The 57,671-nt window shown below is 57.1% G+C and carries 45 protein-coding genes, 2 tRNA genes, 1 pseudogene and 1 riboswitch (1 of these 49 only partly in view); of the genes and pseudogenes, 17 read left to right on the top strand and 31 right to left on the bottom strand.

Annotation, left to right across the window (positions count from 1 at the left end):
* The 3 genes in view from cobD to E1180_RS20220 are tightly spaced (at most 10 nt apart) and all read left to right on the top strand, a layout consistent with a single transcriptional unit that may run on beyond the window.
* Positions 1–854 carry the 3' portion of a threonine-phosphate decarboxylase CobD gene (gene cobD, locus E1180_RS20230; RefSeq protein WP_155194230.1) on the top strand. The gene continues 148 nt to the left of window position 1, outside the view, so 854 of the gene's 1,002 nt are visible here — the last part of the coding sequence; its start codon lies off the left edge, out of view; it ends in the stop codon at positions 852–854.
* Between the two features lie 9 nt (positions 855–863).
* Positions 864–1,844 carry an adenosylcobinamide-phosphate synthase CbiB gene (cbiB, locus tag E1180_RS20225; RefSeq protein ID WP_155194227.1) on the top strand — a complete coding sequence of 327 codons (981 nt, stop codon included), beginning with the start codon at positions 864–866 and terminating at the stop codon, positions 1,842–1,844.
* A gap of 10 nt (positions 1,845–1,854) precedes the next feature.
* Positions 1,855–2,469 (top strand): DUF938 domain-containing protein, encoded by a 615-nt coding sequence (locus E1180_RS20220; RefSeq protein ID WP_155194225.1) that lies wholly within the window; start codon positions 1,855–1,857, stop codon positions 2,467–2,469.
* Positions 2,470–2,493: 24 nt separating this feature from the next.
* Here E1180_RS20220 and E1180_RS20215 read toward each other — a convergent pair whose 3' ends face one another.
* The 7 genes from E1180_RS20215 to cobU form a co-directional block, all read right to left on the bottom strand.
* Positions 2,494–3,486 carry a DMT family transporter gene (locus tag E1180_RS20215; protein ID WP_155194223.1) on the bottom strand — a complete coding sequence of 331 codons (993 nt, stop codon included), beginning with the start codon at positions 3,484–3,486 and terminating at the stop codon, positions 2,494–2,496.
* Between the two features lie 40 nt (positions 3,487–3,526).
* Positions 3,527–5,011 carry a cobyric acid synthase gene (locus E1180_RS20210; RefSeq protein ID WP_155194880.1) on the bottom strand — a complete coding sequence of 495 codons (1,485 nt, stop codon included), beginning with the start codon at positions 5,009–5,011 and terminating at the stop codon, positions 3,527–3,529.
* Positions 5,011–5,319, bottom strand: a complete 309-nt coding sequence (locus tag E1180_RS20205; protein WP_155194221.1) for a YrhK family protein — start codon at positions 5,317–5,319, stop codon at positions 5,011–5,013. Before E1180_RS20205 ends, E1180_RS20210 begins: the two co-directional genes overlap by 1 nt.
* A gap of 105 nt (positions 5,320–5,424) precedes the next feature.
* Positions 5,425–6,063: a cob(I)yrinic acid a,c-diamide adenosyltransferase gene (gene cobO / locus E1180_RS20200; RefSeq protein WP_283404600.1), complete on the bottom strand. Its 639-nt coding sequence runs from the start codon at positions 6,061–6,063 to the stop codon at positions 5,425–5,427.
* Positions 6,060–9,818 carry a cobaltochelatase subunit CobN gene (gene cobN, locus E1180_RS20195; protein ID WP_155194218.1) on the bottom strand — a complete coding sequence of 1,253 codons (3,759 nt, stop codon included), beginning with the start codon at positions 9,816–9,818 and terminating at the stop codon, positions 6,060–6,062. The genes cobO and cobN overlap by 4 nt, the downstream gene beginning before the upstream one ends.
* 171 nt (positions 9,819–9,989) lie before the next feature.
* Positions 9,990–11,108 carry a cobalamin biosynthesis protein CobW gene (cobW, locus tag E1180_RS20190; protein WP_155194216.1) on the bottom strand — a complete coding sequence of 373 codons (1,119 nt, stop codon included), beginning with the start codon at positions 11,106–11,108 and terminating at the stop codon, positions 9,990–9,992.
* Positions 11,105–11,656 carry a bifunctional adenosylcobinamide kinase/adenosylcobinamide-phosphate guanylyltransferase gene (cobU, locus tag E1180_RS20185; RefSeq protein ID WP_283404601.1) on the bottom strand — a complete coding sequence of 184 codons (552 nt, stop codon included), beginning with the start codon at positions 11,654–11,656 and terminating at the stop codon, positions 11,105–11,107. The genes cobW and cobU overlap by 4 nt, the downstream gene beginning before the upstream one ends.
* Positions 11,657–11,690: 34 nt before the next feature.
* Positions 11,691–11,921, bottom strand: a riboswitch (cobalamin riboswitch).
* Positions 11,922–12,246: 325 nt separating this feature from the next.
* Here cobU and E1180_RS20180 point away from each other — a divergent pair.
* Both E1180_RS20180 and E1180_RS20175 read left to right on the top strand, forming a co-directional pair.
* Positions 12,247–12,322, top strand: a tRNA-Asn gene (locus E1180_RS20180).
* A 172-nt stretch (positions 12,323–12,494) separates the two neighbouring features.
* The gene (locus E1180_RS20175) at positions 12,495–13,784 is read left to right on the top strand and encodes a DUF6538 domain-containing protein (RefSeq protein WP_155194214.1); all 1,290 of its coding nucleotides are present in this window, start codon (positions 12,495–12,497) and stop codon (positions 13,782–13,784) included.
* A gap of 298 nt (positions 13,785–14,082) precedes the next feature.
* Here E1180_RS20175 and E1180_RS20170 read toward each other — a convergent pair whose 3' ends face one another.
* Positions 14,083–14,457: a hypothetical protein gene (locus E1180_RS20170; RefSeq protein ID WP_155194211.1), complete on the bottom strand. Its 375-nt coding sequence runs from the start codon at positions 14,455–14,457 to the stop codon at positions 14,083–14,085.
* Positions 14,458–15,025: 568 nt separating this feature from the next.
* Positions 15,026–15,544 carry a DoxX family membrane protein gene (locus E1180_RS20165; protein ID WP_155194209.1) on the bottom strand — a complete coding sequence of 173 codons (519 nt, stop codon included), beginning with the start codon at positions 15,542–15,544 and terminating at the stop codon, positions 15,026–15,028.
* A 793-nt stretch (positions 15,545–16,337) separates the two neighbouring features.
* Between E1180_RS20165 and E1180_RS20160 the strand changes: the two genes are divergently transcribed.
* The 4 genes from E1180_RS20160 (at position 16,338) to ubiG (ending at position 18,873) form a co-directional block, all read left to right on the top strand.
* Positions 16,338–16,841 (top strand): pseudoazurin, encoded by a 504-nt coding sequence (locus tag E1180_RS20160; protein ID WP_155194207.1) that lies wholly within the window; start codon positions 16,338–16,340, stop codon positions 16,839–16,841.
* A gap of 189 nt (positions 16,842–17,030) precedes the next feature.
* Positions 17,031–17,504, top strand: coding sequence for a Dps family protein (locus E1180_RS20155; RefSeq protein WP_155194205.1), 474 nt, complete (start codon positions 17,031–17,033; stop codon positions 17,502–17,504).
* Between the two features lie 154 nt (positions 17,505–17,658).
* On the top strand, positions 17,659–17,991 hold the full coding sequence (locus tag E1180_RS20150; RefSeq protein ID WP_155194203.1) for a hypothetical protein: 333 nt from the start codon (positions 17,659–17,661) through the stop codon (positions 17,989–17,991).
* A gap of 171 nt (positions 17,992–18,162) precedes the next feature.
* Complete coding sequence (gene ubiG / locus E1180_RS20145; RefSeq protein WP_155194201.1) at positions 18,163–18,873, top strand: bifunctional 2-polyprenyl-6-hydroxyphenol methylase/3-demethylubiquinol 3-O-methyltransferase UbiG; 711 nt, start codon at positions 18,163–18,165, stop codon at positions 18,871–18,873.
* 311 nt (positions 18,874–19,184) lie between these two features.
* On the opposite strand, the gene E1180_RS20140 is transcribed toward ubiG, so the two are convergent.
* Both E1180_RS20140 and E1180_RS20135 read right to left on the bottom strand, forming a co-directional pair.
* Complete coding sequence (locus tag E1180_RS20140) at positions 19,185–19,328, bottom strand: hypothetical protein (protein WP_196220659.1); 144 nt, start codon at positions 19,326–19,328, stop codon at positions 19,185–19,187.
* A 60-nt stretch (positions 19,329–19,388) separates the two neighbouring features.
* Entirely contained in the window at positions 19,389–19,748 is a 360-nt protein-coding gene (locus E1180_RS20135; protein ID WP_155194200.1) for a hypothetical protein, read from the bottom strand.
* Positions 19,749–20,309: 561 nt separating this feature from the next.
* Between E1180_RS20135 and E1180_RS20130 the strand changes: the two genes are divergently transcribed.
* Positions 20,310–21,554: a sensor domain-containing diguanylate cyclase gene (locus E1180_RS20130; protein WP_155194199.1), complete on the top strand. Its 1,245-nt coding sequence runs from the start codon at positions 20,310–20,312 to the stop codon at positions 21,552–21,554.
* Between the two features lie 76 nt (positions 21,555–21,630).
* Here the strand turns inward: E1180_RS20130 and E1180_RS20125 are convergent, their stop codons facing one another.
* The 7 genes from E1180_RS20125 to E1180_RS20095 all read right to left on the bottom strand — a co-directional run bounded on the left by E1180_RS20125 (position 21,631) and on the right by E1180_RS20095 (position 31,790).
* The gene (locus tag E1180_RS20125) at positions 21,631–22,359 is read right to left on the bottom strand and encodes a hypothetical protein (RefSeq protein WP_155194198.1); all 729 of its coding nucleotides are present in this window, start codon (positions 22,357–22,359) and stop codon (positions 21,631–21,633) included.
* A 197-nt stretch (positions 22,360–22,556) separates the two neighbouring features.
* A complete protein-coding gene (locus E1180_RS20120) occupies positions 22,557–24,980 on the bottom strand; it encodes a sensor domain-containing protein (RefSeq protein WP_155194197.1) in 2,424 nt (807 codons plus the stop codon).
* Positions 24,923–25,369 (bottom strand): hypothetical protein, encoded by a 447-nt coding sequence (locus tag E1180_RS20115; protein ID WP_155194196.1) that lies wholly within the window; start codon positions 25,367–25,369, stop codon positions 24,923–24,925. The genes E1180_RS20120 and E1180_RS20115 overlap by 58 nt, the downstream gene beginning before the upstream one ends.
* A gap of 221 nt (positions 25,370–25,590) precedes the next feature.
* Positions 25,591–27,831, bottom strand: a complete 2,241-nt coding sequence (locus E1180_RS20110; RefSeq protein ID WP_155194195.1) for a methyl-accepting chemotaxis protein — start codon at positions 27,829–27,831, stop codon at positions 25,591–25,593.
* Complete coding sequence (locus E1180_RS20105) at positions 27,828–28,208, bottom strand: response regulator (protein ID WP_155194193.1); 381 nt, start codon at positions 28,206–28,208, stop codon at positions 27,828–27,830. The genes E1180_RS20110 and E1180_RS20105 overlap by 4 nt, the downstream gene beginning before the upstream one ends.
* 14 nt (positions 28,209–28,222) lie before the next feature.
* Entirely contained in the window at positions 28,223–29,332 is a 1,110-nt protein-coding gene (locus tag E1180_RS20100) for an ATP-binding protein (protein WP_155194178.1), read from the bottom strand.
* A 196-nt stretch (positions 29,333–29,528) separates the two neighbouring features.
* Positions 29,529–31,790: a putative bifunctional diguanylate cyclase/phosphodiesterase gene (locus E1180_RS20095; RefSeq protein WP_155194176.1), complete on the bottom strand. Its 2,262-nt coding sequence runs from the start codon at positions 31,788–31,790 to the stop codon at positions 29,529–29,531.
* A gap of 315 nt (positions 31,791–32,105) precedes the next feature.
* Between E1180_RS20095 and E1180_RS22560 the strand changes: the two genes are divergently transcribed.
* Positions 32,106–33,302 (top strand): globin-coupled sensor protein, encoded by a 1,197-nt coding sequence (locus E1180_RS22560; protein WP_155194174.1) that lies wholly within the window; start codon positions 32,106–32,108, stop codon positions 33,300–33,302.
* Between the two features lie 286 nt (positions 33,303–33,588).
* Here the strand turns inward: E1180_RS22560 and E1180_RS20085 are convergent, their stop codons facing one another.
* Both E1180_RS20085 and E1180_RS20080 read right to left on the bottom strand, forming a co-directional pair.
* Entirely contained in the window at positions 33,589–33,978 is a 390-nt protein-coding gene (locus E1180_RS20085; RefSeq protein ID WP_155194172.1) for a DUF423 domain-containing protein, read from the bottom strand.
* 445 nt (positions 33,979–34,423) lie between these two features.
* Complete coding sequence (locus tag E1180_RS20080; RefSeq protein WP_155194169.1) at positions 34,424–36,706, bottom strand: methyl-accepting chemotaxis protein; 2,283 nt, start codon at positions 36,704–36,706, stop codon at positions 34,424–34,426.
* Positions 36,707–37,119: 413 nt separating this feature from the next.
* On the opposite strand from E1180_RS20080, the gene E1180_RS20075 reads away from it, so the two are divergent.
* From E1180_RS20075 to E1180_RS22790, 4 genes and pseudogenes are all read left to right on the top strand, one after another.
* Complete coding sequence (locus tag E1180_RS20075) at positions 37,120–37,869, top strand: substrate-binding periplasmic protein (protein WP_196220658.1); 750 nt, start codon at positions 37,120–37,122, stop codon at positions 37,867–37,869.
* Positions 37,870–38,235: 366 nt separating this feature from the next.
* Entirely contained in the window at positions 38,236–39,867 is a 1,632-nt protein-coding gene (locus E1180_RS20070) for a diguanylate cyclase (protein ID WP_155194165.1), read from the top strand.
* Positions 39,868–40,108: 241 nt separating this feature from the next.
* Positions 40,109–40,414 (top strand): hypothetical protein, encoded by a 306-nt coding sequence (locus E1180_RS20065; protein WP_155194156.1) that lies wholly within the window; start codon positions 40,109–40,111, stop codon positions 40,412–40,414.
* 122 nt (positions 40,415–40,536) lie between these two features.
* Positions 40,537–40,728, top strand: a pseudogene (locus E1180_RS22790) (DUF2237 family protein); the annotation flags it as partial.
* A 107-nt stretch (positions 40,729–40,835) separates the two neighbouring features.
* Here the strand turns inward: E1180_RS22790 and E1180_RS20055 are convergent.
* The 7 genes from E1180_RS20055 to E1180_RS20025 all read right to left on the bottom strand — a co-directional run bounded on the left by E1180_RS20055 (position 40,836) and on the right by E1180_RS20025 (position 48,945).
* The gene (locus tag E1180_RS20055; RefSeq protein WP_155194154.1) at positions 40,836–41,774 is read right to left on the bottom strand and encodes a lysylphosphatidylglycerol synthase transmembrane domain-containing protein; all 939 of its coding nucleotides are present in this window, start codon (positions 41,772–41,774) and stop codon (positions 40,836–40,838) included.
* On the bottom strand, positions 41,774–43,444 hold the full coding sequence (locus tag E1180_RS20050; RefSeq protein ID WP_155194152.1) for a sulfatase-like hydrolase/transferase: 1,671 nt from the start codon (positions 43,442–43,444) through the stop codon (positions 41,774–41,776). Before E1180_RS20050 ends, E1180_RS20055 begins: the two co-directional genes overlap by 1 nt.
* Positions 43,417–44,172, bottom strand: a complete 756-nt coding sequence (locus tag E1180_RS20045; protein ID WP_155194150.1) for a CDP-alcohol phosphatidyltransferase family protein — start codon at positions 44,170–44,172, stop codon at positions 43,417–43,419. Before E1180_RS20045 ends, E1180_RS20050 begins: the two co-directional genes overlap by 28 nt.
* Before the next feature lie 1,647 nt (positions 44,173–45,819).
* Complete coding sequence (locus E1180_RS20040) at positions 45,820–46,359, bottom strand: hypothetical protein (RefSeq protein ID WP_155194148.1); 540 nt, start codon at positions 46,357–46,359, stop codon at positions 45,820–45,822.
* 126 nt (positions 46,360–46,485) lie between these two features.
* Positions 46,486–47,226: a cytochrome c biogenesis CcdA family protein gene (locus E1180_RS20035; protein ID WP_155194146.1), complete on the bottom strand. Its 741-nt coding sequence runs from the start codon at positions 47,224–47,226 to the stop codon at positions 46,486–46,488.
* Positions 47,227–47,363: 137 nt separating this feature from the next.
* A complete protein-coding gene (locus E1180_RS20030; protein WP_208997271.1) occupies positions 47,364–48,380 on the bottom strand; it encodes a TAXI family TRAP transporter solute-binding subunit in 1,017 nt (338 codons plus the stop codon).
* A 274-nt stretch (positions 48,381–48,654) separates the two neighbouring features.
* Positions 48,655–48,945 (bottom strand): hypothetical protein, encoded by a 291-nt coding sequence (locus E1180_RS20025; protein ID WP_155194144.1) that lies wholly within the window; start codon positions 48,943–48,945, stop codon positions 48,655–48,657.
* A gap of 371 nt (positions 48,946–49,316) precedes the next feature.
* On the opposite strand from E1180_RS20025, the gene E1180_RS20020 reads away from it, so the two are divergent.
* Positions 49,317–49,392, top strand: a tRNA-Lys gene (locus tag E1180_RS20020).
* A gap of 153 nt (positions 49,393–49,545) precedes the next feature.
* Here E1180_RS20020 and E1180_RS20015 read toward each other — a convergent pair.
* The 4 genes from E1180_RS20015 to E1180_RS20000 all read right to left on the bottom strand — a co-directional run bounded on the left by E1180_RS20015 (position 49,546) and on the right by E1180_RS20000 (position 56,109).
* Positions 49,546–50,784: a saccharopine dehydrogenase family protein gene (locus E1180_RS20015; RefSeq protein ID WP_155194141.1), complete on the bottom strand. Its 1,239-nt coding sequence runs from the start codon at positions 50,782–50,784 to the stop codon at positions 49,546–49,548.
* A 62-nt stretch (positions 50,785–50,846) separates the two neighbouring features.
* On the bottom strand, positions 50,847–51,944 hold the full coding sequence (locus E1180_RS20010) for a carboxynorspermidine decarboxylase (protein ID WP_155194872.1): 1,098 nt from the start codon (positions 51,942–51,944) through the stop codon (positions 50,847–50,849).
* 212 nt (positions 51,945–52,156) lie between these two features.
* Complete coding sequence (locus tag E1180_RS20005) at positions 52,157–54,379, bottom strand: peptidase domain-containing ABC transporter (protein ID WP_155194139.1); 2,223 nt, start codon at positions 54,377–54,379, stop codon at positions 52,157–52,159.
* Positions 54,376–56,109, bottom strand: coding sequence for a peptidase domain-containing ABC transporter (locus tag E1180_RS20000; protein WP_155194137.1), 1,734 nt, complete (start codon positions 56,107–56,109; stop codon positions 54,376–54,378). The genes E1180_RS20005 and E1180_RS20000 overlap by 4 nt, the downstream gene beginning before the upstream one ends.
* 185 nt (positions 56,110–56,294) lie before the next feature.
* Here E1180_RS20000 and E1180_RS19995 point away from each other — a divergent pair.
* Positions 56,295–57,671: cadherin repeat domain-containing protein (locus E1180_RS19995; protein ID WP_196220656.1), on the top strand; the 1,377-nt coding region annotated here is incomplete at its 3' end.

The raw sequence follows: 57,671 nt of genomic DNA, 5'->3' as shown, positions 1-57,671 counted from the left end.
AGGCCGCCCTTGACCGGTTGATCGCGGCCGCGCGCAAGGCTTACCGCGTGCCGGACCATTTCGGCATTGTCGCAGGTCCCGGCACCCAGGTGCTCTTGTCCCTGCTTCCCGAAACGCTGCCCGAAGGTCCTGTATCCCTGGCAAGCCCGACTTATGGCAGCCACAAGAAGGTCTGGACGCGCTCGGGACGGACGCCGACAGAACTCTCCAGCGTCTACGCACTTCCGGCCGATGCCAAGATCGTCTTGCTGGTGAACCCGAACAACCCGGATGGACGTCTTGTGGACGTCAAAAGCCTTCTGGAGATGGCCACCGTCTTGACGGGACGCGGCGGCTGCCTCGTGCTTGACGAGGCTTTTGCGGACACAGTGCCGGGTGCCAGCATCCTGCCGCATGTGACGGACCAAAATGTTCTTGTCTTGCGGTCATTCGGAAAATTCTTTGGACTGGCCGGGTTGCGCCTTGGCTTTCTGGCCGGACCGCCTGCGCTCATCCAGAAAACCGCCGGACTTCTGGAAAGCTGGTGCTTGAGCGGACCGGCCATTGAATTTGGAACAGCAGCGCTCCGGGATGCGGATTGGCAAACCAAGATGAACCGGCAGCTGGCCGATGAAATGGCCGATCTCACGCTCCTTTTGAATGAACATCACCTGAGCGTCTTCGGCGGGACGCCGCTCTATGCGCTGGCCGGTCTCCGCAAAGCTGTGCACCTGCATGAAGCGCTAGCCCGCAGGCATATATGGACCCGGATTTTTGATTATGCGCCCACTTGGCTGCGGTTGGGCCTTCCAGGCAGCAAAGCCAATTTCGAACGTCTGTCGGATGCTCTTGCGGAGGCGCAAAAAGAACTTTAACCAGCAAGAATGCTGTTTTTTGAAAATGCGCTCTGGCTGTTACTGGCCGCTCTCGCGCTGGACGCCCTGGTCGGAGACCCTGATTGGCTCTGGCGGCGCTTGCCGCACCCGGTCGTCTGGATCGGGAAAGCCATTTCCTGGTTCGATGGCAAGCTGAACAAGCCGGATTGGCCGGCCACCGCCCGCAGATATGGCGGTATCCTGACACTCAGCCTGCTGGTGGGTGCCAGTCTGGCTGCCGGCTTTGCCCTTCATGCGCTTGCAGGCGGTGTACCGGGCGGCGACGTGCTTGTGATCATTTGCGCAGCCGTCCTGATTGCGCAAAACAGCCTTTACCGGCATGTGGATGCCGTACGTCGCGGTCTTGAGGTCAATGGCCTTGCCGGAGGACGCGAAGCGGTTGCGATGATCGTCGGGCGCGATCCCGAGCAACTGGATGAAGCCGGTGTGTCCCGTGCGGCCATCGAATCATGCGCGGAAAATTTTTCAGACGGTGTGGTCGCCCCTGTGTTCTGGTTTGCCGTCGCGGGCTTGCCCGGCCTGATCGCCTACAAGGCGGTGAACACTGCCGACAGCATGATCGGCCACAAGAACGAGAAATACGCCGACTTCGGCTGGGCGTCCGCGCGGTTTGATGACCTGATCAATCTCCCCGCCTCCCGTCTATCAGGGCTTTTTATTGCCCTGTCGGCCTGGCGCGTGGGCGGAACGGCCCGGAAAAGCCTGAGCTGCATTGCCTCCGATGCCAAGCTTCACCGCTCCCCAAATGCGGGATGGCCCGAGGCCGCCATGGCCGGAGCCCTTGGGATCGCTCTTGCCGGCCCGCGGATTTATACCGGTTATACAGCGAACGACCTATATCTGAACAAGTCCGGGCGCAAAGAGGCGGCCGCCGCTGATATTGCCGCGAGCCTGCGGGTCCTCGTCTCCGCCTGTTGCCTTCAGGCGGTTCTTGTTCTTGGCTGCGCCCTAGCCGCAAATTTCATCTAGAGGATATGCTATGTTGCCGTTTTCCGCCGCAGCCGACCGCAACAAGGATGTGATCCTGGAAAAACTGACGCCGCTTCTGGCCGGCCGCAGGCATGTGCTGGAGGTCGGCAGCGGCAACGCACAACATGCGGTTCATGTGACAAGCGCCTTACCGCATATCCGCTGGCAATGCAGTGATCTTGCGGAAAATCTGCCGGGTATCGCTGCAAGGCTGGCTGATGAGGGGAATGCGCATACACCGCCGGCGCTTGCCCTCGACGTGGCTGCGGGACCGTGGGTACTTAACGCTGGCGAAGCTCACGACGATATCGATGTGATTTTCACCGCAAACACCCTGCACATCATGTCCCTTGATCATGTGGCAGGCTTCTTCGAACGGGCGGGTGAAACGCTCACACGTCCAGGGGACATTATGATCGTCTATGGCCCCTTGAAATATGGCGGTGCGTTCACGACCGAAAGCAACGCGGCTTTCGACCTGCAGCTGAAGAGCTGGAACCCGGTCAGTGGCATCCGCGATTTCGAGGCCCTTGATGCGATGGCCGGACAGGCCGGGTTTCGCTTTGTGTCCGATCAGCCCATGCCCGCAAACAATCAGCTTGTGCTTTGGGAGCGCAGCCGCTGACGCGGTTCGCCCTCAAAACCTTCGTCAGCGGCGGCCGATCTTTGCGGCCAGAGCCAGCTTTTTCTGCTTTTGATGTTCGCGCAAGAACACCACACAACCGCCACCGACAATCAAACCGATTCCCGCCCATACAACAGGCCCCGGCAATTCACCGAACATCAGCCAGCCCCAGAAGACCGCAAGCGGCAGGCCGACATATTCAAAGGGCGCAATCGTTGCGGCATCCGCAATCCGGTAGGCTTGCGACATGGCATATCCGACGACCCCGGCACAGAGCCCGAGACCAAGAAACAGAAACAGATCCGAGCCGACCGGCCAGATCCACTCGCGCAACAGGAACACCATCGACGGATTGTCGAAATTTTCCGCGTAGCGCCCGTCCCCGGCGACCAGGAAAAATCCAACGGAAACAACCAGAAAGGTTGTTTGAAGATATGTTGCAAGAGCAGACGCCTTGGATGTGCTGCCCAATTTGCGCGTCAGGACCTGTGTCAGGGAATAGGCGGCCGCGCCAATAACCGGCAGCAGCAAGACAACGCGGCCGCCTTCAATTCCAAGATCACTTTCCCATGGTTTCAGCATCAGCAAAACGCCAAGGAACCCGATGCCGACGGCACCAAGACGGAAAGGTCCGACTTTCTCGCCAAGGATCGGGATCGACAGCAATGTGATCATGAGCGGCGCAACGAAAAACAGCGCTGTCGCCTCGGCCAGCGGCACAACGGCAAGTGCCGTGAAGAAGCTCATGTTCGCGATCACAATCAACAGACCACGCAAGACATGAAGACCCGGCCGGTTGGTCTTCAAGATGGCCCACCCGCCTTCAAGTTGAACAAACACGAGCGTGAACATCAGCCCTATGACCGAACGGACGAACACCATCTGGTGCAGCGGATAACCACCTGACAGCTCCTTAATGAGCATATCATTGACAGAAATGGCCGTGACACCCGCAAGAATGAAGGCAATGCCGACAGCGGGTTTTGACAAGGGAACGGAAGGCGCAAGGGACGTCATGGCTCCGGCCTACACTGAAAAGGGCCGACGAGAAAGCCACTTAACGTGCAGCGGCGATCTCAAGAATGGCATCGATGTCCAAAGTGTCTTCAAGATGCACCGCAAGATCATCCAGTACCGCATCAATCCGCTGGGCGTAAGCAAGATCGGAAACTGCCCCGAAACCGGTCAGATAAGCTTTACGGAAATCGTCATCTGTAAACAGGCCATGGAGATAGGTCCCTGCAATCCGGCCGTCGCCCGATTGAGCGCCATCATGTTTCAAGGCTCCGCCCGATGCCTGGATGGACAGATAAGGCCGGCCGCAATCCGGTCCAGATGTCCGGCCGATATGGATTTCATATCCGGCAACACGGGCCCCGCTTGCCACCTGCGTTCCGGTTGATTCTACAAGTGACTTGTCTGGCGTCAGAACGGTATCGACATCAAGAAACCCGAGCCCTTTCACGGTCCCGGCCGTTCCTTCGATCCCGTCCGGATCCGAGATGGTCTTGCCAAGCATCTGGTATCCGCCGCAGATCCCCAGAACATGCCCTCCGCGGCGCACATGAGCCTGAAGGTCGACCTCCCATCCCTGCTCCCGGAAAAAGGTCAGATCCCCAATGGTGGATTTTGATCCGGGAAGCAGAACGAGATCGGCATCGCCCGGCAGCGGCGTGCCCGGATTGACCAGCTCCAGGGTGACGCCCGGCTCCATGCGCAAAGGATCAAGATCATCGAAATTGGCGATCCGGGACATCACCGGCACAACAACTTTCACTGATCCCCCCTGCCCGCCACTGGAAAGATCCAGCGCGTCTTCTGCCGGCAATTTGCTGGCATCGGCAAACCAGGGGACAACCCCCAGACCCTGCCAACCGGTTCGCTGTACAATCTCCCGCATACCGTCATCAAACAGGCTTGGATCACCCCGGAACCGGTTGATGAAAAAGGCGCGCACCCGTTTTTGTTCGCAAGGCTCCAGAACCGAATGGGTTCCCACCACCGACGCAATGACGCCGCCGCGATCAATATCCGCGCACAAAATCACGGGCAGACCGGCCGCCTCGGCAAAGCCCATATTAGCAATGTCACCGGCCCGCAGATTGATCTCGGCCGGACTGCCGGCCCCTTCCACGAAAACCAGATCCGCCTCTGATTCTATTTTTGAAAAACTCTCTATAACACGCGGAAGCAATTCGGCTTTATGCTTTCCGTATTCACGCGCGCGCATGGTGCCGAAACGTTTGCCCTGGACAATTATTTGCGCACCGGTATCGGTCTCCGGCTTTAAAAGCACCGGGTTCATATGGACCGTCAGCGGCACCCGGCAGCCCATCGCTTGCAAGGCCTGCGCCCGGCCAATTTCGCCGCCATCGGAAGTCACGGCCGCGTTGTTGGACATGTTTTGCGGCTTGAAAGGACGGACGTTGAGGCCACGATTGGCGAACAGCCGGCAAAGCCCTGCAACAATCAGGCTCTTGCCCACATTCGATCCGGTCCCCTGGATCATGACGGCAGGTGTCTTGCCCCTTTTGTCAGGCATCATGCATCCGGACCGTTGCTGACCGGCGGAGCCCCATAGGGCCTGAACTCCTTGGGAACCGGGAGATTTGCCAGCTTAAGCTCCAGAAGGAGTCGGATGGTCGGCCGGACACCGAACAGGATCGAGCCGATCAGAAACAGCCATGTCCCGGCATAAAGCAGGCTTTCGTAAAAGAAAAAGATGCTGCCAATGACGAACAGCAGCGCCGCCAGGAACTCCACGATGGTCCGGTAAAGCTCATACTTGCGCACGACCTCGGCGTGATCCGGTGAGGCGGTTCTGATGCTGTGGTCAAACAGTTTGCTCATGTCGTATTGCCTTGCGGACTAGATAATCGGGGAATGCACCGGATTTCAGCTCAAGCTGACTAAAGCTGGCGGGTTGCGATCAAGGTAACTTGTGCAAGCTTCCCCCTAAAACTCGACCCCTTCTTGAGGTTTCACACCAGAGCGGAACGGGTGCTTTACCTGGGTCATGTCGGTGACGAGGTCGGCAATGTCGATCAACTCGTCCTTGGCGTTCCGGCCCGTGATCACAACATGCACGTCGTCGGGCTTTTCGGTTTTCAGGAACGCAACCACGTCGTCGATATCCAGGTAATCGTAGCGCAACACAATGTTGAGTTCATCGCAAAGTACCAGCCGGTACTCACCGGACTGGATCATGTCCTTGGCGGCCTCCCAGGCCTGATTGGCCGCATCAATGTCCCGCTGCCGGTCCTGGGTCTCCCAGGTAAAGCCCTCACCCATGCGCTTGATCGTGACCAGATCATCAAAGCGGTCCAATGCCATCCGCTCACCGGTTTCGATCCGGCCCTTGACGAATTGCACCACGCCAACCTTGTGACCATGCCCAAGGGACCGGAATACCATTCCGAAACCGGCGGTCGACTTGCCTTTGCCCTTGCCCGTATTGACGATCACAAGGCCTTTCTCGATGGTCTTGGTCGCCATGATCTTGTCACGCGCAGCCTTCTTCTTGCGCATTTTATCGGCGTGCCGTGCATTCAGTTCTTCTTCGCTCAGTTCGGGCTTGTCATTGGCGTCGGTCACGGTGTCTCTCCCGATTGTCGTGTCTTGTTGAATTCACTGAGGGCAGCATGGGTCGAATTGCGGCGCGGCGTCCAGAGCCCCCGGTCAAGGGCCTCTTGAAAGCGGGCCAGCATTTCCTGATAGCCTGCCGGATTCGCATCTTGCAGAAAATCCCGGACCGCCTCGTCGTCAAGATAGGCCGCATAGAGCTGATCAAAATGGTGATCGCCGACCGCCCGGGTGGTCGCGGCAAACGCAAACAAATAATCCAGCGTCGCCACCATCTCGAAAGCCCCCTTGTAGCCGTGGCGCATCACGCCCCTGATCCATTTCGGATTGGCCGCACGTCCCCGGACCACCCGGCCAATCTCTTCCGACAAGGACCGCACCACAGGCCTTTCGGGCCGTGAGTGATCATTGTGGTAGACCTTCGGGGTCTCACCTTTCAAATGATCGACCGTTGCCGACAAACCGCCCTCGAACTGATAATAATCATCGCTGTCGAGCAAGTCGTGCTCGCGGTTGTCCTGATTGTGCAAAACCGCATCCACGGAAGCCAGCTGCCCCTCCAGAGCGCCACGGGCACTCTGTCCGCTCACCCCGCCCCCATAGGCATACCCGCCCCAGGTCAGGAAGGCTTCGGCAAAATCGCCGCGCTCGTCCCAGATCCCCTCATCAATTAAGGCCTGAAGACCGGCTCCGTAGGCGCCCGGTTTAGAGCCAAAAACACGGAAACCAGCACGGCGCTGGGCTTCTTCCGGCGCGACCCCGTCCGCAGCAAGCTTCGCCGCTTCAGCTTTCATGCGCGCAGCAACCGGATTGGCTTCCGCAGGTTCTTCAAGGGCCCCGACTGCGCGCACCGCACTGTCGAAAAGATCCATTTGATGGGGGAAAGCATCCCGGAAGAAACCGGACACCCGCAAGGTCACATCGATGCGCGGCCGGCCGAGCTCGGACAGTTTGAGAATTTCAAAGCCGGTCACGCGGCCCGAGGCCTGTTCCCAAACCGGACGGGCCCCGATCAGGGCCAGCGCCTGGGCAATGTCGTCACCGCCGGTGCGCATGTTTGCGGTGCCCCAGCACGTCAGGACGAGAGATGCCGGCCATTCCCCCTCCTCCTGAAAATAGCGCTCGGCCACCAGGGAGGCAGATTGCTGCCCCAAACGCCAGGCTGTTTCGGTGGGCACGGCCCGGACATCCACCGAGTAGAAGTTCTTGCCCGTCGGCAACACATCCGGTCGTCCCCGGGAAGGGGCTCCGGAAGGTCCGGGCGGCACAAAACCACCGCTCAGCGCCGTTAGAACCGCATCAAGCTCCGATTTCCCGGAGCCGGTCACGGACGGCCGAAGGCTGGTTTCGATTTCGCGCAAGACGGCCTGCGTGTCCGGCCAGATTTCGCTTAACTCTACCTCACCGCCGATGACTTTGTGCGCGAGCAATTCGAGCCGCTCGACCGTATCACCGTTCGACCGCCAGGGCGCATCTGTTTGAGCGGCCAGTATCTCCGGTCTGGCACCGGTCCAGGACCCAGAAAAGTCACAGTCTAGCGGATCGAATCCGATCAGCTGCAGGTCCGATGCAAGTGCCCGCTGCAGGCTGTTTTGATGCGGCTCCGCCCCGCGCGGCACCCGCACCAAGGCGGTCAGCAAATCGGTCAGAAGATGTCCGTCAGGGCTTTGACCGAGGATATGGAGACCGTCGCGGATCTGAAGCTCCTTCAGGTCGCATAGATGTGCGTCCAGCCGGGCCAAGCGCGTATCCTCATCCATGTCCCCGGTAATGCCGATGTCCTTGTCTAGCCCGTGCCGGGCTGCCGCATCAAGGATATCGCGGGTCAGGGCCTTCAAACGGCGTGGGTCGACACCGCTGGCGAGGTAATGCTCATCCAGCAGTGTTTCGAGTTCCTCTGCCACACCGTGGCTTTCGGCCCGTGTCAGCGGCGGTGTCAGATGGTCGACGATCACGGCCGACGTCCGGCGTTTTGCTTGCGCGCCTTCGCCCGGATCATTGACAATGAATGGATAAATATTGGGTGTTGGGCCAAGCACTGCTTCCGGATAACAGCCTTCCGAAAGCGCCAGGGCCTTTCCGGGCAGCCATTCCAGATTGCCGTGTTTGCCAAGATGAATAACCGCGTGGGCGCCGAAGGCCTTACGGATCCAGAAGTAAAACGCGAAATAGTGGTGCGGCGGTACAAGATCCGGGTCGTGGTAGGTTTCTTTCGGATCGATGTTGTAACCGCGCGCCGGCTGGATACCCACGACCTGATTGCCAAAGCGGTGCAAGGCTAACCGGAAGTTTCCATCCACCATATGCGGGTCGGCTTGCGGAGCGCCCCACCGCTCCCGGACAGCATCACGAACCACCGCGGGAAGTCTGGCAAAGTCTGCCTGATAGTCAGCCAGCGGCAACACCTCGAAGGACGAGCGGTCATCCCTGGCGTCAAGCGCATTGGTAACCCCGGACATGAGCCTTTCCATCAGCTGAGCCGATGTATCCGGGGCCCCACCGGTCTCAAACCCGGCGGTTTTCATGGCTTTCAGAACCGAGACGCAAGACGCAGGCGTATCCAGCCCGACCCCGTTGGCCAGCCGTCCGTCCTTGTTCGGGTAATTCGCGAGGATCAGGGCTGTTTTCTTGTCTTTTGCGGGAAGAAGCCCAAGCTGCGCCCAATTGGCGGCCAGATCTGCAACAAACCGCATCCGGTCCGGCACCGGCGTGAACTTGACTTGGGTCGACTGGGTCGCCTCGTCGAAAACGCCCTCTTCCTTAAAGGAAACGGCCCGCGTCAGCAGCCGGCCGTCTATTTCCGGCAAAACCACATGCATGGCCAGATCCCGGATCGAAAGCCCCTGATCGCTTTCGTCCCATCCTTCTTTCGAGGACGAAGAAAACACCACTTGAAGAACCGGCTTGCCCCATTTGTCGAGCGGTGTCGGCTGATGGGCTGCCCCGGCCTTGGAGACGGCAAAGGCGGTCCCGTTGAGCACCACATCGACACCGGCGCTCTCAAACAATGCATCGAGAACCGCAATGGATTCCGCTTCCTTGAGACTTGAAACATAGACCGGCAAGGCATTCACACCGGCATCCTTCAAGGCTGCCACAAGTGCATCGACCGGTGCCGTCTGAGAGCCTTGAACGAGCGCCCGGTAAAACGTGATCGCTGCCACCGGGGCGGAAGGATCCGCCCAGAATGCCTTCAACGTCTCAAGATCCGATGCGGATTGCCCCGGCAGATAGATCCCGGCGCGCGGCAAGGGCACCGGGTGGGCCGGTTCTTCACCGCGCCCGGCAAGATATGCAGCATATTGAAGCGCATTGGCATAGTTCTCTGCGCCGCCTTCGACGCAGTAGCGCCAGAACCGCCGGACCTCATCCATCTCCCGCGTTGAATGGCTTGTAAGCGCCTCATCCCATTTGTCATCGCCGGGGATGACAATAAGATCGACCTGGCTTGCCCGTGCTTCTTCCTGAAAGCGCTCAAGCCCGTACCGCCAGTATTCAACGCCTCCCAGCACCCGCAGGATGACAAGCTTGGAGCCCCGCACGGTCTGTTCAGCGTAAAGGTCGACCGAATAAGGATGAGAAAGTGCCATCAGATTTGCGAGGCGCAAGCTGCACCGGTCAGGTCCAAGACGGGCATGGGCTGCGGCAAAGCTGCCAAGCTCGGTATCTGCAGCCGACAAAAACAGGATATCGGCAGGCTGCTGGCTCAGATCGACCGCATCCCCACCGTCATCAATCCGGCGCGTCTGGCTCGCGAGAATATGCATTTAGTTCCTAGTCTCTTTAAGAAGCGTCCGGCTGGCTTGCCGGATAGGCTGGCCATCTAGTCGAGCGAATGACCGGATTGGAAGCGGTGACGAAAAAATCCACGCCCGCAGCATCATGGCCACCGTTTCCTCTTCAGAAGTTTGGCAGTGGAGAAAAGCGGCCGGCCCTCCTCACTCGGCGGCTTGCGCAACATCTCCGAGTGCACCGCGGACAGCCGCCAGATCCAGGCCCTTCAGGCCAATCACAACCAGTTTGCCGGAGCTTTCCGCCCCCGCCGCAAACCATGTTTCGACACGGGGACCCACTGCCTGGACCATGGCGGGAGCAGATTTGCCATCAACCCGGACAGCGCCCTTGATCCTGAGCACCCCCCTCAGCGCCATGGCCTGCAATACACGCGCCTCAGCATCCTTGAGTGAAGTAAAAGCCGGCACATCAAGAACATAGCTCTCGAAATCATCATGGTGATGATGGTCATGGTGGTGGTGATCATGTTCATGATCGTGGTCGTGATCGTGGTCATCGTCACGGTCGTCATGGTGGTGATGATGATGCTCGTGGCGGGATGCCATGTCATCCTCGGCAGCCGACCCACGGCCCAGCAGGACTTCAATCGGAAGCGTGCCCTTTTCCGACGCCACGATATGCACCGCAGAGCGGACCTCAGCTGCAATCTTTTCCTGAACCCCGGCAAGTGCATCACCCGCAACGAGATCAGCCTTGTTCAACACAACAAGGTCGGCGCAGCGCAGTTGATCTTGAAAGAGTTCTTCCACCGGGCTCTCGTGATCCAGGGCTTCATCCGCAGCGCGCTGGGCCTCCAAAGCCGCCTCATCGAGCGCAATCCGGCCCTCCGCGAGGGCAGCCGCATCCAGAACCGTGACAACACCATCAACAGTGACCTTCGGCTTGACGGACGGCCAGGAAAAAGCACGCACAAGGGGCTGCGGCAGGGCAAGACCGGATGTCTCAATGACGATATGCTCCGGCGGGTTTTCCCGCGCGAGCAGCATTTCCATGGTCGGGAGAAAATCGTCGGCAACCGTGCAGCAGATACACCCATTGGTGAGCTCAACCACTTCTTCCGCCGAACAGTCCGGATCGGCGCAACCGTTCACCAGCGATCCGTCAAACCCCATGTCTCCGAATTCGTTGACAATCAGAGCGATCCGCTTGCCACCGGCATTTTGCAGGAGGTTGCGGATCAGCGTCGTTTTCCCCGCACCGAGGAAGCCGGTCACGATGGTCGCGGGAATTTTCTGTCCCGGCTGAAGCGTAGAAGTGGTCATGATTCGATGTCCGGTTGGTGATTGGGTTTGAGAAGCAGTGGTTGTCCGGCGGCGACAAAGACGACTTGATCGCAACACTCAGCCATAGTCTGATTGAGACGACCCTGTTCGTCACGGAACGACCGTGACAAGCGGTTCTCCGGCACGATCCCCATGCCGACCTCGTTTGACACAAAAATGCAGGGGCTCTGAAGGGACCGCACAGCTTCAATAAGCCGCGCCGTCTCTTGTGCGATGTCTTTTCCGGCAAACATGAGATTCGACAGCCAAAGCGTCAGGCAATCCAAGAGAATGATCCGCTCCGGCTGAACTTCGCGGGCGAGCACTCCGGCTATGTCCAGCTGCTCTTCAATGGTCACCCAGGCTGGGCCGCGCTGATCTTTATGCATCGCAATCCGGTCAGCCATTTCCGTGTCGAAGGCGGCGCCGGTTGCGACATAGACTTTTTCGAGCCCGCTCTTCACCGCAAGGTGCTCGGCGAAGGTGCTTTTTCCCGACCGTGCCCCGCCAAAAACGAGGGTTGACCGGCGACGATCAGACTGAGTCACATAGGTCTCCCAGCCGTCCGCCCGACGGCATGAAGGTTGCGTTTCTGGGACGGCCGGTCTCCTGGCTCGCGGTTCGCTGTATCCGGCACCCCTTCCCGGCCGCGGTCAGCAATGAGGCTGAACCATGCCAGTGGGTTGTGTGCCGGTACTCACCGCTCACAGTTGCGGGGGCAGCTCCGGATCGATCCGTCGATTGACCTACCGGATTCCCGTTTCATCCAGCTGCAGCAAGCCGCAAGCTGAAACCGTCTATCCCCTACGTAGCCGGAACTTGCCCGCCGCACAAGCACGACCGGAGTTGGTAAAACGGTTGAGGGTTGAGCAGGCCCTAAACGAAAACCGCCCAGGGAGACCTTACCCAGCGATTTCGCCAAGGCGCAGACGCGATTGGGTCCCGGGTATTGTTTCTGATCGTTCCAACAGCCCATAAACCTCGCTAATAATATGATATTATTTGTGTTTTCCACATATCCGACAAAAAAATAACAAGGATCTGAAAAAAACGCATTTCAGGGCTTGGCAAACGGATAAGGGCTGCGTTATACGCATCCACACCAACGGGGCGGCGACACGCCGCTCCAACGCGTTGATCCCTGATAGCTCAGTTGGTAGAGCAAGCGACTGTTAATCGCTGGGTCGTAGGTTCGAGTCCTACTCAGGGAGCCACTCTTCTTAATTGCACCCCCACAACCATATTGACAAAAACGGCTGTTTCCCGCCAATAATTTCGCTCGAACTTTTTACTTCCGGTTGAAATCCCGTAGTTCGGGGTAAGAACGGGGTAAAAATTGGGGTAAATTTGGGGTAAGCGCGCCGCGCATATCTGATCGGCTCAATCATGACCGAGTACAAGAGATATGTCGTAAAACGAGGTGACTGGTATCACTTCCAACGTGCCGTACCTGCCGCTTATAAGTCCGTTGACCGCCGCCGCTGGGTGCGCCAGGCCCTCAAAACTCGGGATTTTGCCGAAGCCGTGGTTCGCGCTGGTGAAGTCAATCGCCGTGTCTCAGCCTATTGGGCAAGCCTTGTCAAAAGCGGCAGCGCACACAGCAACGACCGCTACCGCGCGGCCATCGATCTTGCTTCGGTCTTCGGCATTGAATACCGGCCCTTTTCCGAAGTGATCCAATTGCCCGCCGCCGAGTTTGTACAACGGGCGAACATCCTGGCAAAAAATGACCCGGAGAACCCCGCGCATTTCAAAGCAATCTTTGGCACCGAAGACAAACCGCGTATCAAAATGAGTGCGCTCTTGGCGGAATATGAGAAGATCGCCAAGGACGAAACCACCGGGAAAAACGCCGATCAATTGCGGGTATGGCGAAACCCCAGGAAACGCGCTGTTGCCAACTGGATTAAGGTTGTCAGTGATTGCCACATTGATGACATCACGCAATATCAAACCCTGGATTTCCGCGACTGGTGGTTAGAACGAATTGAAGTTGACAATCTAAAACCTGGATCGGCGAACAAAGATCTATCGCATCTCAACAAAATGCACCGCGTCGTGTGCAAGTTTCATCGCATCGATCATATCAAGCCCTTCCAGGACACCTACTTTTCCGAAGGGATTGAGGGCGAAAAATACCCGTTTTCGCGGGACTGGATCGAAACCAGGATCTTGCCGGGCATCGCCTCTATGAACGATGAAGCGCGGGCGCTTCTTATGATCGTTGCCAGTACCGGCGCACGGCCTTCGGAACCGGCCCGCGCACCAAATGAGAAATTCCGCCTGGACGCGGACATTCCGCATTTGATCATAGAGCCCGACGATAAGGTGAAGATCAAAACCAAATATTCAAAACGTATTGTGCCGCTGTGCGGGTCCGCCCTGGACGGCGCGCGGCTTTTGGTTGGGCTTAAAAAACGCCGCTATATGGAAAAAACGTCTTCCCTCTCAGCGGCGGTCAACAAGTACCTATCCGATCACAATTTGCGGGAAACCCCGAACCACAGCTTTTACAGTTTGCGGCACACGTTCCAGGACGGCTTAACGGCCCTGGACGTTCCCGACCGGATGCAAACCGAGCTTATGGGCCACAAATTCGACCGGCCCGTTTATGGCACCGGCCCGACATTGGAACACAAGAAGACCGTGATCGAAAAACTGGCGTTTTACAGTTAGCGCGGGGGGGGATGTTTCCACCAAAGTCGCAACCACACCCGTTGCTCTGCGCCTGATAAACGAGGGAATCTGCTTTTTTGACATCAGGGCACCCGTCCGCCGGGCAGTCTTTCAATCAAATATGCACGCGATACTGACGGAGACAGTTTTTTCTTCAGCTGCAGACCGGCTCAGCAGCCTTTTTTCGCAACGGCAGGACAACACTTTTGAGCGATGGCTTTGGTTTGCGAAACCTCGCAGGCTTTGACGAGAGCGGTTGAGAGGGGGCCTGCGGTGTATCAACAGCGCCGGCGCTGCCTCACTCCGGATTGGTCAGCTTGTCGATCCATTTAAAACCGTCTGGTGCCTCCTTATCGGAGGGTTGACGGCGGCCGTCGTCGGTAAAGGCGCTCCAATCCGTGTGACCGGCAAACTTGCGCCGGCCGGTGTCCGCATCAAGCACCCATTTTTCCAGGCGATTGCCATCAGCGATATAAAGATCGGTCAAGCGGGACGTTGAAGCCCCGGCTTCGAACGCCTTGCGGTCAAGTTCGGCTTCTCTGCTGTTGGCCGAAACGGCCTGATAGAGCCCAACCATTGCACCAATGATGAGCACCAACCCGGCAGAGATGAGAAGGACGTTCGCACTCAAGAGTTTCTGCCTGTTGTGTTTTGGAATGTAATGAACAACCATCGACTGCCTCATTCGTTGCCTTGAGGCTACAGGCCAGACCCTTGAGGGCACAAGTTGGGGACACCGCGATCGGCATTATTCGCGACCCCCAAATTCCAAAGATACCAATTATTTACCAAGAACCTGGGCACTGCCCTTCGACAAGTCAGCAGCCCTTGATGGTAATTAGGACCACCCATCCAGCTCGGGCCACATGCGCCACTTTGCTCTGGGGGAGCAATGGTCCGAAACGTACGCAAGTAATTGGGAAAGCCGACCACAGCGAACGGTGGCGCATTGTTTGGCTGCGGACCCGCAAGACCGTCGCCCTTAGCGTCCATCGACGCTACGCAGCAGAGAACAACAAAGCGCAAGATCCCTACCCTCGCAAGGGGTTCCTGCGACGCCAACGTGTCATTTATGCTGCACCTCGAGAGAGAGTTTGCGCAGCTAGAGGCCAAGGACACCGCCCGCGCAGGAGTGGAAAAAGACGGGTGATTGAGGGCGTGGCGTTGGACCGCGAGGCTACCAGAAGCAGGATATCTTTTGTCCCTGCTCCGGCGCCTGAAATGAGGGTGCCAGCGGCGCACTAGGCCTTTGTTACCGGCCGCTGGCTGTGGCCGTACACATTCCCGCGGAACAGCAAGAATAAGGACAGACCCAAAGCCATGACTTGGAGATCGGCAATGGTCAGCGAGCCCCAGTAGAAGAACGCGATAACGCCCGCAACAGCCGCGACACCGGCAAAAGCACCTCCCCGGGTCATGACGTCACCGGCAAGGCGGAGACCCCCATTCTTCGGGCGCCAAGTTTCAATCAAGCCACCAAAGAAGAGCGCAATCGGACCGAGGACTTCGGCAAGCGCGGCAAGAACAAACAGAACTGCTGGAACACCATAGCTGCCAGGTGCGACCAAGGCATCTGGAAATTTCTGCAAGCCGTAGTAGAGCAGCAGACCGCCAAGCGGAATGCGCAAGGCCCAATGGGCAAAGCGGCTGGACCAGTCGAAACCGGGCATCCGGCCTTTGATCCGCGCATGGCGAACCCGGGCCCAGAGGGATTGCATCAAACTTTTTCCAGATACGTCGTATGTCACACTTGCAGACATGGTGATCTCCTTTCCAGTCAACACAGGGTAAAGGCCACGCCAGGGCTTTCTGTCCCAACCGGTATGGTGCCGCTTAGCGTGCCGCCGGGTTTACGAAGGGAAAGATAAAGCAGACTTTGCGTCAAACCGCCGCAATACGGCGTTTGTTATGTAACTATTCTTTTGATGGAAGTGTTAATGCAAATTGACATCGCCCAAATGCGCTTAATACATTTGGAAATGTAGCGTAAAAACTCAAAGACATCGTCATCTATATTTCACGAGCTCGTGACATTGCCTAAAAAACCATCTGTGGACGATCCAGTCAGCAGTGGCTGCAAACCAGGGCAAGACAGCGGCTTATCTCTTGGTGCAGTCCATTAAACGCGCAGCATGGCGTTCCACAAGACACTCATTTCAACGAAAACGACGGCATCCAGAACAGAGAATTCGACAACGGTGTCACCGTAACATGGAGGTTGGACTCATCTCTTCAGGTCCAGGCCAGATGCGCGTTCCAAAATCATCGCATTTATCGTGTCTCTTCAAAAGCAGTTACTTCGATATTCCAATATAGAAATGAGGATTCTCAAAACCCAACGGTGATTGTGGAAATTTCAACCAGCGAACATGCGACTGTTTCTCTGCGCAACACTTTGGTGGGAGTGACGTCCTCGTTGCGACATCTATAAATGGGTGCTGTCGGCGAGCGTTTTTTCAAAAGGCTGTCTTTTGACGTGGGTCATTTTGTCAGACTCCCAATTCGAAAACGGCACCTCATTTCCTCCAGCGAAAGCAAACAGAAGGAGCGCTTATGGTTTTTCACCCTAATCGTCGAACCGTCCTGGCCGGCTTCGCTGGCATTGCTGGTCTTGCCGCTGTCACACCAGCGGTCGCCCAAGGCGGTGGCACGGTGCATGACATCCAAATGCTCAACAAAGACCCGAACAATCCCCGCAACCGCATGCTTTTCTCGCCGCGCGTACTCGCCATCGACCCAGGCGACACGGTGCGCTTTTTGCCCGTCGATCCGGGTCACAATGCGCAGACCATCGATGGCATGGTGCCTGAAGGTGCCGAAGGCTGGCGCAGCAAGCTCAACGAGGAATTCGAAGTAACCCTCACTGTACCGGGCATTTATGGCTACAAATGCCTGCCGCACCTTGGCATGGGCATGGTCGGCGTCGTCTTTGTGCGTGGCGAGGGCATGCTTGAGAACCTCGAATTGGCTCAGTCGGTCCGCCAGCGCGGTCGAGCTGCCAAAGCCTTCGAGGAAATCTGGGCAGAAGCTGAGCAAATCGGCCTCATGACGGCCTAAAAATTAAACCTTACAGAGCGCCGGCCGTTTAGCCGGCGCTCCGTCGTGAACGGCTTGGCTCTCCAAAAGGTCGACCTCGGATTTGACGCTCGGCATGTCTGCGACGTCTCAACGCAGTTTAGAATTAATCTAAAAATCAAGGGCTGACGTAGACATGGCAAGTAGAGAAGCGAGAAAGGAAGGTTTCTCATGCAAAATGCCGCCATCAAGAACATGTCTGATGCTTCAACTGCAACAATCGATGCGCTCAATGGCTGCGTCGCCGATACTGTTGTTGCAACACTGCTTTCCCAGAACTATCACTGGAACGTGAAGGGCATGAATTTCCTGCCGCTTCACCAGTTCTTTCAGGAAATATACGAAGACCACTTCGAAGCTCAAGACGATCTGGCAGAGCGCATCAAAGCGATGGGCGGTCATGTGGAGGCCACTCTCGGAGAGATTACGGAACGGACAGCGGTTCGCGAGCGCCCGGGGACGTTCAACGATGTTGCCATGATCGAGCACATGCTCGAAACCCAGCAGACACTCGCATCGACCATGGCAACGTGCGCAACGATCGCCGCCGAAAAAGGCGATACGCTGACCGAGGACCTGTGCATCGCGCGCGGGCAACAGCATGAAAAGTTTGCCTGGATGCTGCGGGCTCACCTGCGCGGTTAGGGTTCGCGCCACAAGGCGTGAGACCGGCGCCATCCCGCGACTGAACCTGAGCAGCGAGCCGTAGCCCGCAACAATGGCACACGACACCTTGGTCGACCCATTTTGGAAACGACTTTTTCAAAGCGGTGACGAGTTCCGACAACAGGAGGTTTCAATGACAGAGGCAGCTTTGCCTGCAGGACAAATAGGTATCAGTTTATTGGCGTTTGCTGTGTTGGCCATCGCGACGTGGCCTTATGTGAGAGCAATCAAGCCACGCGGCGACCACATGCTCGCGTCCTATCTGGTGTTCCTGTCGGTGTTCGCTGTCGCGTCCGCGTTCCTGTATTCGACGGGCCTTGGCGTCGTCGCTACACTCGGCTGGGAGTTTCTACTGTTCAACTGGGCATTTTCAATAATGTTCCTTGTTTTCGTCGTCGTGCCGGCCTTCCTGGGCGCACGTGCTGCCGTGCGGCTTTCCTTGACGCAACAGGGTGTCCCGGACTAGCGCGGCAGGGCGCCGGACCAGGTCTTGATTATCGGCGGATTGGTCACAGCACACCCGCCGGTCGCATGAGCGTGATCCATCGAGCGGCCAGTCATTTTTAAGGAAAGCCAACACTCAAATACTGTACTTGCTGCCACGGCCGTGGCGACTTGCCCGAATTGGATGAAAAAGATGGCCGACACAAATCGCAACGATCTTACGATTTATGACGATTTCGCCGCCAACTGGTGGACCGACGACGTGCGCTGGGTACGGACCTTGAAAAACCTGGTCCCCGGGCGCCTTGCCTGGTTTGAGCGCCACATAGAGTGGACGGGCAAAAAGGTCCTTGATCTGGGATGTGCCGGCGGCTTCATATCGGAGGTCTTAACCGAAAGAGGCGCGCTCGTTTCGGGTATCGACCCCGCGCGAAAGGCAATCGAGGCGGCACGCCAACGTGCGCTGGGTCTTGGCCAGGACATTCGGTACAGTGTTGGTGTGGGGGAAATGCTGCCCTACGATGACGACAGCTTTGACGCGGTCGTTTGTGTCGATGTGCTTGAGCATGTCAGCGATCTGCCGAAAGTCATTTCCGAAATCAGGAGAGTGCTCAAGCCCGGCGGTCTGTTCCTTTACGATACAATCAATCGAAACTGGCTGGCGAAACTCGCCACGATCAGACTCGCTGAAGACGTCTTGGGACTGTTGCCAAAGGGGACGCATGATCCGGAGCTTTTCATAAAACCGGACGAACTGAACAAGGCGCTTCTATCGGCGGACTTTGAGCCAGGCCCACAAACGGGTCTCGGGCCGCGCGGCCTGACCAGACGGGGCGATTTCACCTTCGGAGCCTTACCGTTTAAGAGCATCATCTACATGGGCGTCGCACGTGCGGGCGGATGAATGGCTCTCAGGTTGAGACCCACCGACCAATCCCGTCCAGTGGCAGGCAGGTCGAAGCCATGTGCCAAAGCGATGAGCGGGCCGCAGGGCAACGTGTAGGGATTAAGTGAGCTGCGCCACAGCGTGTATAAGGAAAAATGCCCGCCAGATTATTTTCGGCAACTTGCAAAGTGAACTGATGGCCCGCGCAGTAGCGTGGCACCCTGGTTACAAGAATTTTTTCTACCGATGTATGCCGAGGAGCGGTCTATGGCATCTCGAAGCTCAGGTTTGAGCACTGTGCTGCGGTTTGTTTGGGTGGGCCAGATCCGTTACGCTAGCTTGTTTTTCATAATCGAAACGCCCGCAAGGAGCAGGGCTGTCCAGGCAGACATGAGTGTGACCCCGCCAATCGGCGTCAGATAGGTCAGCGCCCAAACTTCAAAAATGACCAAAAGATAGATGCAGAAACTCAAGAGCATCGTCCCCCGTATGAACAGCCCGTCGCACCAGCGGAACACGTCGCTGGAGGCGGCTCAACAATCGCGACGATAGAGGTGATCATAAAGAATGATCATCTCGTCGCCATTGGCGATGTAGCGATCGATGTCTTTCTGCTCCCAGCCTGAAATCATGCCTTTGGCATAGCGCTGAAGAGCACTGTTGCCTTCGATATTTGCCAACCAAAGCGCGGTTTCCGCTGCAATCCGCAAGGACCGGTCGTAGCCACTGCCTGCGATCACCATGTCCCGGTCAGTCAACTGCGTAATGACATCATCCAGCTGAATGATTGCTGTGGTGAGGTCATTGCAGCTGAGTTTTCCCTTGGCGGAAGCGGTGCCCGATAAAGCCAAGACCGCGACAAAGGTCGCGCCGATGAATGGACCAATTCTCATATATTCCCCCGGAAAGGCCAATCTACATTTGACGCCCGACAGGCTCTGGTTGCGGCAGCGCTGGAAGTGTCTCAAGTGCCCTCACCTTAAAGGATCATCGATGCGAAATGTACGGTGGTCTTACCCTTCCTGGTCTAACATACGTGAAACCGTAGAAAACTCAGTCCTCAAAGTATGCAAACACGGACGGCCTCCAGCTGCAGCGCACTGCGATGTCGGTAGACATGAGCTTCTACGCAGAATGTTCAGGAGATGCACCGGATCAAGGCGTTCAACTTCAAATGCGGTCACAAGGGCTAGCCATTTCGCCCTCCTGCGAGGTCATGCCGGACTTGATCGGGGAACGAGAGCGTGTCACGCGCATGTTGAACCGCTCTAACGAGAAGCGCTCTGTTTCCCCAATGCACGCAAGTGTCCGTTAGGATTTCCCTCTTACGCTACGTGATGTGCACCGTACACCCATCGGCCGGCTGTCCAAAAAGACAAACGTCACCCCGCTGGCCCTTTTGAAGAACGACGGGTCCTGCGCAGAGGAAACGATTGAGGACAGAGGCTAAGGGCATGAGCAAACCCCATAACCAGCCCGTGACATATGAAGACCTTGAACGCTTGGAAGTCTATGGTTCGGCCCTGCGCCAGATGCGCAAGATGCAGTTTCATGGAGTTCCCGTTCCCGATCACGTCAGCGGGCCACTTGATACCTTTGGCGAGGAACTGGCGGAGCTCGGCGACTGGCTCGAACAGCGGTTTGAACAGTTTCGCAAACTGCAGAGCCTCTCGGAGGAAATCGGCAGCGAATTGTTTGCCGAAAACGTTCTGGACCGCATTTACAAGACGTTCTCCACCCTGATCCCCTATGACCGGATCGGTTGTGCGCTTTTGGAGCAAAATGGCGCGCGGCTGCGGGCCTTTTGGGCAAAGGCGGATTATCCGGACATGCGCATCAGCAAGAATTACGCCGCCTCCATGTCGGGCAGCAGCCTGCAAACCATTCTTGCCACCGGGACGCCACGCATCATCAACGATCTGGAGGCCTATCAGAGGGAAAACCCCGGATCCAAGGCAACGCGCACAATCCTTGCCGAAGGCATCTTGTCGAACCTGACATGCCCTTTGATTGCCAATGGCAAACCGTTAGGCTTTTTGTTCTTTTCCAGCCGGGAGAAGAACACCTATCGTGATTTGCACCATGACATCTTCTTGCAGATCGCCGGTCAGGTGTCGGTCCTGATCGAAAAGAGCCTTTTGTACCAGCAACTTTACGAACTCAACAGCCAGTTGATGGAGGCCCATCAAAAGCTGAAGGACCAGGCCATGCATGACGCCCTGACCGGGGTGCTCAACCGCGGCGCCATCTTCAGTCTACTGGAAAGCGAGCTGTGCAAGGCGGCCCGCACACACGACCCCCTTGTGGTGATCATGGCGGATCTCGATCATTTCAAGAGCATCAATGACCGCCATGGCCATCTGGCTGGGGATGAGGTCTTGCGGACGGTGGCATCGGCCATTGACGACACCTTGCGCGGCTATGACCATGTGGGACGGTATGGCGGTGAAGAATTTCTCATCCTGCTGAGTGGGACAGACACAAAAACGGCCGTCGACATTGCCGAACGGATACGCGAGACGGTCGCAAACCTTGAAGTTGTGCATCAGGGCGGTCCCATACGGCCAACGATCAGCCAGGGGGTTGCGCTGTCCGAAACCTCAGGCTCTGCCGAGCAAGTGATCGCCCGCGCAGATGCGGCCCTTTACAAGGCCAAGGAAGACGGCCGCAATTGCCACCGGGTGGCGCCGACGGGCTAGGATGCCGCCCGCAGGGCTCTTCGTACAAAATTTGGCCCTCTATTGGAGGGATTGGGGCCGCAGCACTTGGCAATGCTCACCGGTTTTCAGGGCCTGCCCGCGACTTGGAAAGTGTGCGTTCCGGATGCTGTTTCCGGGAGACCGCATGCGCGGCGTCAAAGCGCTCCATGAAGTCTGAGAATTCCGCTCCGACAAAATGAAAAGCCTGGAAATCCTTGATCACGGTAACCGGATCCGGGCGGCGTTTGAGCACCCCCGCGGCCACCAGCAGGGCAACGTTTTGATCCGTTTCGATGAACCGGTCGATTACTCCGTTTTCATAAGCCTGCATCTTTTCAAAGGCAGCGTAGAAACCGCGTGCCGCGTCTTCATGAGTGACATAGGCATCCTGCCACCTGACCCCGATGGTGTAACCAAGCGGTTTTTTTTCCTGCACCTTTGCGTCCGGACGCTGCCACAGGATCGCCCGCGCCTCGTTGACCGGAAGAGCTGACCTTAGAAATGCGCGTCGGTAATCCGCCTCGATGATGGGCAGGCGGGCGAACTGGCCATCAATTTTCCCAGCGTTGAACATCAAAACCGAGCGGCGCCCCGGATAGGCAGTAAACCGGGTATCGCAGCCGATCTCCGTGTAGAGATCCCGCAGCAGGTCCAGCACCGATTCCGCGCTTGGCAGCTTTTCGATGTAGGAAATCTCCTGTGGACACGCAGGGAGGGGTTCGTGTGCAGCGGCCGGTGCCGCAACAAAAACGCCAAGAACGCATGCAGGCGCGGCAAAGCACCGATGGGATCGTGTCAGATTCATGAGAAGTCTTCTTGTTTTGATGCCTATTTGTTACGTAGCGTAAATCACCTTGAGGCACTTGTATCGAAAAGAAATATATTGTTCGGTCACCGGAGATGATAACGCTGCCCTCTTTTCAGGCCGTGAGGTTCAGCATGCCATGCTGTCTTTAGGCGCTTAGGCCCTCACACTGGTATATCTACCCGGGCCGGCACCGCTTAAAGAAGGTCTGCTGCCACCGCGGCTGGAACAGGCCGGCCGGTGTAATACCCTTGGACAAGAGTGCATCCAAGATCTCTTAGGAAGTGCAGTTCGTCTTCAGTCTCGACCCCCTCGGCCACGCAACTGAGGTCCAGTCCCTTTGCCATTGCGATGATCGACCCCGCAATCACGGCGGACCCACGGTCCCGCTTCATCCGGCGCACAAAGGACTTGTCAAGTTTCAATCCCGTCAGGGGAAGTTCGGTAACATGGCTCAGCGAGGCGAACCCGGTTCCGAAATCATCGAGAGCCACGCCAATGCCCAATCTACGGGCTTTCCGCAGGTTGCTGAGGATCTCACCTTGATGTCGATCGAGCAACACCGTTTCTGGAATTTCCAGCTCCAGAGAGCAAGGCGAAACGCCATTTGCCTCAAGAGACAGGGTCAAACGCTCGAAGAAACGCGCCGATCTGAGCTGTGATGTCGCCAGATTGAGCGCAATGGTAACCCCGGACCCAGGTGGCAACAAAAAGCACCGGGCGAGATGAAGAACTTTGGTCATTATCGCTGTGCCGAGAGCCTCACCAAGAGCAGTATCCTCGGCAACCTGCACGAATTCAAAGGGTGGGATCGCCGTGTTGTTCAGTGTCCATCGGGCAAGGGCCTCAAACCCGCTGATCCTGCCCGTGACAACATCGACCTGTGGCTGAAACACGACGTCGATCTCGTCAGACACGACCGCACTTTTCAAGGCCTGGGCAAGGGTGTTGAAGCGATCTTGCCTCCGCCCGATGTCAGCATCAAAAAGACGAAAGACCCCACCACCAGCCTGTTTTGCGGCATATAGCGCAGCATCCGCGTGCCGGACGATCGCATCGGCATCCATCTGCTCTGTTTCAATGAGGGTGCCGCCAATCGACTGCACGGGCCGATAGGTTCGTCCGCAGAGCTCGACGGGGCGATTGAGACTGGACATGATCCTGCCGGCAACGTCCGGGAGGTCCTGTGCCGGTTCGCTCGAGGCCACGAACATGGCAAACTCATCGCCGCCAAGACGCACGCAAAGATCCTCTGGCCCGGCCAGCTGTCGGAGGCGTTCGGCAGTGGCACACAACAAGGTGTCACCCGCCTCGTGACCGTAAGTGTCGTTCACGAACTTGAAGTGATCGAGATCGATCAGAAACAGCGCACAGCAGCGATCCTTTTGTCGCGCGCGCGCCTTCAGCACGTCAAGAAGGACCCGACGGTTTGAAAGGCCCGTGAGCGAATCCGTACGCGCAGCAATACGTGCGTTTTCTTCGGCCCGCTTCAAGCTGGTAATATCCGTGCGCGCACCCACCACGGTGCCCGAGGCGCTGCGGCGTTCGCGGATCTGAAGCCACCTGTCATTTCCCAGTTTTTGAAGGGCTTTGGGGGGTGTCTTCGCCGTGTGAGCTGCAAGACGCCGGGAGAGCCACGCAGTCTTGTCTTCGGGATGATCGCCCACCTCCCCATATTGCCCGTGCTCCAGCCCGTAGCGAAGAATATCCTCAAACCGTGCCCCTAGTTTTATGGCCGGGGCAGAGGCCTGATACGTCTTGAGGTAGTTTTCATTGAAAAGGATCAGCCGGTCGTCTGCATCAAAGGCTGCAAGGGCATCCGGGATGGTCTCGACAACCTCATGCAGAAGATCCGTGGTTTGCTCAAGCCGTTGCCGTCCCTCCTCGTCTTGGGTCACATCAATGAAACTGAAAACGTGTTCCTGACGCTGCTCCAATACATTCCAGGTCGGCGCTGAGCTGACGCGAATGAATTTCTGTTGACCATCGGCGAAGCCGATCCCGAAGACTTCATTTTCAATCCGGTCCCCATTCTTAAGGATGCGAAGAGCAGGATTCTGGCGAGAGTGGAGAGCAGATCCGTCACGATTGAAAAGGCGGACGATCGCATCTGTCAGGGACCGCGACAAAAGAGCCTCTCGGGTCTTGTTCAGGATCCGGCACGCCTCGAGATTGCAATCGACCACCAGCCCCGTTTCATCGGTGTGGATCACGCCGGCGGGAAGGTTGACCAGAAGATCGCGAAACTGTTCCCGCGCACGAACAAGATCCGTGACGTCGGGTTGAACGGCGACAAACCCCTCGCATGCACCGTCTGCGCCGGCGATCGGCTGAATGCTGACATCGAACCAGTACTGCTCGCCCGTCTTGCGCTGATTGAGGATTTGCCTGCGGATCGGCTGTCCCGCCCGTACAGCCGTTCCAATTTCAAGGACGGTTTCGGGATCTGTTTCAGCACACTGCAAGAAAGACCCCGGTGTTTTGCCGACAACCTCCTCAAGAGCATAGCCCGTCAGGGTCGTGAACGCAGGACTGACCCATTCGATCGATCCCGAGCGGTCCGTTACGATAATCGGCTTGTTGACGGCAAGTTCCAGCCCCTTGATCCGGCGGGTTTCCATCTCGGAGACAAGTCTCCGATGGGCCACTTGCCAGACCCCTCATAGCCTTGAAACGCGCCCGAGGGCGCAAACACCGGCAAACCGCTCAAATCGATGTCGACCAGCTCTTGGCCCGCATGCCGAACACGAAAGCGCATCCGTTCCAACGGCTTGTGGGCAGCAAGGCGCTTGCGCAGCTGCTGTTGCTGATCCAAGGTCACCGGAAGATCCCACAGCTGTTTGCCGACCCAGTGAGTGTTGATCAAGGCCCGGTCATCTTTGGAAGCGTCCGGCTCGGCGTTGGTCAGATAGTGCTGTGCATTCGACCGCCATTGAAAAACATCCGCCAGCCCCAACATCTGGTGGACCGTCGCCTCAATCCGGTTTCGCGTTCCATTTTTCGCAGACACTGTCTCTCATCCTTGAACGGCATCAGAAAAAGGTGAGGCCCGGTGGACGAATGAGAGGGACCTTTCGCCAGGATTTGCATCGTTCAAGTTCAAGGCAATCCGTTTCCACTTCGTCCATACGGCCTGGGTTCAAAAGTGTGTGTGACCGGTCATATTCCTGAGTAATCTAGAGTTTCCTGGCAAAAAAAGATCGACCATGTCCTCCGCCCGACCTCAAGATTCTAAGCGACTTTCAGATATCTTGCGGTGCGTTCCACACTCTCGCGATCGAGCGGCAACTGCACAAAGACCCGGTTGCCCTGAACATCGGCAACCCGGCCCCGGACATGACCCAGTCCCGGGATATCGAGCTCCAGCTTGGTCGCCGGTGACGGAGGGGTCTGAACGCACACTTCAAGCGAGGCCGGCGACATTGTCTCAATCACGGCAGGTTGGGTCCGGCCGTCGGCGGTCAAACTCGCATCGACACGCAGGGACCTGCGCTCGATTTTCTCGCGCACCGTGTTCTGACCCAGCCCATCGAGGAAAAGGACCACTTCGTCAGAAAATTCATTGGTGTCCGCGACCAGGCGTTCGGCGGCCATGCGCACATCGCCAGCGACGCTGCGCGTTGTTTGGCCTGTTCCGAAAACCGCTTTCATGTCTTCCTGGATCGTATCGGCTTCATGACTGACCATTTGCACGGCACGCGCGATTTCCTCCGTCGCGGCCTGCTGTTCCGTGGTTGCTGCGGCCACGGATTGCGACACCTCATTCAGGGCATTGACCGCGGCTTTGATTTGATCGGTGGCCGACACGGCCTCGTGGCTGGATTGGCGCACCAGGGCGACAGCCTCCGCTACCTCCTCGGTGGCGAGTGTGGTCTGGCTGGCAAGTTGTTTGACTTCCGAAGCGACGACCGCAAATCCCTTGCCCGCCTCGCCCGCGCGCGCAGCCTCGATGGTTGCATTGAGGGCCAGAAGATTGGTTTGTTCCGAGATCGCCCGGATTGACTCCACCACGGAGGAAATCCGGTCGATCGCTCCGCCAAGATCGCCAACCCGATCTCCCACGTCCGCGGCAACGCCCGCAGCATTGTCAGCCATGTCGCGGGCCTTCGAGATTTGGGAGCTGATCTCTTCAATGGAGGAGGAAAGTTCTTGGGTGGCTGCCGCCGCCCCGCGGGTGTTGTCTGCGGTGCGGTCAACACTTGAGGCGACCCGGCCGGCATTGTCCACGTTGTCATCGGCTGACGCCACCAGGCTGGTCGAACTTTTGCCCATGCCATCAAAGGCATTGCGCAATTGACCGAGGACATTTTGAACGGTTTTTCCGAACATCGCCACCAGCTGATCGATTTCGTCCTGGCGCTTTCGTGCCTCCGCGCGGGAATGCGCCTGTTCCTCCTGAAGGGCACGCCGGTCCTGGCCGGCCTTGTCGAACACTTCCAAGGCACGCGCCATCGCACCGATCTCGTCCTGGCGCAATGTTCCAGGGATCTCTACATCCAGCTCCTCGGCGGCGATTTTTCCCATGAGGTCGGTCATGCGCTTGATGGGCTGCGACACCGCGCTGCGAAGCCAAACGGTAACGGCGCCCGCAAGCGCCAAAGCGAGGCCCACCACCAGGCTGACGGTCCACAAGGCACTCTGTTTTTCCGCAGCAATCTGCGTCGCAACCTCCTGCTCATAACCATGCGCGATGTCGGCCATACGTTCCGCTGAGGCGAGCAAGGGCCGCACGCCCTGATCGAAAAATGCGGCAGAAGCCGTTGCCTCCTTCTCAACGGTTCGGGTCAGGTGTCCGAGGGCGTCTAAGAACTCCGCGGTCATGCCAAGTGCAGAGCTGCGATCAGGGCTGTCGGGCAGTCCCTGCAACGCATCTTTCAGGTCACCGACGGCCTTGGCTGCGGCTTCAAGCTGTGCCCCGTCGTAGCGCGTCAAGTACCTGTAGGTGTGAAACTTCGCCCGCATCAGATGGAGCCGGGCAGCGTCTGCGCCTTGATGTCCTTGATCTGAAAAACCCGCCAGCAGGGCTTCAAACCGGTCGGCAAGTGCTGGGAGCGCAGTTTCGGTGAGATCGTTCCGGTCATTTCTGAAAACAGCAAACTCACTGAAGCTTTTCCGGGTGGGGCCCAGCAGGGACTGGGCCGCAAGTGCGGCAGTTTCAAACTCCCCATGCGCCACCTCAAGAGCTGCATCGAGTTTTCCATGGACGGTTTCAAAACGCTCCTGAGCGGACTGGTACCGCGCCTCCGTGTTGCGGGCGATATACTCTTTGGCTGAACCGACAAACGCCTGCGTTGCCGCCTTCAGATCAACCGCCCGCTCAGCCTCTGCCGCCGCACGCTGATAATAGCTGAAATTTTCATCTATCTTGGAAAGTGTCAGGGTCGCTTTCGCAGCAAGCCCAACCAGGGCTAAGATAAGAACGGACAAGCCAAGGCCGACCTTCCAACTGATAGACAGGCTGTGCAGTGTCATTTTTGAACCTCGGCGAGAAGTGCGCGCACGGCGGCGTCAAGTTCGGTGCTGTCAAAAGGTTTTTCGAGAATTCCGTCAGCCGTCGTCTCGGCAACTTTGAGCGCATCGCCCGTCGACACAAAACTGCCGCCCCCGGAGATGGCAAGGACCGGACAGGGCCCTGCGGAACCGGACTTGATCTCGTCGATGAGATCGAGACCGTCCATTTCGGGCATTAGCATATCCGTGATAACAAGATCCGGTTTGACGGATCTGAGCGTTGAGAGCGCCGAAACGCCAGAGTCGGCTTCGTCGACCGTATGGCCGGCGCGTGTCAAGCCGGCCGCGATTGATCTCCGCACGCCTTCGACATCATCAACAACAAGAATATGCGCCATGAACTAGGTCTCCACTACACGGTTGCGGCCGCTGAAACGGGAACTTGGAAGGGTTCAACGGGCAGCGTGATCACAAATCGGGTTCCGGTGCCGGACCGGGTCTCAACGGCGATCGATCCGGAAAAGGCCTCAACCGTGCTGTGCACGAGTGCCAATCCGAGACCGGTGCCCTGACCGATCGGTTTTGTCGTGTAAAAGGGCTCAAACAGCCGCGATCGAGTACGCGCATCCAGACCTGGCCCCGTGTCCTGCACGCAGATCTCGACCCGATTCCCGACCTCCTCAAGACTGAGGCGGACCTCCCCTGCCCCATCCAGCGCATCCAGTGCATTCTGCCCAAGCTCAACAAGCGCGTTCGTCAACGCCACCGGATCGCCACAAAGAGCCAGAGTGCCCCGGACGCGATGACTGGAGGTTATGCGCACGCCCGGCGGCGCCGCGGTTCTCAGATGCCGCAGCGCAAGATCAAACACCTCGTTTGGATGAAACAGCTTTCCATCCCGGAATTCACGGCCACGGGAAAACGCCAGGACCGATTTCAGAAGGGTCCGGGCAGCTTTCCCGCTCGTCTCAATCAGCTCGAGCCAGTCCCGTTCCTCTGTTTTGTTCATCGGAAGAGAGGGGGCGATCAGCGCCGGAAGACTTACAACCGGCTGCAACGCGCTGTTGACCTGATGGGCGATCCCGCCGGCAAACCGCCCAAGCGCCGCCATTTTCTCCGAGTGTTGTTCTTCCAAAGACGCGGCCCGTCGATCCGTCACATCGGTTTGAAAACCGACGAAAGCAACCAGATCCCCTGTGGCGGTCTTGATCGGGCTAATGGACAGCGCGTTCCAAAACGGTGTTCCGTCCTTCTTGTAATTCAACACCTCCAAACAGACGGCCATCTCAGCTTCCAGGCTTGCCCGAAGCTGAAGCACCGTGTGTGGATCGGTGTCCGGCCCCTGGAGAAAACCGCAGTTGCGGCCAACCGCTTCCTCAAGGGAATAGCCGGTCTGCTTTAAAAACGCGGGATTGACATAAACGAGAGGGCGTCCGGGTGTCTTGGCATCGGCGATCGTGATGCAGATCTGCGCTGCATCCAGCGCGGTCATCCAGACTTCGTCCGCAAGTTCAAACCGCATACGTAAATTCCCTTATCTGCACTTACGTGGCGGCACCTCGATTAATTAAAGGTGAATCTGAGGTGCAGCATTTTTGGGCAAACCGGATGTTTTTGGCGAAACCGGACGACACCAGGACAGCGCTCACCGACACGCTCGGAGACACCGCCGGAAACACGATGAGCGCGGAGTTCGGCACTTTGGACAGCGTGAACCGTCAGGTGGTCCCGTTGGCCGGGATCAGCCACGTGTCTTCAAAATCTTGTGCGTCTAGGGGCCGCGAATAGTAATACCCCTGCGCGATGGGACAATTCATGGCCTTCAGCGCATCAGCCTGTTCCTTGGTTTCAACCCCTTCTGCAACACTCTGCATGCCCAGTTTTTCGGCCATGGCAATCGTTGCCGCAACGATCGCATTACTGGCCGGGTCGACCATCATGTCCCGGACGAACGACAGGTCGATCTTGAGTTGGTCGGCCGAAAAGTGCTTCACGTAAGACAGGGACGAATACCCTGTGCCAAAGTCATCGATCGCAATCCGGAACCCGAGATCTTCCAGTTCGTTGAGAATTTCCTTGCCGGCCAGAATGTCCTGCATCAGCCCGTGTTCGGTGATTTCCAGTTCAAAAGCGCTCGGGTCACAGCCAAACGACGCAACGGTGTCTTCGAGGTTTGCAACATACCCGGACGACATCAGCTCCTGCGCCGAGATATTGATGGCGACACGCCCGGGTACAGAAAGACCTCTGGCGGCCCAGTCACTCATATGCCGGCAAGTCTGTGACAGCACCCATTCCCCAAGCTTGGTTATCAGACCCAGTTCTTCGGCAATCGGGATGAATTCTGACGGGGGAACGGCGCCCAGCTCTTCGTCACGCCACCGGATCAAGACCTCGCACCCCTCGAAGCTGCCACCCTCGAGACGGACCTGAGGCTGAAACACCAGGTGAAACATGTCGGATTCCAGCGCGAGTTTGAACCGGTCTGAAACGCGCTGGCGCCGATGCAGATCATCAGCAAGGCTTTGGGTGTAAAACACCGAACCGGCCCCGGTCGCCTTGGCCTGGTACATGGCCATGTCTGCCCGGCTCAGCAGAGCATCCGCCTCGCGCGCGTGGTAAGGGGCAAGCGCGATCCCGACACTCAGACCCAGGGCAAATTGCTCGCCGGAGACATCGATCGGCTCCAACAGCGCCGCTTGAAACAAATCCGAAACGGCCTGGGCCTCTTGTTTTGTTTTGACTGGACAAAATGCCGCAAACTCGTCGCCACCAAGCCGGCCAAGAAACACGTCTGTTGGGCACACCGACTGAAGGCGCTGCGCTGCAATCGCAAGGACACGGTCCCCCATGGCGTGGCCCCGCTTGTCGTTGACCGCCTTGAAATGATCGAGATCGATGTAAAACAGTGCGAATACTCTGTCCTCACCGCCCGGCTCGCACAGGCACGACCGGATGTGATCGAGGGTGCCGTCCCGATTGGCAAGCCCGGTGAGCGTGTCGAAATAGGCCAGCTGGTGAATGCGCGCCTCGCCCCGTTTGCGCTCCGTGATATCGAAGCGGACCGAGATGTAGTTTTCAATGCGCCCATCTGCGCCTTTCAGCGGCGCGACGATACTGTCCACCCAATAAAGGTCACCGGTTTTCGTGCGATTGCAGATTTCCCCTCGCCAGGTCTGGCCGGAAGAAATCTTTTGCCAAAACGCATGCCAGAACTCCGGCGGATGGTGACCGGAATTCAAAAGACTGTGGGGGGACCCGACCAACTCTTCCCGGCTGTACCCGCTGAGCGCAACAAGCGCATCATTGGCATCCAGGATCCGGCCGGCGCGATCCGTCCGGCTGTAAATGGTCTGGTCTTCGATCAGGGACAACAATTGGTCTTGCCAACGATCCAAGGATGGCGCCTTACCCGCCGCATCACCGGTCTTGCCGTGAGGATCTTTGGACGAAATGTGAAGCCCGATAAGATGTCCAAGCGCTTCTGGAACCGAAAAGTCGACACCCCGATAGTCCTGTCCGGCATCACAGCAAAACACCAACGCTCCAAGAACACTCTGATCAGCAAGGATCGGAACGCAGCAGGAAGACCGATGGACCTCGCGCTCTTGCGGTGCACCTGCGAAGTGCGTCTGGAAGGACCCGAGAAGTGTCTTGCCGTTCGCAAGGTCCGCAGTTGAAAAACCGTCTGGAAAGCGCGAACAAACTGAGGGCGAGGTGTCATCCGAAAGAGCGGCGTGGTCGGCACACAGAAAAAAACGCTCCGTGCCCCCGTCCAGCAGGAACAGGCGGATGCTGGTGCTGCGTTGCCCAGCCTCATGATAGTCAATCGCGTTCAGGAGCTGGCGGATCCCATCATGGGAATTCCCGCCGCTCTTAAGCACATCTATGCCCTTAAGCGCATCCATGTGCCAACGGCGCGTGGTCTCAGAACCAGGGTCCGCGGCCCGGGGGGCAAAATTGGTAGCGTTTGGTTGCATGGCCGCCTCTTTCCAAAATCACAACCGTCATGTCCTTCCACCCAATCGCCCGCTGACACCCTGCAAGAAATACCAAGAAAACATGATTAGGACCGTCAATACTAATCGACACTGATCATAAAAACGGAAGAAATCAAGTAGGTAGTCGCACTTAATATTTGCAATTCTATCAAGATTTTATCGAAATTAGGGAAGTTTTGACGAAATTTTAGGCGCATGCATTCGAAATGGGCATTTAGAAACAGAGCTAATGTCACGATTTATTAACATGCCATCGGAATTCTGCCCTAGAGGAAAATTCGAAAGGCAAATCACATGTCGCATGCGTCAGCGTCTATTCGGGAAAGATTGCAGTTCGCGGAGATCGATGGCGGGGTCGTTGAGGGGTTGCGTGCGATCTGGCCCGTGATCGAGAAGGATATCGAAAGCATCCTGGCGGCATTTTACACCCACCTGCGCCAGCATCCTGAGATGGCGGACATGGTGGGCACGCAACAGTCACGCCTGGAGAACGCCCAGAAAACGCATTGGAGAAAGCTGTTCCTGCAAGGGTTTGACCAGGATTATGTCGACAGCATCAACCGGATTGGCCGCGTTCACAGCCGCATCGGGCTGGAGCCGAAATGGTATATCGCGGGCTACAAATTCGTCCTGGTCCACCTGCAGGAGGCCTTGATCCGAAAACTGCGGTTTTCGCCGGGCAAACTTGCAAGGGCCCTGTCTCATGTCACCACGGCTGCCATGTTCGATCTGGACATCGCCGTGTCGACCTATCAGGCGGTGCTGATGGAAGAGCAGGCCGACAAGACACGGGCTCTCAACTCTGCCATCGCCCGGTTTGAAGAGATCATCGCGGTGCCGCTCGACGGCATACGCTCCGGGGCCCGCAGCATGGCCACGGATGCCGGCGAGCTGATTGAGGTATCCGGGGCCGCCAGATCGGAAACCGACACGGCCACGACGGATGTTCAGGGCCTTGCAGGTGGTGCGCAGAATATCGGCGATGTGATCGGCCTGATCCAGGCGATTGCCGAACAGACGAACCTTCTGGCCCTCAACGCGACCATCGAAGCGGCCCGCGCGGGGGAAGCGGGAAAGGGATTTGCCGTTGTCGCAGCCGAAGTGAAGGAGCTGTCAACCCAAACGTCCCGAGCGACCGAAGAAATCAGTCAACAGATTGGCGAGATCCAGGCGGCAACCACAAGCGCGGTCGGATCCATTGAAACAATCGCGACCGTCGTGCGGGAGCTCGATGAGGTCACCGCGTCTATTGCCGCCGCGGTTGAGGAACAGGGCGCGGCGACCGGTGAAATCTCTGCAAGCGTGCAGACCGTTGCAGGTGGGGCATCCGTACTGGCCGGCAATATCCAGGGAGTCCAGCAGGCCATCACGGCATCGGACGAAACGGCCCGCGCCTTTGTGTCCAGAGCACGGGACATGGAAGCGGGCGCCGAGACGATTGCGTCCGACATCGCCCGGTTCTTCGACGACGTCCGTCACCTGAGCGCCTGAGGTCGGCATCCGTGCCATGGAAACATGCCGCTGGACGACCGATCCGAAAGGCATGGCAGGACAGCCCGACAGCAACCATGCACCCACGGCGGGTCGTCACCGCAAAGCTGAAAGCTGCGCTTCAGATCACCGCGCACTCCGGAAACGATGCCCTGCCCCGACTGTCACGGTCACCAGCATAGCACCGCGCCCGGCAACCACCGCCACCTGCACCCATCGTGCGGATGGACCGCGGCCAAACCATGCCCGGACACCAAAACCGGGATGTCCAGGCGGGTTAAATCTGTCACGCGGGTCTGTTTTTCATCATCGAAACGCCCGCAAGGGCCAGAGTTGTCCAGGCAGCCATGAGGGTGACCCCGCCCACCGGCGTCAGATAGGTCAGCTCGCGAATATCTAGAACGACCGAGAGATAGATGCTGAAGCTGAAGAGCAACGTCCCCAGGATGAACAGCCAACCACTCCATTGAAGTGCGGGCGGTTTTGCGGCGCCCACGCCACTGAGCAACGTCAATCCGATGGCAGTGGTCACACCTGCGTTCACCTGGTTGTAGCGTATCGCCGTCATCAAGTAGCGGAAGTGCTCCTCTGTGATGACAGGCCGCAATCCGTGTTCGGCGTAAGCGCCAAACGCCACGGAAAAGAACCCCAGAAAAGCGCCAAGCACCAAGATCATGAATGCCCCTCGATCAAATGGATTTGGACAAAGGCAGCGCCGGGAAGGCCTGAGAAAGCGGCTGTTTTTAGGCCTTTTTTTCCCGGCTGTTGCCCCAAAGCCCAATGCCCCATCGCCCACATACCCTTGTCAACCACAGACCCACCGCGGATGTGCGGAAGAAGTATCTTCAGTTGGAAATCATACGTCTGGCCCCGGGCCGCAGTTTTGTTTCAAGGGTGCGGCAAAATGAATCCCGATCTGCTGACGCGATGGGTGTGAGTGCCAGGGGGCCGGAGGGACGCCCGCTATGGCACTGCCTAAACCATTTGAAGACAAAGAGGAATCCCGCCCGCGGACGGCTCATTGACACGCCCGGGCCGCGGCTGGTACCGCCCTTTTGCCGGGGCGCCCGCCCGCGCCGGAGCCAATGTCCCCGCCGGACTGCGGGGAGAAGCCCCTCTGCTTAGGCCGCCCGCATGTCGGTGAGGAACTGATCTGCTGCCTCGCCCAGCTCCGAGGAAATCCCGGACAGTTTGTGCGTGATGTCCTGAAGCTGCACGGCCGCTTCATCCGTTTCCGCGTTCGCATCCCGCACCCCGGTGATGTCATGGGACACCTGCTGGGTGCCCGTGGCCGCCTCCTGCACGCTGCGGCTGATCTCTTGCGTTGCTGACCCTTGCTCTTCCGCGGCCGCCGCGACCGTTGCCAGTGTTTCGGCAATGTCAGAAATGCGCGTGGTGACGGTGTCAATTTGGCGAACGGACTGGTCGGTGATGCTTTGCATCGAGGTGATCTGCTGGCCGATCTCCACCGTTGCCTTCGCCGTCTGTTCTGCAAGGGCCTTCACTTCACTGGCAACAACCGCAAACCCCCTACCGGCATCGCCCGCCCGGGCCGCCTCGATGGTTGCATTGAGCGCCAGGAGATTGGTTTGTTCCGCAATTTCGGAGATCACCGCGACGATATCGCCGATCTTCTGGGAACTGTCGGACAAGGCAGATGCGCTGGTTTTCGTTTCCTCCGCGATGCTGGTGGCTTCCGTTGCCATGCCGCTGGAATTAGCCACCTGATGGGTGATCTCGCTGATGGAGGTGGCCAGCTGTTCCGCAGCGCTGGCAACCGACTGCACGTTCTGGGTCGCCTCCTCGGCGGCGGCGGAGACCGACGTCGATTTTTCCTGGGCCCGCGTTGAAACCATCGACAGCCGTTCGGTAAAGGTCCCGGCGTCGCTGACCGATGCCGTCACCCGCTTGACCGCATCGCCAACCGTTTCAGCAAGGCGCTCCCGCTCGGTCACATCATCCCAGGCCACCATGGGCCCCACATACCGGCCTTCATTGTCCATGATGGCGGACACCATCAGAGAATATCGCCGCCCGCCATAGGTCACACGGCCGGACCAGGGCAGGTTCTCGGGATCCGACAGCACCTTGCGCTGATGCTCGGGGTGTTTGTGGAACACATCGATCGAGGTGCCGATCAGCTCCGAGACAGCCACCGGCAACTCATCGCCGACCTGCTCCATGGTTTTCAGCATCACCGGGTTCATGAAATCGATTTTGAAATCATTGCCCGCATCCGCCATCATGAGCGGTGTCGGCATCTGGTCGATCATTTGAGACCGGGTGAAGGCCGCCCGGACGCTCTGCCGCAGCGCGGCTGCGGCCTCCAGCATGGTGCCGATTTCATCGCTGCGCCCGCCGGAGGCAATCTCCATGTCGGTCCGGCCGTCTTTGAGCCGGTTCAAGATCGATGTGATCTCGGAAATCGGGCCGACAATCGACCGGATCAGCAAGACCGCCGCCCCGGCCGCTGCGAGCATGCTCAAGAGAGCCGCAATGCTCAAAATCAGGGGCTGATTGGAAAAGGACCGCGCAATCTGGGGGCCAATCGTATCTTGGACGGCGACAGCCGTTTCAAGAAGGGCGTCCGCATCCGACAGGATCCGCGGCCCGACGGCATCCAGTTCCTCGATCAAAATGGCCTGGCGCTGTTCAAACAGAGTTGCGACCTTGGAAAACGCGTCCCTGTACGCGGTCAGTCCGCCCTGCACCTCCAGCGTCAGCGCCCGCCGTGCCGGGTCTTGAAGTTCTGACAGCAGGGTCTCGGCATCCGTCAGGGCAATCCCGATTTCCTTTAAGGCCCTGTCCTTGTCCGACGGGCCCCCGCGCAACAGGAATTTCTGCGCGTAAAGACGGCCAAGCATCAAATGCTGCTGAACACGGGCTGCATAAAACGCGGCGGCCGGATCGCTGTCTTCGTAAGCGGTCTCCATGACATCGGACAACTGACCGCGCATCTCCGGACCTTTGACATCCAGCATGGAGCGCACAATCTCGTGGCGGGTCTGGTCAAGGGTGACAACGTCGGCAAACCGGTCTGCATAGAGCTGCGCGTCACGGGCGATGGCATCGATCCGGGACGTGAGAGCCTTGTCATTGCTGAGATCCCGCAAGATGCCTTTCTCTTCAATGAAAGACGATATCTCGGCGCTGACAATCTCGTCGGCCCCGCTGTTGTCCAGGGCCCGGTATTTCATCACCTGGAGGCGGGCACTTAAAATATCTTCGGTCATATCGCCTAGAAGGACGCTTTGCCGGGCTTGCGAGCGGTACTCGGCAAAATCCGACCCGCCCGCGACGGACGACCAGATGCTGAACCCGGCAATGCCGGCCAGCGCCAGCACGGCAGCCCCGAAACCAATCTTCAGTTTCTGGCTTATCTTCAATGCTGCCCACAGCTTCATGCCACCGCTCCGCAAAAAAATGACGTTAGGGAAGAAAGGTGCGCGATCACGGTTAACAATTCACAACTAAAGATAAGGCCAAAAAGAAGAATTCATCGAAAAGATGCACTATTTTTCAGCATTTCGACCACCACCTCCAATCCGGTTTTATGATCAGGCAGTTATGCCAATAGGATATTAACTGATAAGTGAGGCATGCTGGCCGATTAAGACGGCGTAACCTTAGGCCCTCACCGTCTCGGGACGGTCGTATCGAGTACGGTCGGCAAAGCGCGCAGACACCTAATGATCTGGGTACTGCTTTTCAGGTGTATGAACAGAGCTTGTTGCCATGCGGTGTGAGGAACAACGCGGGCACACAAAAAGTCGATCGGGGCGCTCTGGAAATGATGACAAAATCGCGAGAATGGCGCGTGGCCCTGATCTTGGTCTTGGGTTTGGTAAGTCTGCCTGCATCCGCCCAAGCCTGTAACCTCGCCTTTCTGGCGCCAGAGCTGCCACCTTACGGGTTTTTGGATCATGGGACGAACGTCGGCGCAGCGCTGGATATTGTCCGGGAAATGGCCGCCCGGCAGGGATGCAACGTGACCGTGACGCCCGTCCCGCGGATCCGGGCTCAGATGCTGACGCAACACGCGCCGAACACGATCATCGCGCCTGTTGCGCGGACACCGGGGCGGGAAGATCAATTCACCTGGCTTGGAACCATTGCGCGTGAGACCGTCAGCATTTATTCGCTCACCTCATCTCCCGCCATGGATTTGGCGGGCCTGAAATCCGGCGCAACCGTAGCCGTTCTCAGAAATTCGGCCATCGAACGGCTTGCAGAGCGGTTGGCCTTGCCAAACGTCGTGGCCGCACCCGACAACACGGCCCTAGTTCGCATGCTGGAGGCCGGCCGCGTTGATGCGATTATCTCCGCGCGGTCTCTCACTGTGAATGCCATGCGCGCGGAGGGAATGGACCCGGCGCGGTTCCGGATTGGCGAAGATGTGGCCGAATTTGATGTCGCCGCGGCCATGTCAAATGGTAGCGACCCGGTGGTCGTTCGCAGGCTGCGCGATAGCCTGCAAGACATGAAGACGGACGGCAGCCTTCAAGAAGCGCTCCTTAAATACCGGATCACCCCGCCACCGGACAAGTCGCCGATCGCAACACAGTGAAAGGACGCTCTACCCGGTGAAGGCGCCCTCTGAAGGTCCCGTGTCGCAAGATACGATGATGATTGTGTTTCAGGGCGTGTAGTAAACACATGGCACGCAACGGAATAAATGAGACTACACATCCGGATCAGTCTTGAAGAAGACCTCGCCATTTCTAAAACTGCCAACCGTCGCCTGCCAGTTGACTTGGATACAAACGAGCTTGCCAACTTGGAGCGGCTGACAAGCGGGACCAAGTGCGGACGGAATATCCGCAAAACTTGTGACAAAAGCCTGTTCGACCAAAATTTCAATTTAACGAATGTTTCAACAAATCATGGCTCTGATTGGTTCGGATTGTGACTGAGTGCTTGCGGACCATGACTGATGGATAACCTGAACCGAACTGCCTTAAACGCATCAAAACTTAAAAAGGCAGCCCTCGGTCTGACCATCGTATATGTGGTTTTAATGGTTCTGTCGTTCAGGTTCATCGATGGCGAAAGGGAAGCGCGGGTAAACCTTGAGTTGGAAACCCGCGCATCGGAATTAGCAAACAGAACAGCTGAAATTCTGCGTTTCTCGGTCGAAAACCTGCACGCGGCCTCTGGCTTGATTACCTATATGCGCGATGTCACTTATTCGCAATTTAATGCTCTGACAGATCATTACTTTGAGGCCGACCCTGGTCTCTTGATCATGGAATGGCAACCCATCGTCAAGGCGTCGGATCGAGCAGAGTTTGAACGCAAGGCACGCGAAAACGGTCTCCCGAATTTTCAGCTCTGGGAACCGTCAGATACAGGCACGCCTGTCATGGCCCAAAGCAGAGCTGAGCATGTCCCTGTTTATCTGATGAGCGCACGCTATCCGGGTGATAACGAGATCAACACGCTTGGCCTCGACCTTGCATGGTCGCCGGAACGTATGGCCTCAAAACTGCATGCGCGGGACAAAGGCGTTGCGCAATCCTCTGGTTTCTTTCCCATCGTTTTGGGTCCCGATGACACGGCTTCCCCGCTTGGTTTTGCCATCACGCTCCCTGTCTATCAGTCGGGTATTGTGCCGGAGAGCAAAACGGCCCGGCACGAAAAGATCCTGGGTTACTTCGCCGGCGTGTATTCGGTGCAACTGCTTCTGGAGCCAGCCTTGGAGGAGCTCGCAAAGGACGGGATTGGCGCTGAAATATCTGGCCGTTCGAACCATTCCGCCGGCATACTTATGGCAACAGACGCTCCCACAAGTTTTGAAAGAACAATAGAAACAGCACTCTACGGCAATACGTGGACAATCACACTCGTTGCTTCTCAAGCTTATGTAAACGGACTCAAGGACCCGCTGCTGTATCTTATCCCAATCAGCCTCACCTCCGTCTTCGCGCTGGTTCTGGTCTTCATGTTTTTTGAGGAGAGATCAAAAGTTCGTCTGAAACTGGCTCACGGGAAACTTGAACAGGCGAACCGGCAACTCGATGCACTGGTACGGCAAGACGCCTTGACGGGGCTTGCCAACAGACGGGCTTTCTTCGACCGGCTGGATCAGCTCTTGAACGAGCTTGACCGGCACCCGCACCCTGCATCGTTTTTGATGCTTGATCTCGATAAGTTCAAAATCATCAATGACACAAGGGGCCATGCAGCAGGTGATGAGGTCCTCAAAGCCTTTGCATCCCTGTGTCAGGAAACGGTTCGCAAAGTCGATGTTGTTGGGCGAATTGGTGGAGAGGAGTTCGCCATTTTGTTGCCGCATACAAGCGCTGAAGACGCGACCGTCTTTGCAGAACGGCTGCGGACAGCAGTGGCCGCAATCAGGTTTTCGGAAACCGGACCGCTTTCCGGTCTCACTTTTACCGTAAGCATCGGATTGTCGGCCATTTCCGAGCGCATTGACGCTAGAACATGGTTGTCTCAGGCCGACAAGGCCCTTTATCAATCCAAGGCTTCGGGACGCAACAGGGTGACAGTCTATCAAAATCTGTCCAATGACGATGTCTTGGTGCTGAAACCCAAAAGTGCCTGACGCTTATTGATACCCGCAAAAACACGGGCAGAGCGCCTCATCGTTGGGAACCCACACCGTAATTGTCCCGTCACGCATGGCCAGATCGCACCCATTTTATGGGCCTTGCGTGCGAAAATAAAGCAAGGACCCGTACAGTAGTGCCGGATAAACCCCTGCAGGCTTTGCGTACCGCGAAAGGCGGATACACATGTTTGAGCAATCGCTGTAGATCTGAACTGTCAACTTGGAGTGACAGTCGATGGAAGAGCATCACACGTCCGGCCGGTCTGCGCCGCACGCCGCCCCGGACGGCCTCAGCCTTTATGAGGTGGAGGCCGATTTTCTGCTCGAAGACCTCATCGACGAATGCCGCTCTCTTGGCCTTGAAGGCCACCCGGCCCTTGCCAGGCTAGCAGATGCGTTGGAAGAGGTACACACCCGTCTCGAAGGCGCGTCCATCGAGGACCTGACTGCGCAGGCTGAACGCACGGCCCTGATGGCCGTTTCTGAAGACCTGATCATCCTCCTGGCTCAGTTGGAGAACCTCCGCGACTTGCGGGCCTGACCAGATCAGTCTCAGCCATATCAAAACCGGAGCCGCCACGTCATCTGCGACGAGGTTTTGGATGGGTTCCTGGAGTTTACCAGGGCACAGAAAAATGATCTTCAGCCCCCCCGGTCCCGGGCTACGGATTTCCTAGGCTGAAAGCTGGCGATGGCTGTTACCGGTGCTCCCTGCAGTGGCAAGAGCCCCATGAAGCCGGTGCTGCCCCAACGATCAAGGTCAGCGCAAGTCATGAACGCGCTGCAGTTCATCCCCAGGGACGTATTGCTGACATATCGCATCGCCTGACGTTTGGTGGCGCCACTGCGCGATAAGAAGCGTGGGTTCAGCGGTCAGGTCTGCCTTCACCACGTCCCATTTTTTAAGGGCCATCGGCGCAATCAAGCAGGCGTTCTGGACAGGAGCGATCCTGGTCCAAGGCTCAAGCGTCCTTCCGACCTTGCTGAGACGGCGTTGGATCCAGCAGCAGAACCAGCCCCCCGGGCAGTGCAGTTACGACGCCTGTCAGCCCGAAGACAATGCTGGCTGCAAGTGCCTCTGCCGGCGCTGCCCCCGCAATCGGGAGGAGCGCGACGGCTGCGCCCTCCCGAAGTCCCCAACCGGCTACGGAAACCGGTATGAGCATCGCAAGTAGAACAAGGGGAACCAGCGTCAGACTTGCAGAGACAGGCAAATCCAGGCCGACAGAACGCGCGCACACCACAAAGGCCAGCAGAATGGCAACCGTTGTCCCAAGACTGAAACCGATTTGGGATAAGAGTATCCACCGGCCGCTGAAAGCCGCGTGAAACGACCGGTAAAAACTGGTCGCGGACGGACTCACTTCCGCTCGGAACCGCGAAAGCACGATCAGCCCAGCGATCCCTGCAGCGCAGATGGCCAGGACGCTTGCAAGGGGTACAACAATTCCGGGCCAGTTCAGTTCCCCAGAGCCGACAAGGGTAACTGCAACCCCAACAGCGAGGGTCGCCGCCATGGCAATCTGGCCTGCGAGGCGCTCCAAGACAACGGCATGGCCAGAGAGTGTCAGTCCTGCGTGCTTGCGTCCGCGCACTGCGCGGCCGACATCGCCAAGCAGGCCGCCCGGAAGCGACTGGTTCACGAACTGGGCGAGATAGTATTCGCCAAGCGCCCGCCAAGGCCCAAACGAGAGCCCAAGCTGGCGCGCGGTGAACTGCCATCTAAACGCTGCCAAGCCCGTGTGGATATGCAGGATGACAACCGCGATGACAATCCATTGCCAGTCGGCCAACGCCAGAGACTGAAGTGCCCGAGGTCCATCGGCGGCCCGCCATAGGAGGAAGAACAGCCCCGCGGTCACCGCCACCTTCACGGAAAAAAGAGCAATCCGGCGGTGCATCACGGCGCCCCAGCAGCATCAGCCGCCCCCTCACTGTCAGCTGCGCCGTCGGTCGAGAAAGTCTCCAGAATGAGGTTACGCAGCTCGTTCATTGGCCGCGCGCTGGCGTCAGGCGCCGGCACCAAGCCCTCTACTAGGCCCCATCGCTCGGATTTTGCAACGAGATGCGCCGGCCCGACCACATGCATCGGAACGTGATCTCTTTCATCGAGGGCCACAAACGTTGCCGGTTGATGGTACCCGACAACAATGACCAGCGGTGGTCTATCTGCCTGCCGAGCAATGTAATCAAAAACAATCGTCAGAGCATAGTCGATAGCAAGGCGGTACTGATCGCGCACCCGGTCTCGATCCTGCCAGACAACCTTAGGCGGATCACCGGCTGCCGCCATTGTATTGAAGATCCGCCCATCCCCGACGTCGCTCCAGTCGACAAGTTCGGGAACCGGCACCCATGGCGCATGCGAAGACCCAAGCGCAATCTGGGCAAAAAGGTTGCGGTCAGCCGGCCCCTGGCGCAAAAGCCGATGCATGGCAGACAGGGTGAATTGATCCGGCATGGTGACCCAATTGAAGGGATCGCCCGCGTATCCAAGATCCTTGGCCGCAAGCACCGTCTCGAAGCCCATCGTGTCCGACTCCGGCCACTCCAGCGTGATTTGCGGCATCACGGCCGCGGTTCGAAACCCGGCGGCCGCGGCAAGGTGGAAGAGCGTGTTGCGGCTGCTTGACAGAACAGCGCCATAACTTGCCTGATCGGCAACCCAAAGACCGTTGGACAAGGTTGCATGGCTCAACCAGCTTTGCCCGCCGCGTGTCGGTGCTGTCAAAAAGCCGGATCTTGAGGCGATGCCCAGCTCAGCCAGCCTTGTTTCGGCAGTCTCCAGAATCTCCAGGTGGCTTGTGGTATAGCGCTCCGTGCTAAAACTCGTCCGGCCATAACTTTCGATGAAAATCAGCAGGACGTCGCGGTCTATGGTGTCGAGAAGGTTAGCCTGACCGGCATAAGCATCCTGTGCGGCCGCGGCTTCAAACGCCTTGAGACCTGCCAGTGTCTGTCGGACCAACACGACGCGTTCTGCACCAATCCGGGCCGTAAACGCTGCCCCCGGCGGCTTTAAGGGTAAAGTCCATCCGGCCATCACCTGCCCGATTTGAGCAACAACCGTGAGCAGAAAAGCAGCAAACACCGCACCAAGGGCGGGTTTGAGCGGCACCCGCAAAGACAGGCCTGTGAACACTCCGGTCGCCCACCAGAGCCCCCCTGCCGCCAGCCCTAGGCCGAGCGCAGCCGCCGCCGCTGCAGCCAGAGCCAGTGGCCCCCCCATGGTCCGGACCGCAAGATCCACACCGGATTCAATCAGGGGCATGTCTGTGACCGGATTAAACCCACGGCTTAGAGCGGTAAACATGACAACGTCGGCGATCTTTAACAGCGCGATCAAGAGGAGGACGACCACCAGTGTGCTGCGGACCCAAACCGCCCATGGGGCTGCTCCGATCAAAAGAAGCCCGCAAATGAGAACTGGCAACTCCAGCGGGAACAGGGTCAACGCGCCAAATGTCATGGCCCCGGGATGGTTCGGCTGGATCAAGACCAGATGCAGGGCCAGGGTGGCCACAACAACAGCCGCCGCGGTCCTCAGGCTGGTTTGCGGCGATGAAGCCATAGGATATCCTTCAGGAATGACCCAGCCAGCAGAGCTGCGATGACCACAACGATTACCGGCCCGGCCAGATCTGGAAGGCCCGGCGCTTGAAGTAAGAGCAACCCGCTCAGTTGCAGCACGCAGATGGTTTTGCGGACAACGCTGTCGGGCAAGGCGCCTTGAAGCCGGGGCAATGCCAATCCCGCCACGGCGAAGACGTACCGTGGCAAACCGATGCTGAGCACGATCCAGCCAATCGGTGCACTGATCGCGGCGTTGAGCGCCAGAACAAGCGCCAGGGCCGCATCCACCTCCATATCGAAACGGGCCCCAAAGGCGGAGACGTGCTCCTGACGCCGGGCTGCATAACCATCCGCCTCATCAAGCGCCAATGCGAGCGTCGCAAGTGCGACCACATACCAAGACGGGCCGACACCGGCCACTGTGGCGGCAAAAAGCGCGGCAACAAGCGTAAAGCGCGTCAAGGTGATCGTGTTGCACAAACCAAACGCGCCGTAGGGGAAATTGTAACGTAGGCCGCGCGCAATCAGGTGGAGGCCGGCGAGATAGACAGCGGCAGCCCGAAACGTTGGTTGCGCCCCTCCCCAGTTTGGGATCAGGGTCAAAAAAACCAATCCGCCAAAAAGACCGGCGGAAACCGCTATAAACCCGGCTGCCAAACGCGGTTTCCCTTGGGAGGCGCGGTTGCCGTGCGCCACTGGATCCAGGCTGTGTTGAAAGTCGGTCATGGGACGTAGGTGTAGCGTGCTATCGTATCGTCAAGCGGCACCACAGTCATCTGCGCACTAAGAACGCTGGCCGGGTGAATCAGTGACGCCTGTCGGCAATGCTTTTCAGCCCCTCCTTGGCTCACGAAAACCCGCCGCCTCAGGCAGTGTTGGGTCAAGACCCTTCATCCGAATAGCTCGGCGTAAACCGCGTTGACGAAGTTCCTAGGAACTAAACGGATTGGACCAGCCACCTCTGCGGGCACGTAGCCGATCTATTGTTGAAGCGTGTCGCTTACAATTACCAACGGATTGTTGGTCGTAGATGAGGCAGAAAACAAATCCCGCAGATCATGCTCGTTGTTTTTCAAAGAGGACTAAACTGGTCGTCTGCCATATAACGCAGTTCACGGTTCCTATTCAAAAAAGTCAGCACAGGCACCTGTCGTTAAAACATGACCCTGACCATGAACCTGACACCTCCGCGAACACCACGTGCGTCCGTGTCCTGGGATGGCGAATGACCTCGTGGGACAGATAACAACCTGAAAGGACCCGCGCGTTTTTCTGGCTACATCTCATGTGCTCGCTCTGCCCGATGCTGCCTAAATGATGTCGGTTTTGAGATTGATCCAACATTCCCACCTCCCCGGCACTAATGAACTAGAACAAAAAATGCGCCGCCCGGTTGCCCGGTGGCGCACTTGGTGAGAGTGACTAAACCCTAACGTTTAGTGTCGCACTAAATCAACCCTCAAATCCCCCAAAAGCTGTGCATTAGCCATTTGAAGCGACTTCTTACTTGCGTTCTAATGGCCTACTCCAAGTTGCATGCAGTTGAAATATTGTATCTTTTTCCTCGCATTCAGGAAATCCGAACCAATTAAAAATTTGTTTCTGGTCGCATTTAGCATCCTTGTCGTGCAGAGGTTTGACAATTGATGCGATCTTTGAGAGCTACGGCATAAGCCTTTGCGATTGTTAAGATACATGCCTACTCACATTGAAATCAGCCATATTCGCGTCAAAGCAATTTCATGCAAAACCATCCTGCAACTGATCAAGAACAGCTCAAACCGAGCCCCATTTCGATCACGAGGAGTGTAGCCATGGCTTGAGCGATTGGGCTCGTTTTCATCAGACAATGTTGTTTTATATATACTGTTCTTATGCATGCCCACTGTGGTTGGCATGCCATGCCAATCTGTATTGGCATGGGGTGATGCTCCAACATCGGCCGCGGCAAGACCGCCGGTTTGCAATTCGGTCTTCTAAACTCTCAAACAGCACTACTTGAAAAGCTCTGATTTCATCGCCCCGTCGCAATCCAACAAAAATCTTTTGGGGTAAGTTTGGGGTAAATAGTGGGGTTTCTAGATTATCTATCAAATTTCTTTACTGTTATTATTCAGTGCTTTATGAAAATTATATCGAGAGGTTGGCATTCTACTCAGGGAGCCACTTTTCCAAAAACGTTCTGACTGTTTTAACGCGCTGAAAAACGTTGGCATGGCTTGACACACCAATCGTGGTGCCGTGCGGTCTCCCCGTCTTGTGCCGGTCAATAGGGGCGTGCCACACATCCCAAAATGAATTTCGTCACTCGCGGCCACCCTATCAACGATCAGTATAGGGCACTTGATTGATGGTGACGGATTGCGCCTAAGCCTACCAGATATTGCCGGCACCTGGCGTATACGCCGGAGATACCACTGATGCCGATGCGGTCAGAACCGTACAGCTCAGCGCGCCTGCGACATCGCACATCGGTGCGTTCAAATCTATGTCCGAACCGTCGATGTCGATTGTGCTGCCTTCAATTGCGACAGAGCCAGAAGCGGACACCTCAACGGTACTGGAAGACACGGATACCGCACTGCCAGCCCAGATATTGGCATTCCCGGCTGCGTCGACGATGACATCTTGATGCGCATATATATGGATCTTGCCGGTCGCGACAATGTCAACATCACCGCCGGAAATTGAGATTACGGATCTGAGGCGCGCAACTTCACTTTCGAGCGCATTGATCCTTTGCCGCATCAATTCCAGTCTGTCGTGAACATTTTTTTCCGCATCGCTGATCATTTCCATAGCGACCGGCTGAACAAACTGCGGTGTTGGCGGAACACTCTTTGGAATTCGGGCAACGCGGCTCTTAACACCCTTCTTGGCAGCTGCTTTGCGCGAGATCTGGTGGCTCTTCATTGCACATATCCCTTTGACTATTGCCGAAGACCAAGCAGTCAACACTGCACAGTCTTGGAAAACAAGGGAATGATCCGGAGACGCCGCGCAAACGGTTATCACAACGCGAAGGGCCGAACTGCAGGCTTAACCGATGTATTGAAATGCCGGGAAGGTTTCCAACAACCAGTAAGAGAACACGGCCATTTGCCCGGTCAAGAACAGGCAACCGGTCACGACGAGCACGCCGCCCATAACCTTTTCGACCGACCCCATATATTTGCGGAACCTTGCCATGAAGCGCAGGAACGGGCCGGCGAACAGGGCGGCGATCAGAAACGGGATGCCAAGGCCGAGCGCGTAGGCCGATAACAGCAGCGTTCCCTGGCTTACCGTATCCTTCGAGCCCGCGATGAACAGGATCGCCGCCAGGATAGGTCCGATGCAAGGCGTCCATCCAAATCCGAACGCAAGCCCAATGACATATGCGCCGAGCGGACCGGCAGGCTTTTGGTCAACATGCACCCGCGCCTCCCGGTAGAGAAGACCGATCCGGAACACACCGAGGAAATGCAAACCCATCACAATGATGATGGCGCCCGCGACATACCCGAAATAGTCCAGGTAAGTCCGGATGAACTGCCCGAGAAAACTTGCTGTTGCCCCCAATAGAACAAAGACCGTCGAAAACCCGAGGACGAAAACCAGAGCGCTGAAAAACACCCGGCGGCTTGCCGTTTCGCGGTCACCTTCCGAACCTGTCATCTGGTCGAGGGACATGCCGGCCAGATAGCCAAGATATGGCGGAACCAAAGGAAGAACACAGGGAGACACAAACGACAGGACACCGGCGAGCAAAGCCCCGATGAGGGTGACATCCTGAACCATAAAACCTGCTTACCTCGGCGCGTTGCGACAGAAACCTTGAAGACAGTGAATGACCGGTCTTACCCTTCTCACAGCCGCGAGCACAAACAAAATCCGCTCACCTTTTAGAGAGTAGGTACAGACCCCGGTGGCGGCGCTTATTCGGCCGCGCCCGGCAAAAGGCCCCGTTCGCGGTAGTAATTCAATGCGCCATTGTGAAGCGGTGCCGCGCCGGGCCGGTTTACCATTTCAACCATGTCCAGTTGACCAAGGGCTGGATGCAGGCGTTTGAAGCCCTCGAAGTTTTCCAAAATGGACCTGACGAGGGTGGCAACGATACGATCCGGCATATCTTCTGATGTGACAAAGGTGGCCAGCACACCAAATGAAGGGACCGGCGCGCCCTGGCCCTCATAGAACCGGTCAATAGTCGATGCATGGTAGTATGGCCGTTCGTCCAGCAGCACATCTGCGGCCGGTCCATCAATCCCCAGGATACGGATGTCACACTGTGCAAGCGTGTCTTCCACGATGCTCGCCGGATGGCCAACCATGACAAAATACGCTTCGATCCGCCCGGAACACAGCGCCTCCGACAATTCGGACATATCTAGGCGGGCAATATTGGCGAGGTCAGCCTCAGACCAGCCAAATTCGGAAATAAGGGCATCCCAAGTCGCAGCAGACCCGGACCCGTCCTGCCCAACACTGATTTCAGCCCCTTTCAGATCGGACAATTCGAAGAAGTCAGAGTCTTTGGGCACAACAATCGTGGCGGTTTCGGTATGAAGGGAAAACACTGATCTCAGTTTCGGAAACGGACCGGAGCCTTCAAAGATCGAAGTGCCGTTAACCGCATGGTGCTGCCAATCCGACTGAACATAGCCAAAGTCGAGCCCCCCTTCGCTCAGCTTGTCCAAATTGGAGATCGACCCGAGAGAGGTCTCGACGGAACAGCGAACGCCATGCTCCGCCCGCGTCAGGTTCACAATCTTACAAGTTGCCCCGCCCGCTGGGTAATAAACGCCAGTCACACCACCGGTGCCGATTGTAATGAATGCCTGGTCATCGGCCATTGCTGCGCCGACAGACGCAACGCAAGAAGTCAGAACAGTCACAATGGCGGCAATACGGTGCAAGATCATGCGGGTCTGGGTCTCGCTTCTTAAAAACATCCAAGCGTCTTCGCTTGCGCTCCTTAAAGAGACATAGCGCCTGAAGCGAAACGCTTCAATCAACACCTATCACGTGAAGGTCAAGAAGCTCCATGATCCAGAAACGACATCCGCCAATGAGCGGGTATGAAACTGCGCCCGCCTGGCTTCTGTTAACGGTGCACCTTGATGGCTTTGAATGGGGAGCTGAGCCCCGTGCCGTATTCAATTCACTTTAAAAAACAACACGGCCCCGCTTTGGGGGCCGTTGTTGATGCTTGGGAGCGGACGATCCCTAGTGAGCGCGCCCACCATTGATCACCTCGAAGAGTTTTCCCTTCAGCTCTTCTTCCGCCTTGCCGTCCTGAAGTCCTTGACGCCACTGATCGATGATCAGCCGCAGGCCGAGAGTTTCCCGGTTTTGCGGCAATTCGTCGACAAAGGCTGCAAAAAACCCATCAAGCCGACTACGGTCAATCAGGCCTTGTTCAATCAATCCGTGTATGAGGGTCATCGTTGCGGCGATGTGCCCTTTCACAAAATCGAACTCAACCGAGCTGCCGTGTGGTTCTGTTGTTGTTTTCATGTATCCTCTCAATTGCAGAAGAACAATACGATACAAATATTTACGGCGCTACCTGACAGTTTTTGCAGGAGAATGACCGTTATTTCATTAAAAATGGAAACATCATGTTATAATTTCGTGTGAATATTTTTACTTTACGCAATACCCTCATAATATTGGAATACTTTTCACTGTTTTCGATCTGCCTGATTTAAATTTATTTGAGTTACCCACAAGAGTTATTCATGTATATTTTTAATAAATAGAGCCAGCAAAACAGGTTCTGAAAAAAACGATTTTGCCCCTTGCATTGTTTATGCTGTCGGCCTAAACACAGCGCCACTGATCGGGGCCGCCCTTTTGGCGTCCAGCCCCGCCAGAGAATTTGGTGAGAGCCGATAGCTCAGCTGGTAGAGCAACTGACTTTTAATCAGTAGGTCCAGGGTTCGAACCCCTGTCGGCTCACCAAACCCCTCCCGAAAACCAGAGAATCCTTGAGTTTTGGCCGGCGCGTCTGCGCCTTCCGGAAACGTCAACCGCCTGTTTACCACGCAACAAAAAAGGGCGGATACACCGCCCTTTCCAGCTTAACTGCATGCACGAGTAAAAACCCCGTTTTACTCAGAAGGTGAGCGCCCGGTCGCCATCCGCATCCTTGATGCGTGTGGGCAAGCCGATCCGGTTCAAGATCCCAAGGAACGGATGCGGCGGCAGTTCTTCAACGTTTGCCATCTTCTTCACATCCCAATCGCCTGTCGCGATCAGCATCGCCGCAGCCACTGGGGGCACTCCGGCCGTGTAGGAAATGCCCTGGCTGCCAACTTCGGCATAAGCCTCGGCATGGTCGGCAACGTTGTAAATGAAGACTTCGGTCTCTTTTCCGTCCTTAATGCCTTTGACAAAGTCCCCGATGCAGGTCTTGCCTTCATATTCCGGCGCAAGCGACGACGGGTCCGGCAGACAGGCTTTGACAACCTTCAACGGAACAACCTCCAGCCCCTCGGCCGTCTGAAGCGGCTGTTCTGACAGAAGCCCGATGTTCTTCAAAACGGTGAAGACATTGATGTAATGCTCCCCGAAGCCCATCCAGAAGCGGACGTCCGCGCCGTCCATGTTCTTCGCCAGCGAGTGGACTTCGTCGTGACCGCACAGATAGGCCATCCGTTTGCCCACGACCGGCAAATCGTATTCCTTGCCGATCTCGAACATGGCGTTGGACTTCCATTCACCACCTTGCCAGGAATAGACCGTTCCCGTGAATTCGCGGAAGTTGATCTCCGGGTCGAAATTTGTCGCGAAATACTGTTTATGGCTTCCAGCGTTGATATCGACGATATCCACGTCCGTAACCTTATCCAGATAGTCGTCCTTTGCCAGACGGGCATACGCATTCACGACGCCAGGGTCGAACCCGGCTCCGAGGATGGCAGTGACGCCTTTTTGGGCGCACTCCTCGGCCCGTTTCCATTCATAGTTGCCGTACCAGGGCGGCGTTTCGCAGATCTTGCCCGGCTCTTCGTGAATGGCTGTGTCGATATAGGCCGCGCCGGTTTCCAAACAGGCACTGAGGACCGACATGTTCAAGAAGGCCGTGCCGACATTAATGACGATCTGGCTGTCCGTTTTCCGGATGAGATCGCACGTTGCCTGAATATCGAGAGCATTGAGCTCATGCCCCTCCAGCACACCCGGCTGCTTCATGGCGTTCTTGTCATGCACCGTTGCAATGATCTGATCGCACTTGGACTTGGTCCGTGAGGCAATATGAATGTCGCCAAGGACATCGTTGTTCTGCGCGCATTTATGCGCCACCACCTGAGCGACACCACCGGCGCCGATGATGAGAACGTTTTTTTTCATAAGTTCCTAAGCCTTCCTTGGAGGTTTGGGGGGTGTTTAGGATTGACTGCAGCTTTGCAGCGTCAGGACAAACTGCCCTCGAAGTCGTCATATGTGAACTCACGGACAACGTTTACGCTGCCGTCCAGTTCCTTCACGGCGATTGCCGGCATGCGGACACCGTTGAACCAGTTCTTCTTGACCATTGTGTATCCGGCGGCGTCCTGCATGGAAACACGGTCACCGATCTTCAATTCTTCCGGAAAATCGAATTCGCCGAAAATGTCCCCGGCAAGGCAGGATTTCCCGCACACCATGTAGCGGTGCGTGCCGTTGTTCGGCTCGACCTTTGCCGTCTCCCGGTAAATCAGAAGATCAAGCATATGGGCCTCAATGGACGAATCCACGATGGCAAGGTGCTTCCCATTGTAGAGCGTGTCCAGGACAGTCGTCTCGAGCGTGGTCGATTTGGTAATCGAAGCTTCGCCCGGCTCCAGGTAAACCTGAACGCCGAAACTATCGGAAAAGGCTTTGAGCCGGTCCGAAAAGCGGTCGACCGGATAGCCGTCGCCGGTAAAATGGATCCCGCCGCCGAGGCTGACCCATTCTGCCTTCTTCAGCAGGCTACCAAACGTGTCTTCGATTTGCCCCAGCATCTTGTCGAACAGCTCGAAATCCCCGTTCTCGCAGTTGTTGTGGATCATGAAGCCGTTCACCCGGTCCATGACCGGTTCAATCTTGTTGATGTCCCACTCTCCCAGCCTGGAAAATGGACGGGCGGGGTCTGCCAGGTCAAAGGTCGAGGAGCTGACCTGCGGGTTCAGGCGCAGCCCGCGGATGATACCGGACGCCCTGTCCCCGAAGCGTTCCAGCTGGCTGATTGAGTTGAAAATGATCTTGTCCGCATGAGATACGACCTCGTCGATCTCATGATCCGCATAAGCGACGGAATAAGCGTGGGTTTCCTTGCCGAACCGCTCATTGCCAAGCCGCACCTCGTTGAGGGACGAAGACGTCGTGCCATCCATGTAATCGCGCATGAAGTCGAACACGCACCATGTCGCAAAGCACTTCAGGGCCAGGAGTGCTTTGGCGCCGGAACGCTCTCGAACCTCGGCTATCCGCTCCATGTTCGTCTGAAGCCGTGCCTTGTCGATCAGGTAGTAGGGTGTCTCAATCATCATGATCCCTGCAGTTTTTCCTCAGAGCGCTCCAGATATGAACCGCCCTCCGCACCCTTATGTAAGGCCGGGCGTGGTAAGGGACTAGAGAATGGAAGGGCCGAATGTCAACAATTGGGAGCACGATTTGCCGAAACCGCGCCTGGAATTCCATGAGTTCCGCGCAGGCGGCGGGACCCGCAGTTGAGGCGCGGCCGCGTCTCCTGAAGGAGCTAGCCTGCCTTGGCTTGGCGGGGCTGTCCCATAAGGGCCGGGATCACTTGGTCAGGTGTCCCCGCCATCGCGATCTGACCGGCTTTCATGACAACCACCCGGTCGGCAATCTTCATATGGCTCGGACGCTGTGTGCTCATGATGACAGTTGCCTGGCCCCGCAGCGCCCTCAGCTTTGTCATGAACTGCTGGTCGCCCTCAAAGTCGAGATGCGTGCCAGGGTTATCGAACAGGTATAGCGGCGCGTCCTTGATCAAGGCCCGCGCAAGCACGATCCGTTGCAGCATGTTTTTCGGGATCCTGCCCAGAACCTCTCCGTTCAGCCTTGTCTCGAGCCCCTCGAAGTTTTGATTGAGATACTCCAGCAGCCCGAGTTCCTCACAAACACGGATGAGGTCCTCATCCCGCGCGCCCGGCTCTGCCAGCAAAAGGTTCTGTTTTACGGTGCCATAAAAGAAATCAAGATCGTCCGGTGCATAACCGATAGAAGTCCGCCATTCCGCCGCATCCAGCTGCCGGACATCTAGACCATCAAACAATATCGCGCCGACCTGAGGCTGGAAAAGTCCGGTGATGGCCTGAAACAGGGCGGTTTTGCCGGAGCCGCTCGGGCCAGTGATCGCAAGGATCTCTCCCTGCTTCACCGTCAAATCAATGCCTTTCAAGGCCGCCTCGGTGGTACCCGGATAGCGCAGAACAAGCGATGAGATCTTCATATCGCCGCGAATATCGCGCGTAATCTTCGGCAAATGCCCCGGCTGGCGCTCAAGCTGCACCTGCATCAAGTTGTTGATCTGTTCGATAACCGTGCGGCTTTGCGCGAGTTGCGTGATGCTCAGGAAGGCCTGATTCATGGGGTTTAGAACCCGCCATGACAGGGCCATCGTGGCGATTAGAGCTCCCATGCTCATCTGCTCGTTCATCACATTGAGCGCGCCAATGCCGAGAACCAGAACACCGCAAATTGTCATCAGGGTTTGCGAAACGATCTGCAAGATGTGCGTGAGGTGCCGCGCATGAATGTTGAGCCGGTTAAAGCTTGCCGACATAACGGAAAACCGCTCGAGCCAGGTCTCCTGCGCCGACAAGTTCCGCAGGGCACGCTGGTTCCGGAAAGTCTCGATCATGAAACCATTGAGCTTGGACTTTTGCTCGCCAACCGCCTGAACCTCCCTTTGAACTTTCGGCAGAACGTAGACCGCCATTAGTCCATAGATCGCAAGCAGGGCCAAAGGCGGCAGCGCAACCGCTCCGCCGATCAGAAAGATCGCGGTAATGAAAATCACAGAGAATGGAATGTCGACAATCGCGTTGAACAATGCGCTTTGAAAAATATCCCGGACACTATCGAAATAGCGCAGGCGCATGACCTGTGTGCCGATAGGAGCCTCTGACAGCATCGAATACGGCAAATGAAGAATACGTTCGAACGTCTTGTTGCCGACGATTGAATCCACCCGCCCGCCGAGATAGGCCTGCAGATGTGATTTCGTCCGCCGGAGGGCAATTTCTGTCAAAACGATTATGGCAATTCCAATACCAAGGGTAAGCAACACGCTGTAGGACTTTGCGCCCATGGCCCGGTCGTAAATCGCCATGATGAACAGGGGGGGACCAAGCGCCAAGAGGTTCAGGAAGAATCCCATGGCCAGAATGGACAGAACACTGGTGCGAAATTGTCTCCACACTTGCGAAAACCAGCTGCGCTTTCCTGGATTTGCCGCCTCCGGCTCACTCTCTTCCCGGACAGAGAAAAGCTCGCTGCGTTTGATGTCCTTGACGCTCAGGATGATCGCACCGCGCTCTTTTCCGGAATACGCACGCACTTCCCCCTCAGCTGTCCTGCTTACGAGCACCTGCGTGTCATCTCCGGTAATCCTGAGGCAGGGAAGCTGGGCCTGGGTCAACTCCCGGCCGCCGATCAGCATTGCAGTGGTCACGATATTCAAACGTGACAGGACAGCTCTAAGGTCTTGAAGGCTTTCGATCGGATCAAAATGCGGCAGCGCCTCGAACAAAAGACGGTCGTTGCCCATCCAGCGCATTTCCCGCAATAGGGGCTCAAGGCAGGCTTCTGCGGCAGTCAGCTCGCCATCCCGGCGGGTGGCGCTGCGCCACGTCTCCCAGCTGGACCCCGCATCGGCGGACAGATCCGACCAACTTCGCGTTTCATGGGCCTGCCCGTCTGGCCGGTTCGGAAGGTCGAAAAGCATCCGGGTCATGCGCTCAACCCGACTGCGGCCGTTTTGGCGGGCCCGCCCGCTTTTGGAACTTCATGAGCAGTTCCGCCCGCCAGCTCATATTGCTTATCGGCGATCGCAAGCATCGACGGACGGTGGCTGATGATAACGACCGTCAAATGCCCTTTGAGTTTTTGAAGCGCGTCAAACAGGCCCCGCTCAGCCTCCTGGTCCAACGAGGCGTTGGCTTCATCCAGGATCAAAATCCGCGGCTCGCCCGCCAGCGCGCGCGCAATGCCAACCCGTTGCAGTGTCGATGTCGGAATCTTGCCACCGAGATCTGCTCCCAGCATGGTTTCATATCCACGGGGAAGCAGATGAATTTCTTTTTCCAGACCAATCAATTGGGCCGCCATCCGGGCATGCGCAATGTCAGACACCGCACCGAACATGGTGATGTTTTCAAGAATGGTTCCATTGAAGACCGCCGCCTGGCTGTCGACATACGCAACAGAACGGCGGAGCGCATGATGATGGGGACCCGCATAATCAATGCCGCCGATCAGCACCTGGCCGTCAGTGGGAGCAACTTCACCGGTCAGAAGTTTCATGAGCGTTGATTTGCCGCTGCCATCCGCTCCCTTAAATGCGATGAACTGCCCTGCCCTGACATTCAGGTTGATGTTATCGAAGACTGGCTCCGTCTGCCCTTCCCGTCTCAGCGAAACATTGACCAGACTGATCGATCCGTCGATGTCGTCATGGAACGGTGCTTTTTCCTCAAGCGCAGGCAATTCGAACAAGGTGTTGACCTGCTGAAAATCGTGTTTCAACCGCTCCATATCGGTCCACTGATTGATAGCGCGCAAAAACGGCTGAATGAATTGCCCTGACAACAGCGTAGCGGCTGCCACGCCGCCGATGCTGAACTGGCCCTGGATCACCATCCCTGCCCCGACGAGCACCACGCAGACCGTGGTCAAGGTTCCAAACAAGGAAGATCCGTCCCGTGCGTCACTGGACAGTTTCATGTAGCGCGCACTGAGCCTTGCTGTTGTCTTCTGCAGCCGCTCGAAACGGCGCATCATCAAGGCTTCCATCGCCAGGGCCTTAACGGTTTTTGCGCCGGAGAGCACCTCCAGGACGAAATCGGACTTCCGGTCATCATGATCCGCCCGGTCGGAGACGACCTTTTGAAGCACCTTGTTCCGCTTCAAGGCGAACAACATGAAAAGTCCCAGCAGAAATACCGGCACAAGAGCAAGCGGCCCACCGATAAACACGAGCACAGCGAGAAAAATTCCGCTGGCCGGCAAATCAATGGCAAGAAGCCGGCTCTGGTCACCATAATGATCAGAAACGGACTGCAGCGCCCGCAGTTGATGCACCTGGACGGAAACGGGTGTTGCGGAGAAGCGATCCGGATCGGCATCCAGAACGCGGCGGAACAATTCCAGGTGCGCCTGGTGATTAAATCCGGCCCCCATCCGACTCACAACAGCGACCCGGGCGATCTTGATGAGGGCATCCGCGATAAGCACCGCCACAACGCACAAGATCAGAACCAAAAGCGTGTCGGTTGAAGCATTCGGGAGCACACGGTCATACACTTGCAAAATCGCGAGCGGCATCGCCAACCCAAGGATATTGGCGAAAATGGACCCGGCAACGACTTCCTTCGGCAAGGACGGAGACGCAATCTGTTGCCCGCTCGGCGAATGCGCGAGACGCAGCTTGGGAAGAAAGAAAGAAGAAAGACCAGTTTTAAACATTCGTCAGCCGAACTGTTGCGCACTCGTTAAACCTGAACAGTTCCGGTTTAAAAAGCGTTTACCCTAGCTGCTCTTTCATCGATTTTATTAGAAATAACATCCAGTTTTCTCGGCGTTTTTTGCCTTTTGTTAAGGCCACTCGCCGCCATGTGGCAAGGTCGACAACTACGTAAAGCCCGACCCTTATGGCCGAAGACACAGATACCAAAAAAACCGACTCAGAAACAGCAGGACCGGAGTCCCGGACCACGCTGTCGTCGGACAGCTATCTTCAATCTGCGTTGCTAGATAGCCGTGACCCGCAACTTCAGCGGGCGCACGACTATCATCTGGACCAGGACATGGGCGATTCCATGGAGCAGGTAAACGCCAACCTGCATCTTGGAAGTGACGAAAAAACCGAGTTTGATGGCCTGATTGAGCAGACAACAGGCGCTGTTGAAGGAGCTGAAGCCGCCGCAGACAGCAGCGAAGAGGGCCGCGCTGAAAACCGTTTGCAGACCACCAGCGAGGCAAATGACCAGCCCGCCGGGACAACAGCCGAGACCGCTCTTTCCGGCGGCGCGGGTGTCGACACTACGTCCGGATCAGACCCAGCTTCGAACAGCAGCCGCAGCTTGAACGAGCTTGGCGCAACCAGCACCCCTGACGCCCCGGGCATTGAGAGCCGCAGCACAGACCAGGATGGCCAGCCGTCCGGCGCGCTCCAAACCGGCGGCCTGGAAACTCCGTCAGACGATGACGTTCCCTCCGGCCCTATCTCATCGGATATTGGCGCGGTCACCGACACAGACGAGACCGATAACACTGTTTCCGAAGCAGCCGGTATCGGATCGGACACTGGGATAACGGCGTCTGCGCCCGTCACGGAAGGAACGACCGTTTCCTACAGCCTGGTTGACGATTCCAACGGCCTGTTTTCAATCGACCCTGTGACAGGTGTCGTAACCGTCGCGGGTGAACTGGATGCGGAAACCGCAGGCAGCCATTCAATCCAGGTCCTGGCAACGGCCTCTGACGGGGCAACGCAAACCGAAACCTTCACGATAACGATTCAGGACGCCAACGAATTTGCGGTCACACAGGTGGCCGATACCGATGCGGCAAACAATGGTCTGTCCGAAGACACAGCGGCCGGCAGCAATGTCGGTATCACAGCATTTGCAATGGATCAGGACGTTACCGATACGGTCACGTATTCGGTTGACGATCCCCGCTTTGAGATTGACGCAAACGGGATTGTGACTGTCGCTGAAGGGGCTGTTTTTGATGCGGAAACTGAATCCGCAATTTCCTTGACCGTCACAGCGACATCATCCGACGGGTCTAGCTCGGCACAAACCTATTCGCTCGCGGTCTCCGACGTGGATGAAGCCGATGTCTCGGCTGTTTCCGACAGCGATACATCTGCCAACACCATTGCCGAAGATGCTTCTGCCGGCACCCAGGTCGGCATCACCGCGCTGGCAACCGACAGCGATGTCACAGACAGCGTCTCTTATGCGGTTGATGACAGCCGCTTCACGGTCGACGAAAACGGTGTGGTCACCGTTGCCGACGGC

This window comes from Roseibium denhamense (assembly GCF_009711415.1).
In the GTDB taxonomy this organism is placed as follows: domain Bacteria; phylum Pseudomonadota; class Alphaproteobacteria; order Rhizobiales; family Stappiaceae; genus Roseibium; species Roseibium denhamense.
The sequence above is the reverse complement of the archived record's forward strand: the minus strand, read 5'-3'. Positions and strand labels throughout refer to the sequence as shown.

What these genes read in the sequence shown, in the direction of transcription:
- E1180_RS20155 (WP_155194205.1), top strand. Translation starts at nt 17,031, where the DNA reads ATGCAAAATGCCGCCATCAAGAACATGTCTGATGCTTCAACTGCAACA.
- E1180_RS20065 (WP_155194156.1), top strand. Translation starts at nt 40,109, where the DNA reads ATGGAAGAGCATCACACGTCCGGCCGGTCTGCGCCGCACGCCGCCCCG.
- E1180_RS20005 (WP_155194139.1), bottom strand. Translation starts at nt 54,379, where the DNA reads ATGACCCGGATGCTTTTCGACCTTCCGAACCGGCCAGACGGGCAGGCC.
- E1180_RS20045 (WP_155194150.1), bottom strand. Translation starts at nt 44,172, where the DNA reads ATGACCGACTTTCAACACAGCCTGGATCCAGTGGCGCACGGCAACCGC.
- E1180_RS20205 (WP_155194221.1), bottom strand. Translation starts at nt 5,319, where the DNA reads ATGAGCAAACTGTTTGACCACAGCATCAGAACCGCCTCACCGGATCAC.
- cobN (WP_155194218.1), bottom strand. Translation starts at nt 9,818, where the DNA reads ATGCATATTCTCGCGAGCCAGACGCGCCGGATTGATGACGGTGGGGAT.
- E1180_RS20215 (WP_155194223.1), bottom strand. Translation starts at nt 3,486, where the DNA reads ATGACGTCCCTTGCGCCTTCCGTTCCCTTGTCAAAACCCGCTGTCGGC.
- E1180_RS20050 (WP_155194152.1), bottom strand. Translation starts at nt 43,444, where the DNA reads ATGGCTTCATCGCCGCAAACCAGCCTGAGGACCGCGGCGGCTGTTGTT.
- E1180_RS20105 (WP_155194193.1), bottom strand. Translation starts at nt 28,208, where the DNA reads ATGGCGCATATTCTTGTTGTTGATGATGTCGAAGGCGTGCGGAGATCA.
- E1180_RS20175 (WP_155194214.1), top strand. Translation starts at nt 12,495, where the DNA reads ATGACCGAGTACAAGAGATATGTCGTAAAACGAGGTGACTGGTATCAC.
- E1180_RS20100 (WP_155194178.1), bottom strand. Translation starts at nt 29,332, where the DNA reads ATGCGGTTTGAACTTGCGGACGAAGTCTGGATGACCGCGCTGGATGCA.
- E1180_RS20095 (WP_155194176.1), bottom strand. Translation starts at nt 31,790, where the DNA reads ATGCAACCAAACGCTACCAATTTTGCCCCCCGGGCCGCGGACCCTGGT.
- E1180_RS20055 (WP_155194154.1), bottom strand. Translation starts at nt 41,774, where the DNA reads ATGCACCGCCGGATTGCTCTTTTTTCCGTGAAGGTGGCGGTGACCGCG.
- E1180_RS20025 (WP_155194144.1), bottom strand. Translation starts at nt 48,945, where the DNA reads ATGAAAACAACAACAGAACCACACGGCAGCTCGGTTGAGTTCGATTTT.
- E1180_RS20220 (WP_155194225.1), top strand. Translation starts at nt 1,855, where the DNA reads ATGTTGCCGTTTTCCGCCGCAGCCGACCGCAACAAGGATGTGATCCTG.
- E1180_RS20085 (WP_155194172.1), bottom strand. Translation starts at nt 33,978, where the DNA reads ATGATCTTGGTGCTTGGCGCTTTTCTGGGGTTCTTTTCCGTGGCGTTT.
- E1180_RS20030 (WP_208997271.1), bottom strand. Translation starts at nt 48,380, where the DNA reads ATGTTTTTAAGAAGCGAGACCCAGACCCGCATGATCTTGCACCGTATT.
- E1180_RS20110 (WP_155194195.1), bottom strand. Translation starts at nt 27,831, where the DNA reads ATGACACTGCACAGCCTGTCTATCAGTTGGAAGGTCGGCCTTGGCTTG.
- E1180_RS20150 (WP_155194203.1), top strand. Translation starts at nt 17,659, where the DNA reads ATGACAGAGGCAGCTTTGCCTGCAGGACAAATAGGTATCAGTTTATTG.
- E1180_RS22560 (WP_155194174.1), top strand. Translation starts at nt 32,106, where the DNA reads ATGTCGCATGCGTCAGCGTCTATTCGGGAAAGATTGCAGTTCGCGGAG.
- E1180_RS20130 (WP_155194199.1), top strand. Translation starts at nt 20,310, where the DNA reads ATGAGCAAACCCCATAACCAGCCCGTGACATATGAAGACCTTGAACGC.
- E1180_RS20010 (WP_155194872.1), bottom strand. Translation starts at nt 51,944, where the DNA reads ATGATTGAGACACCCTACTACCTGATCGACAAGGCACGGCTTCAGACG.
- E1180_RS20080 (WP_155194169.1), bottom strand. Translation starts at nt 36,706, where the DNA reads ATGAAGCTGTGGGCAGCATTGAAGATAAGCCAGAAACTGAAGATTGGT.
- cbiB (WP_155194227.1), top strand. Translation starts at nt 864, where the DNA reads ATGCTGTTTTTTGAAAATGCGCTCTGGCTGTTACTGGCCGCTCTCGCG.
- cobW (WP_155194216.1), bottom strand. Translation starts at nt 11,108, where the DNA reads ATGACCACTTCTACGCTTCAGCCGGGACAGAAAATTCCCGCGACCATC.
- E1180_RS20120 (WP_155194197.1), bottom strand. Translation starts at nt 24,980, where the DNA reads ATGGAAACCCGCCGGATCAAGGGGCTGGAACTTGCCGTCAACAAGCCG.
- E1180_RS20035 (WP_155194146.1), bottom strand. Translation starts at nt 47,226, where the DNA reads ATGGTTCAGGATGTCACCCTCATCGGGGCTTTGCTCGCCGGTGTCCTG.
- ubiG (WP_155194201.1), top strand. Translation starts at nt 18,163, where the DNA reads ATGGCCGACACAAATCGCAACGATCTTACGATTTATGACGATTTCGCC.
- E1180_RS20000 (WP_155194137.1), bottom strand. Translation starts at nt 56,109, where the DNA reads ATGTTTAAAACTGGTCTTTCTTCTTTCTTTCTTCCCAAGCTGCGTCTC.
- E1180_RS20160 (WP_155194207.1), top strand. Translation starts at nt 16,338, where the DNA reads ATGGTTTTTCACCCTAATCGTCGAACCGTCCTGGCCGGCTTCGCTGGC.
- E1180_RS20125 (WP_155194198.1), bottom strand. Translation starts at nt 22,359, where the DNA reads ATGAATCTGACACGATCCCATCGGTGCTTTGCCGCGCCTGCATGCGTT.
- E1180_RS20210 (WP_155194880.1), bottom strand. Translation starts at nt 5,011, where the DNA reads ATGCCTGACAAAAGGGGCAAGACACCTGCCGTCATGATCCAGGGGACC.
- E1180_RS20070 (WP_155194165.1), top strand. Translation starts at nt 38,236, where the DNA reads ATGGATAACCTGAACCGAACTGCCTTAAACGCATCAAAACTTAAAAAG.
- E1180_RS20170 (WP_155194211.1), bottom strand. Translation starts at nt 14,457, where the DNA reads ATGGTTGTTCATTACATTCCAAAACACAACAGGCAGAAACTCTTGAGT.
- E1180_RS20040 (WP_155194148.1), bottom strand. Translation starts at nt 46,359, where the DNA reads ATGAAGAGCCACCAGATCTCGCGCAAAGCAGCTGCCAAGAAGGGTGTT.
- E1180_RS20135 (WP_155194200.1), bottom strand. Translation starts at nt 19,748, where the DNA reads ATGAGAATTGGTCCATTCATCGGCGCGACCTTTGTCGCGGTCTTGGCT.
- E1180_RS20015 (WP_155194141.1), bottom strand. Translation starts at nt 50,784, where the DNA reads ATGAAAAAAAACGTTCTCATCATCGGCGCCGGTGGTGTCGCTCAGGTG.
- E1180_RS20165 (WP_155194209.1), bottom strand. Translation starts at nt 15,544, where the DNA reads ATGTCTGCAAGTGTGACATACGACGTATCTGGAAAAAGTTTGATGCAA.